Raw genomic sequence first — 55,160 nt, 5'->3', positions numbered from 1 at the left:
GGCGGTGGGCGATGACGAACGCGGTCCGCTCTTCGACCAGTCGGTCCAGGCTCTCCTGGATGAGCTCTTCGGTCTCGGTGTCGACGTCGGAGGTGGCCTCGTCGAAGATGATGACGGCGGGGTCGTTGAGCAAGGCGCGGGCGATGGCGATGCGCTGACGCTGCCCGCCCGAGAGCTTCACTCCCCGCTCGCCGACGCGCGTGTCGTACCCCTCGGGGAGTTCGCGAACGAAGGCCTCCGCCTCCGCCGCCTCCGCCGCCGCGACGATGCGCTCGCGGGTCGCCTCGGCGTCGCCCTCGCCGTACCACTCGGCTTCCAGCGCGTCGGCGTCGCCGTAGGCGATGTTCTCCGCCACCGTTCCGGAGAACAGGTACGGGTCCTGCTCGACGATGCCTATCTCGTCGCGGAGCGTCTGGAGGTCGTAGTCGCGAACGTCGACGCCGTCGACGCGGACGCCCCCGTCGGCGGCGCCGTTCCCGTCGACGTCGTGGAACCGGGCGATGAGTTTCAGGAGCGTCGACTTCCCCGCGCCCGTCGGCCCCGCGAGGCCGACGGTGTCGCCGGCGGGCACGTCCAAGGAGACGTCGCGGAGGACGGGGTCGCGGTCGCCGTAGGAAAACGTGACCGAGTCGAACTCGACGTCGCCGTCGACCGTCGCCGGGCGGTGCGGCGACTCCGGGCTCGTTATCTCGGGGTCGCGCCCGAGGAGTCCGAACACCCGCTCGGCGCTGGACATCGCGAGCTGGTATTTGTTCGCGGACTTGCCGACCCGGCGCATCGGCGAGTACAGACGGCGGAGCAGGAGGAAAAAGAGCGTGAACCCGCCGAGCGTCAGCGCGCCGTTCTCGCCCGGCACGCCGGTGATGATGTCGGTGCCGCCGACGAACAGCACGATGACGAAGACGACGCCGGTGAGCAGTCGGAGCGCCGCGAAGAATCCCCGACGGATTCGCAGCGCGGAGACCTTCTCGTCGTGGTACGCCTCGCTCTGCCGTGCCACCCGCTGGCGCTCGAAGTCGTAGCGGTCGAACGCCTTGATGACCGCCGCGCCGCCGAGGTTGTTCTCCAGCCGGGTGTTCAGCCGCGCGACCGTCTCGCGGATGGACTTGTACCGCGGTTCGATCCACGTGAGAAAGCGCCCGCTCGCCACGCCGATTATCGGCACGGGCGCCAAGGCGACCAAAGCGAGCTTCGGCGAGTACGTCCACAGCACGACCGCGATGCCGCCCACCGTGGCGACGACGCGGATGAGCTGGCGGAACTCCGTGTTGAGGAACTGCTCCAGTCGGTTGATGTCGCTGTTGAGAATGGACATCAGGCCGCCGGTCTGGTGGTCGGCGAAGAACGACATCGAGAGATGCTGGATGTGGTCGTAGGTGTCGTTTCGGAGGTCACGCTGGACCTTCTGCGCCGTCGCCTGCAGGAGATACCGAGAGACGAACCGCGCCACCGACCGGACGAGGTACGCGAGGACGGCGATGGCGACGAGTCGTTCGAGGAGGGCGAGCCGCGCCGCCTGCGTGGTTATCTGCGCCGCCGGGAGGACGCCCAAGTCGGTGAGTACCCCCGCCTCCCCCGACTGTCGGATGGCCCGGTCGATGGCCGCCGCGACGACGATGGGCGGGACGAGTCGTGCGAACCGCGTGAGAAATGCGGCGAGGACGCCGAGCGTCAGCCGGACCCAGTACGTGCGAGCGTACGCGAGGAGGCTCACCATCGGGTGGCCGTCGACGTTGTCGCGGACGCGTTCGAAACCGCCGTGGTCCGGTGGCATTGCCGTCCGTATCGGGCGCGTGCTGAAGTATCCGGTGACTCCGGCGAGGTGGTCGCCCGGGCGAGCGGCCGATAATCGCCGGGTCGACCCCGGTCACGTTGTCCTCCCGAAACACCGCTCGGTTAGCCCAAAGTGCTTTCCCCCGCCTATCACTCTAGCCCGCATAGGTTAACCCCGAGGGCGCGTCCCCGGCGTAACCGCCCCGCCGAACCCCTCCGATGCCCGACACACACCCGACAACCACGCCCAGTCCGCGAACTTCCATCGAGAACATCATGTACGAGATCGTCTCGACCGTCGCCGAGGCGAAGGGCTGCGAACCGACGGCCCTGCGTCCCATCGCCGAGGTGATGAACACCGAGGCCGTCGAGGCCGTCCTCTCGAATCCGGAGGTCAGCATCTCACTCGGATTCGAGTACGAGGGGGGAATGGTGCGGGTGAGCGAGGCGGGTGTCGAGTACGAGACATCCGAGGAGTAGCGTGCGTCCGAAACGCGGGCGAAAGCGAGTTGGCCGCGCACGTCGTTCTTGTCCGCGGAGTTCGCGTTCCGAAATCGGTCGCCGGTGCCGACCGGTCGGTGTTCGGGATGGCGGGAACTCCGTTTGCTCTCTATCGCGTTCGACTGCAGTCTAACCAATCGACGAACTGCGATTGGGGTCAAAAGGGAACGTGCCTTCGACCGATAGTGTCGTCGATAGCGTCCGCGCTCTTACGGAGGTAGTCAGTAACGAAAGCTGTTAGTTTTCGACATCTACCTCGGCGTACACCCCTCTCTACGAGCGTTTCACCGCTACGAGCGCCCTGAATACGGTCTACGGGAGAGTACATCTACAGCCGTCCCCGGAAGAAAGGGGCGTGCAAAGAGTGTAGAACGACTAGGACCGCAACCCCAGAGAGACGGACGCCGACTGGCGTCGAGATGTATCCGAAACGGCAGAGACAACCCGATAGACGGGGTCTACTTCCGTTATTTGAATCTGTAGGAGGAGGGCGAATCGACGTCGACACGGTAAACCAGCGTTTCTCCGAAGTCTGAAACCCCGGTACACCCCCTCAAAACAGGGGTGTATCGCCCGAATCCGAATGTACGGATCATCCATCTGCCTCCAACGCGACTCCCACCTCATTCACCAGCCCTCGAATACAACTAAGACAGCCGCTGAAACGACCGAATTCCTCTTCGGAATACTTTCGTTTCCGGTCGAGCATCGTCTGTCACCGAATCCTCGTCCAAACACCCGCTACACCCCACATAGCGAGCCACACTCCGGGGAACACGGGGGTGTACGCCGATTTGAGGTCTCTTTTTCCATGCATCATCTCTGATATGTTCAGTATCAACCCTTTTCTTCCACTCGACGGCAGGCTCTCGAAGCGATGACGACCCCCTCAAAGTGCATTTCACCAGTAGCGGTGAGTTCCGGAGTACCGGTCACACAGAAGTCGTCGCCACGCTCTACCCCTCTGGTCGCACTGCCTCCGATTGGGTCTTCAGCTCCCATCCCACCCCTTGTACCCACTCATAAGTTACGTGTGGCCATGGTATAGTATATCCATACTACTTTATTAGGTTACGAAGCGTTCGTGAAAGTAGGAAGTTTTCTTCCGCCATCATCATGACTTCATCTGCCATCTCCCCCGAGACTCGCAACACCTTCGAGAGCACCGTCGGCGGGTACACCGTCGGCGGTCGCGCCCACAGCCTGTCGGCGTGGTTCGTCCTGTCGCTCCGGCTCATGATGGGCTACGCGTTCGCCTACTCCGGTTTCACGAAGATCGTCGCCGCCGACCCGTTCAGCGCGGGCGGCTACCTCGCCAACGTCGCGGCCACGAACGGCAACCCGTTAGCCGGGCTGTTCGCCTGGATGGGTTCGACCCCGTGGTTCGTCGAGTTCGCGAACGTCGCCGTCCCGTGGGGCGAACTGTTCATCGGCCTCGGCCTCCTGGTCGGCGCGTTCGTCCGCCTCGCGGCGTTCTTCGGCGCGCTCATGATGCTCATGTTCTACTTCGGGAACTGGGACATCACCCACGGCCTCATCAACGGCGACTTCGCGTACATGCTCGTGTTCCTCGCCGTCGCCGCGTTCGGCGCGGGTCGCATCCTCGGTCTGGACCGATACCTCGAGACCTACGATCTCGGCGGGCAGACGCTCCTCGAGCGCTACCCCGCCCTCGAGTACATCCTCGGGTAGCTCAGGTCGACTTCGCGACGAATCGCTCCCGGGATTCACTCTGTAAACCGGCTTTTCTCGGAACAGTACGATCCTCGCCTGGTGGACTCCACCACCGGGTCTTCGAGTTTCTGTCGGTAGAACGAGATAGCAACCGGTTTGAGAGTGCTTCCGAAATCGAGTACAGAGACCGTGAGCGACCACCCCAACGCAGGCAGTTCTCGACGCGAGACGCTCGCTCTATTCATCGGATTGTTCGTGCTCTCGACGGCGGCCGCGGCCTACGAAATCGCGCCGGCGAGCGTACTGCCGCTGATTCAGGACTCGCTCGGACTCACGGCGAGTACGGCGGGCTGGCTCGTCAGCATCATGTACGCAACCGCGGTCGTCACCAGCGTCCCCACCGGTATCGTTCTCGACCGCTTTTCGGTCCGTCGGGTGATCCTCTTCGGGACCGTCGCGCTCGTCACCGCGGGCGTGTGGGGCTGGTATGCGGCCACCTCCGGCGCGTACCTCTGGCTGCTCGTCTCGCGTGTCCTCGGCGGTATCGCGTACGTCATCTTCTGGAACGCGGGCGCGAACGTCGTCGGCAGCGCCGTCGCACCGAGATATCGGGCAACCGCCGTCGGCGTGTTCACCGCGAGCGCACCGGTCGGGTTCGCGCTCGGGCAGTTCGGCAGTCCGCTCGTCGCACGCGCCGTCGGGTGGCCCGCGATCCTCCCGCTGTACGCCGTCATCGGCGTCGTCGGCGTCACGCTGTTCTTGCTCGCGACCCGTCGCAACGTTCCCGGCATCGAGACGGCGACGCCGGACCGGACGGCACTGCGTGAGTTGTTCACCAGTCGGGCGGTCTGGATCGTCTGCGTGCTCTGCTTTTTCGCCTATTCGCTGTATCTCTTCGTCAACACGTGGTTACCGAGCTATCTCGTCGACGGGTTCGGCATCTCGCTGGCGACGGGTGGGCTGCTGACCGCGTTGTTCCCGGCGATCGGAGCAGTCGGACGGTCGAGCAGCGGCGTGGTCTCCGAACGCGTTTTCGGCGGTAAACGTCGTCCCGTCGTGGTGTCGTCGTTCGCCGTCGCCGCACCGGCCGTCGTCGCGTTCGTGTTCGTTTCGCAACTCGAACTCGTCATCGCGGCGGTACTCGTCGTCGGCTTCGCGATTCAACTCGTCACGGGACTCCTCTTTTCGTACATCACCGAACTCGTCCCGCCGGCGGTGCGGACGACGGCCATCTCGCTGCTGACGAGCGTCGGTCTGCTCGGCGCGTTTGCTGCACCCATCGCTGCCGGCGCCATCATCGACCGCGTCGGGTACGACCCGGCGTTCTTTGTTGGCGGCGGAGTCGCCCTCCTCGGCGTTATCCTGGCACTGCGTACGCCCGAACCCGCGTAGGAGTCCGCCTGTTCCGACTCGTCGGACTCCATCCGCAGGTAGATCATCGTCGGGGCCTCTACTGGTGGTCCGAAAAGCTATAGACCACCTATGTGTACTTTCACCATGCTACCTCGAACCACGGATACGCCGCTCGACGACATCGAGTTCCTCGCGCGGTCGGACCACCGCGTTACCGTGCTCGCCGCCTTGGTCCGGCGGCCCCAGAGCCGGGCCGACCTTCAGACGATGACTGCGGCTTCGACTTCTACGATCGGGCGCACGTTGCGCGAATTCGAAGACCGCCAGTGGATCAGCAAGGACGGACACCAGTTCGAGGCCACACAGCTAGGTGCCTTCGTCGCGGCAGGAATCCAAGAGTTGATCGAACGACTCGAAACCGAGCAGGCTGTCCGGGACGTCTGGCAGTGGCTCCCAACCGAAGCGAGCGGTTTCACCGTCGAGATGGCGTCGAAGGCGGTCGTGACTGACGCCAGGGCCGACGATCCCTACGGTCCGGTGAACCGATTCGTGTCGCTGCTCCGACAGACAGACCGGTTTCGGTTCGTTGGGTACGGCGTCGCCCTGCTTGAGCCGTGTAAGGACGAGTTTCGTCGGCAAGTCCTCGACGGCATGTACACGGAGATTATCGACCCGCCAAGCGTCGCGAAATACATCCTTGCAACGTACAAAGAGCACTGTTCCGAGGCACTGGAGAGCGGCAACCTCACGGTCCGATTACACGAGGACTTGCCCGCTTACGGGCTCAGTCTCTTCGACGACCGAATCGCAATCAGCGGCTACAACGCTGACAGCGGGACGGTACAGGTGTTACTCGATACCGACGCCCCGGAGGCACGTGAATGGACGGAATCGATGTACGAGTCCTACCGACGTGAGGCCCGACCACTTACACCCGAACCGACTGTAGAGTGAATAGACTCCTGTCAAACAGTGACGGTCCCGCTCCGTCAACGAGGTGTGAAGGTTCGCTCTGTAGGCTATCCGATTGTCACACCGCTGTCTCTCGGTGCTGATGATTATCTCCACGAAGCGACCCAAAAATGCAGTCGGCCTATCGAAACGCTCCTCGTGAAATCACCCCTCCGATGAGCCGAAAGTCCACTACTTGGAGCCGGTGGTCCCGTTCATCGGCTGCAAGATGGTCAGTGGCTGCCCGCATATCACTAGGTGCCTACATCGTCCTCACAGTCGTGTCACCTAGTGGAGTCGGAACACATCATGACCAGCACCCACGGAGTAAATGTAGAGCAACTCGGCCACGCGGTCGAAGCAATCACGGAAGACCCAGAGACCGGTCGATTCAGGTTCCGCGCAGAAACGGAATGGACCGACGGTCTGCAGTGTGTGACCGCGATCGACGATTTCGACCAAGCCGGTGAACGAATCCACACCAGGGAGTTCCACGTCGAAGGTGACGAACCAGAGCAGATCCTCGGCAAGCGAACGGCACCCAACGCGGTCGAGCTTCTGCTCGCCGCCCTCGGATCGTGTCTGAGCGTCGGCTACGCGGCAAACGCTGCCGCCATGGGTATCGAACTCAGTCGCCTCCGGTTCGAACTCGAAGGCGAGGTTGATCTCCGGGGGTTCCTCGGCATCTCCGAGGACGTCCGCGCCGGGTACAACACGGTGACCTGCACCGCGTACATAGACGCGGACGCGTCGGAGGAGGAACTCGCCGAGCTACGGGACCGAGTCGAAACGACCTCCCCGTTGATGGACAACATCACGAATGCTGTCCCGCTCGAAACCGAGGTCGTCTCTGAACGAAGGGGTGGGAGGAATGTCGAAAAACCCCGACGTTGACAGACTCGCTCTCTCCGCGGAGACGGATCGCATCTTCGCGGAAATGAGTCGCGTATGTGCTTTGCTCGTTCCCCTTCCGCAGGTGACAACGGACGCGAGATTATGACAACAGAAACCCGAGCAGACCCCATCGATGAACAGAAACTGAACGAACTCGTGGAGACATCGCTCACCGACCTCGGGGCGACGGTCCACGCCGCGCTGGCCATCATCGGCGACGAACTCGGCCTCTACGCGGCATTAGACGAAGCCGGGGCGCTCACGTCCGCCGAGTTGGCTCAGGAAACGGATACCGCAGAACGCTACGTCCGCGAATGGCTGCGCTCACAGGCTGCCGGTGGGTACATCACCTACAACCCCGAGACCGACAGCTACGAGCTCTCCCCCGAACAGGCGTACGTCTTGGCCAACGAGGAGAGTCCGGTGTTCATGCCGGGCGCGTTCCAGCTGGTGGCGTCGGCGGCCCAGATCGAACCCGAACTCCGCGAAGCATTTCGAACGGGCGAGGGCATCGGCTGGCACGAACACGACGAGGACGTGTTTCACGGCACCGAACGCTTCTTCGGACCGTCTTACGGGGCCTTCCTGCTCGACTGGGTCGAGGCACTCGACGGGGTCGATGAAAAGCTGCAAGCGGGCGGGCGGATCGCCGACGTAGGTTGTGGTCACGGCGCACCGACGATCCGCATGGCCGAAGCGTACCCCAACTCGACGGTCGTCGGCATCGACTACCACGAGGACTCGATCGACGTCGCGCGCGAGCGGGCGGAAGCCGCTGGTATCGCCGACCGCGTCGATTTCGAGGTGGCAACCGCATCAGAGTACGACGGAACTGACTACGACCTCGTGACGATGTTCAACTGCTTCCACGATATGGGTGATCCCGTCGGCGTCGCGGCCCACATCCGGGAGACTCTCGCCGCCGACGGTGCGTGGATGATCGTCGAGCCCTATGCCGAGGATCGGGTCGAAGACAACCTCACTCCGTTTGGCCGTCTGGCGTACTCGATCTCGACGGTAGCCTGTACGCCGAATTCGCTCAGCCAGGACGTCGGCTACGGACTTGGCGCACAGGCAGGTGAGAAGCAGACTCGTGACGTTGTCACAGAGAGCGGATTCACACGCTTCCGCCGCGCGGCCGAGACGCCGACCAGTCTGGTCTTCGAAGCAAGACCGTGATATCGTGAGACAGTACATTTGCTCAACCAACGAGGAACGGGATTCGTCAATTTGCGTGTTCTCGGGGTTGTGCGGACAGTTCTTTCTTCACGATATCCTGTCGCACTCTGGATTACGGACTTTTGACGGACAGGGTTTCGATAGAGCCGTCTCATTGACATCCTCCCCGCGCTGAAGCGCGAGGGTTCCTCCGTGGGGCGTCGGGCCGTTCCCAAGCCCCCGAAGGCAACTTCCCCATCCACGGCGGATGAGTACCGGGTTCGTGCGCTACACGTCGGCCCCCGAAACGAGGGTATGGCGTATTCGTGCGTCCGAGGTGGACGCGGTATCCACTTGTGCCGTACCCGATACCGCCTGAACCGAGGCGTCCGAATACCGGGCAACCGCCCACCTTTGGACAGTGGGCGGACACGGGTCGTGCCATCGACCGTACTCCGCCGACGAGGGCGGAGTGCAACCGCGAATGGGGCGTGTTTTGGTGTGCTGTCGCCCCCTCGTTTGCGCGGTCGTTGCCGACCGTCTCCAGTGACGGGTAGGGGTAGTGTGAGGACGGCGAACGAGTCTCAGCCACGTACTCCCCACCGGGTTTGCCGGTGGTGGGCGTGGAACCGTCCGTATCAGCGGGAAGAGACCCCGTGTCTTCCGATTGAGAGTTTACGCGATTGGCTTGAAGTAGGGTACGACGCCGGGCGACCTGTGGATTGCGGTTGTAGTCCTGTTGTCGCGCGTATCCCCGCTCTGAAGGGCGAGGCTTTGCGCTTGAACTTCTGTAACACTCCGTGGTTACTCTTCGTCGGAGCTGTCGTACAGGCTCTCGAACTCCTGTTCGCCGCGGATCAACTCGTCGACGCCCTCCGTGAGCGTCACCTCGCCGAAGACCGTGGCCCGGTAGTACGTGTACAGTCCGTCTTGGCCTCGCTCGGTCCGCTGGTGCTTCTCGACAAGCCCGACGTCGACGAGCTTGTTGAGGTGGTAATGAAGGGTGCTGTCGTCGACGTCCATCGATTCTTCCAGTTCTTTGGGGCTCATGTCTCCGCTGTGGACGAGTCGGTACAGAATCTCGTATCTCGTCCGGTGTCCGACGGCAGCGTGCATCGCGAGGTACTCGTCGAGACTGAGGACGCTCTCCTCCGGGAGCAGGTTTTCCGGATCATCCGGGATGCTACCACTGGACCGCTGAGCGTCGTTCGTCGCCATCTTACGCGACATACTGGTGAGAGACTCTTAGGGGTTCTCAAGCCGAACATTCTCAAAAATACCCTGTTTTAAACATCCCTCGTGAGCAGGGCCACTCGTGGCCGTGGAGGTCACGCGCGACCTGATCGTCGAGCGGCTAGGACGCGTGAAGTACGACCGGTTTCTCTTCTACCTAATGGGGCCGTACAAATCGTTCAACCTCGAGTACGTTCTCAGCGAGGAGAAACAACGCGAGATCGACGTCGAAGATCTCCCGGGACCGTTACGCCGACTTTTCCAAAGCAAAGACGAGATCGACGCGGCGCAGGCACTCCTGAGACGGGTGCAAGGAGAACTCCGTGTCGACCCCGGGATAAATGCGTTTCTGGCTCTCGACGTCGACGTGGACACCGACGACGTGGACGCGGCGACACAGAGCATCGACTACACGAAATGCAGTAACGCGACCGCGTTCGTACTGCCGTTCCTTGGGCACAACTTCGGCGTGGGAGAGGAGGCTGGGAGCATCCTCGAAGCGCTCTCGGAGACGCACGGCGATCGGTTGCTCTTCGCTCACGAGGACGACGTCACGAGCGCGATGATTCGGTCAGCGAAAGTGAGGTGGGATCTTCGGGTCGAAACGTACGAGACTGGGTCGGAACTCGTCGACAAGCTCCGACTGTTCGCCGGCGGTATCATGCAGCAAGAACGGCAAGGCGGGCTCAATCGACTAGACTGATCGTAGATCCCGCTGTTACGGGGCCAGAATAACGAGAAAACGACAAAGATAGGAGATTCAGTTATAACCGAACGCTGCAGAGGACTGTCTCACGAGTTTCGAGTGAAGTCCACAGAAAGGTCGATAGAGATTCTCGAGGGACCTCCGTCGTTTCTATGGGCCCTGACGGATTCGAACCCCGGTCGCTCGCTACCGCTCGCTCCCTGGTTCGACCCGTCAGAACGTACCCGAAACACCGCTCGCTGTCGCTCGCGGGTTTATCGATGGGCCCTGACGGATTCGAACCATCGACCACTCGGTTATGAGCCGAGCGCTCTAACCAGACTGAGCTAAGGGCCCGATTCGTCCTCACCTTCCCGGGGGCACCTCTTTAGCGTTGTCGTTGCCGTCGACCGACCGCACGACGGAGCGACCGCTGGGGGAGGCGAGTTCGGGAGGAAACGACGCCGTCGCCAGGACTCGAACCTGGGACCACCTCGTTAACAGCGAGGTGCTCTACCAACTGAGCTACGACGGCTCGGGCGTGCGTCCGCACTCAGTTGTACACCGAGGAACTTTGATAGGGCTTTCGTTTTCACCCGACGGGTGCGGGGTGTGAGCGTGCGTCCGAGGCGGCCCGCACCGACACGCTTTCGCCCGCCGGCGAACAAGCCGCGAGCGACATGCCCGAGTCGGACTCCGAGGAGCTATCCCGCGTCGTCGCCCGCGTTCGCGAGCGAATCGACCCGGACGCGGCCGAGCGGTCGGCGCTCTCCGAAGCCGTCGACGCGCTCTCGGCTCGCGTCGGGGAGGCGCTCGACGAGTTGGGCGTCGCGGCCGACGTCGTCCAGGTCGGGTCGACGGCCCGCGGGACGTGGCTCTCGGGCGACCGGGACATCGACCTGTTCGTGCGCTTCCCCGAGGGAACCGACCGCGAGTCGCTGGAACGCTACGGACTCGCCGTCGGCAACGCCGTCCTTCCCGACGGACGGGAGGAGTACGCCGAGCACCCCTACGTCACCGGGACGTTCGAGGGGTTCGACGTGGATCTCGTGCCCTGTTTCGACGTCAATGACGGCGCGTCGCTCCGGTCGGCCGTCGACCGAACGCCGCACCACAACGACTACCTGCAGTCGCGCTTGGACGACGAACTCGCCGCCGAGGTCCGGGTGTTCAAGCGGTTCCTGAAGGGTATCGGCGCGTACGGGAGCGACCTCCGGACGCGGGGGTTCTCCGGCTACCTCACCGAACTGCTCGTCCTCGAACACGGGGGGTTCGAGTCGCTGCTCCGGGCCGCGGCCGACTGGCACCCGCCCGTCGAGTTCGACCCGGAAGGGCACGGCACGCGGTCGTTCGACGACCCCCTCGTCGTCGTCGACCCGACGGACCCGACGCGGAACGTCGCCGCCGTCTGCTCGGCGGAGAACGTCGCCCGCTTCCAACATTACGCGCGCGAACTCCTCGCCGACCCGAGCGTCGCGCCGTTCTTCGGCGGCGACCCGGACCCGCTTTCGTCCGAAGAGGTTCGCGAGCACGTCCGCCGGCGCGGAACCGAACCGGTGGCCGTCGTCTTCGACGCCCCCGACGTGGTCGAAGACCAACTCTACCCGCAACTGTACAAGTCGATTGCGGGCGTCGAGTCGGAACTGAGTCGAAGGGGATTCGACCCGGTGCGGACGGCGACGTTCGCGGCCGACAGCGCGGTCCTGTTCGTCGAACTCGCCCACCGGACGCTCCCGAGCGTCGAGCGTCACGGCGGCCCCCCGGTCCACGTCCGCGAGCACGCCGAGGGATTCTTCGACGCCTACGCCGACGGCGACGCCTACGGTCCGTTCCTCGACGGCGACCGCTACGCCGTCGAACGCGAACGCGAGTTCACCGACGCCGTCGACCTCTTAGAGAGCGACGCGCTGTTCGAGGTGGGACTCGGGTCGCACGTCGAGTCGTCGCTGGGGGAGGGATACGCGGTGCTGGCCGGCGAAGACGTCGGAACGCTCGCCGAGGAGTTCGGCGTCGAACTCGTGCGGTACTTCGACCCGCGGCCGTAGCCCGAGTCAGAGAAAGCGTTAGTCGTCCAGTCCGTGCGCGTCGCGCAGTTCCTCGACCAGCGACACCGTCTTCTCGTCCGGCGCTTCCTCTAGCTCCAGCGGCGAGCGGCCGTCGAACGTCTCGTGGACGATGGCGACCCCCTCAGACAGCGTGTCGAGGCCGTATCCGCCCTCGAGGACGAACGCGAGGCCGGCGTCGACGTCGTCGGCGATGCTCCGGACGCCGTCGGTCATCTGCGCGTACCCCTCCGTGGAGACGCGCATCCGCGAGATGGGGTCGTGGCGGTGGGCGTCGAACCCGGCGCTGACGATGAACAGGTCGGGGTCGAACCGTTCGACCGCCGGTCGAAGCACGTCCTCGACGAACAGGTGGTAGTCGGCGTCGCCCGCGCCGGCCGCCAAGGGGGCGTTCAGCGTCGCCCCCTCGCCGTCGCCCGCGCCGAGTTCGTCCACCTCGCCGGTGCCGGGGTAGAGGCCGTCCTCGTGGACCGAGGCGTAGAACACGTCGCCGCGGTCGTAGAAGATGTCCTGCGTGCCGTTGCCGTGGTGGACGTCCCAATCGAAGATGGCGACACGCTCGACGTCCAGGTCGTCGGCCTCGATGACCGTCTGGGCGGCGACGGCGGCGTTGTTGACGAAGCAAAATCCCATGGCGTCGTCCTCGACGGCGTGGTGACCCGGCGGTCGGCCGATGGCGAACGGGGTGTCCCGGGCGTCGGCGCCCTCGACGGCCGCGCGCGCGCCCCACTGGGAGAGGCCGGCCGACGCGAGGGCGGCGTCCCAGGTGTCTTCGGAGGCGACGGTGTCGGGGTCCCAGTTACCGCCGCCGCCCTCGCAGAACTCCCGAATCTCGGCGACGTAGTCGTCGTCGTGGACCGACGCGACGTCCTCGTCGGTGGCGGACGAGGCGTCGACGTACTCCGCGCCGTGTCGCTTGGCCAGCGCCCGGCGGATGGCCCGGAGGCGGTCGGCGGTCTCGGGGTGCCGCTTGCCGGTGTCGTGTGCGAGGCAGGTCTCGCTGTAGCCGAACTGCATCTACTCGAAGAGGGAGAAGTACGTCTCGATGTCCTCCGCCTGTATCGTTCGGCGGTCGGCGTGTCGAGCGAGTTTCGCCGCGGCACCGGCGACGTTGTCGGCGTAGTCTTCGAGGATGTCCGCGAGAGCGATGCGGGCGTCCATCGAGACGCGGTAGCGGTCGTCGACGTCGAGGCGAGCGATACGGTCGATAGGGGCGATGGGGAGTTCGAGTTCGTTCCGCGGGACGACCTGTTCGACGCCGAAGTCCGACGCCATCAGGGTCTTGCGGCCGTCCTCGCGGGCGCGTTCGGCCGCGTCGATAGCGAGCTCCGAGCCGCGCCGCTGGATGCGGCGGGCGAGTTCCTCCGCGGCATCGGCGCTGACCCGAAGGTCACCGGCGTTGCGGCGGATGATCGTGTCGACCGGTGCGAACGGTAACTCGACACTCATACCCACATATGCCGGGCGTGCGGCGTATAATCCTTTCCGTAGCGGCTCTCGACGCCTCTCGGCGGGCGTGGCGGCGCGTCCGCTCGCGAGGCGCGACCGAGCTTTCGGGACTCCGATCGGTCGAACGTCGGACGGGCGAGTCGGAAGGGAAGCCGTGAGCGGTCAGCGCGTGACCGACTCGACCTCGGTGGCGTCGATGCGGCCCTCGCGGACCGGCCCGCGGACGGTCACCTCGGCGCCCAGTTGGAGGCTCTCCGTCGTCTCGACGCTCCGCGTCTCCGTCCCGTCGTCCAAGACGACCGGACTGCCCGACTGCACGACGGTGCCGGTGAACTCCTCGACGGTCGCGCCTCCGGCGTCGCCGGCCGTGCCGTCGTCGGCGCCCGCGGTAGCCGCGTCCGCCTCCGTATCACCCGCGTTCGTCCCCGCCTCGTCGCCGTCCGACGACCCGGCGTCGGCGGACGAACTTCCGTCCCCGAAGGCGTCGAGGCCGCGCGACTGCGACTGCTGCGCGCCGCCCCCGCTCTCGGCGTCGGCACCAGTGCCGGCCGCGCCCTCGGGCGCCTCGTCCATCACCGAGACCGTGGAGCGCCACCCGGCGGAGGCTTCGAGGTCCTCCTGCCAGCCGTCCTGTATCTCCACGTCGGTGAAGACGACGTAGTCCGCGAGGTCGATGTCGGCGTCGGCCTTCTCGCCCCACATGGCGACGCGGATGTCGCCGGTGTCGTCTTTCACGCGGACGTTTCGAACCTGCCCCTCGGAGCCGTCGTCGCGGTCGAACGTCCGCTTGGGGTCCGTCTCGATGACGCCGCCGGCGATGTCGACCGTCTGGTCGAGTTCGAGCGACCCGATGTCGGCCGTCTCGGGGACGTACTCCACGTCCTCGTCGAGTTCCGCCACCGTCCCGCGGTTGCCGACGTGCAGTTCGAGGCTGCCGTCGCGTTCGCGGACGTAACCGTCGACGACTTCGACGGTGACGTCGGCGTCGAACTCCTCTGTGAGGTCGGCCTTCTCGTCCCACAGCGTCACGCGGATGCGACCCGTCGGGTCGCCTAGGGTCAGGTTGGCGACGCGACCCTCCGAACCGTCGTCGCGCGAGAACGTGCGGACGCTGTCGGTGCTGAGGACGCGCCCCTTCAGATTCACGTCCGAGAGGCCGAGCGAGAGGTCCTCGACGCGGTAGCTATCCTGCGTCTGCACGTCTATCTCGGCCTCGGAGTCGGGTTCGACCTTGTCGACGTTGACCTCGACGCCGTTGTAGCCGTCCTTCGGCCGGCCGGCGATGCGGAGGACCTGTCCGACTTCGAGTTTCTCGACGACGTCCTCGGCCATCGCGTCCCACATCGAGATGCGAATTCGGCCCGTCTCGTCGGCGACTTCGACGTTGACCACGCGGCCGTCCTCGTCCTCGCCGTCGCGTTCGAACGTGCGGAGTTCACCGACGCTCATCACCTTCCCGAGGAACTTCACGTCGTCCATGCCGGGTTCGATGTCGGCGATGCCCTCGACCTCCTCGTCGCGGAGTTCGTGCGCGATGAGCATCGCCGCCGTCTCGTCGTCGGCGAGGCCGCCCATCTGCTCGACCTTGTCGTTCACGGCGGCCTCGAACTCCTCGAACGGCACGTCGGTGTCGAGGTCGTCGTACACCTCCTCGATGGCACCCATCTACGCGGCACCCCCGTCGCGGTGTCGGCGACGCGCTTCGGTCCGGACGGCACTGTCCGGTGCTCGGAGCGGAGCGACCACAATCATACACGGGTTCAAGGTAGGCCCGCGCTTAAGCGTTGTCTTGTCGGGAGTACCCGGCCGCTGTCCCCCGATTTCGGCGTCTCGGTCTGGCACGGTGAGACTGGCCCCCTCATCCAAGAAAAACGTTCGTCGCCTCGGTCAGAGCGACGCGGTGAGCGCCTCCCGGCGTCCGTCGGCGTCGTCCTCGACGAGCGTCACCGACCCCGGCAGACCGCCGGCGAACTCGACGGCGACTTCGTAGCCGAGGTCCACGACGGCCTGGATGCTCATCGGCCCCGCGTCCGGGTCCGTCTCGGTGGCGACGACGACGCGGAGTTCGTCCGTCTTCGAGTCGTACGTCGCATCGTCGAGGGCGGCCATCACGGAGCCGTTCCGTCCGCGAACGCACCCGCGGCAGACGACGGCGTCGTCGCGCGTTTCTATCGCCGCTTCGGGGCTGCCTTCGAGGGCGGAGAGCGCCGCAGACCGGACCGTCGGCGCCTCGTCCGCGTTGTCGGTCGTATCGTCGGTCATGGTCCACCCGACGCGCTCCGCGGTGTTAGAGCCACCGAGGGTTCGGCGGACGTTCGTGATGGAGGAGGACGAGACGGGGTCGTTCCGTGCGGCGAGGTGACACGGCTCTGGAGGACATCGTATCGGAACCGATTTCAAGGGGAGATGACTACGTTTGAGTGAGTCCTGATAGGGTAGTGGACTATCCTCCTGGCTTGCGGAGCCAGGGACCGGAGTTCAAATCTCCGTCAGGACGCTCATTTCATTCNGGGACTCCGTCAGGACGTTTCTGCGAGGCGCTACGCGACGAGCGAAGCGAGGAGCCCGCGCCGGTTTCTGCGTTGTACAGGGAGATTTGCAGCGAGCGAACGTCGTGAGCGAGTGAGTTCAAATCTCCGTCAGGACGTTTTCAGCGTGCTACGTCGCGAGCGCAGCGAGGAGTCTACACCGGCTTGTGCGCCACCGCGAAGATTTGGGCGATGAACCAACACGGTGATGGAGTGAAGTACCGCGGTGAAACCACGGTCAGAAACCGGTCTCGGTGGTGGTGCTGAATACGGCGCACGTCTCCACCACGACACGCACCCTGTCACGTCGGCTGAGACGCGGGTCTCCCCCACGGGAGTGCGTCGCCTCCACTGCCCCGGTGGCCGTCGGTCAATCCGGCGCTTCGCTGTCGTCCATCAGAGACGATACGATAAGTCGTCTGATTCCGCGCCGAAGGAGACCACTGGCTGCGGGTTGAGAGATATCCAGATCGGCGGCGACCTCGCCGAGAGTGGCGTCCCGCGGTTCCTCGAAATACCCCGTTTCGAGTGCGACGAGAAGTGCGTCTCGTTGGCTGTCGGTCAATCCGGCGTCCGTACTCCCTAAACTAGCGTATTCGTTCACGCGCAGTAGATCGAGATCGATGCCGTTCTGTTGGGCGTAGTCCCAGAGGTGGACGAGGTCCGTTCGCTCGGGGATCCACACCGTGAGAATCCAAGCGCTTCCGTCGTTCTCCATGTCGAGGACGACACCGTTGGCGGCCGAGATTACCGGCGAGAGAATCTTCGCTTCGTCTGTATACTCGAAGCTATAGATAGCCTTCTTGCCTCTAGTGTCGATGACCCGCCCGTATTCGCGAATGGTGCTATCGTTCCGCAACCCGTCCTCGAACTGGGAGAAGTCGGAGGACTCTATCTGATAGAAGAACTTTCCCGACGTCGGGTCGGTTCCCGCCTCGGACACCGACCTGACTTTCGAGCTTTGGTCGTGGGCGACTGTCTGTGAGAGGACGATATCCGGATGCTCGGCTCGGACGACCGCTTTGACGTCAGTCATGTTCTCTGGAATCGCAGTGTTACCGCATCGAATGTCCCGGGAAGGGTTTCGAGACGCTTGGTGAGACCCGACACCGCGGTGCTCGCTACCGGGGTCGTAGCGCTGGCCGTGAAGTGGCGTAACTGAGCCGGTCGGTCGCTGGTCGTGAATACGAGGCTATCGGTCGACTCTCCGCGTCTCACGCGTGTCGAGCGAACCGGGTCAGTCAATCGGGAAGTAGTGCAGTCTCCCCCCGAGCCGACTGTTGCAACGCGTTCGTCCACGGCTATATCTATATTTCAGCCTCGTGGGTAAAAAGCATCTTCCAGATCCGCTCCAATTGACTAACTACGAACGGCGGGTCGGACCCGGCGGGGTGGTAAAATTTCGATTCGGTCTCTCCGGTCGGCCCGTCGACGCGGGTTCGCTGTGGCATACAGATCAAAAGACGACCCGTAACCGCATCGGTTTGTATCTTAACCGTATAACCCACTTATACCGTGTCCACCTGGTTCGTACTTTCCTGACTCTTCCGTACGTCGCTCGGTGGACGCGGTGAGAAGTGACTGAGAGCGAATGCGAGGACAGCAATCGACCCAGAGGGCGCCGCACGAGACTTTCGATACGCGTCCACCTCCGTTCCGAATCAGTGTGCCGATAGCGCTGCCGACCCGCGCGCTTGTTTTGTTCCAGCGGCCGCCTTACCGCGGGCCCACAAAGCCCGACCGCGACAGACATCCTCTCTGTTCCGCAGCACATCCCGCTCGTGAGATATCACCCTGTTCACGTGGCACTCTGCGGCGAACAGGGCGAGAGTCCTACGGAACGACTCGGTATCTCGTCGTCTCGGAAACGAACCAACAACATCGTAACCGTCTTAAGTGGATGCGCTGTATCGAAGAGTGAGTCCTGATAGGGTAGTGGACTATCCTCCTGGCTTGCGGAGCCAGGGACCGGAGTTCAAATCTCCGTCAGGACGCTCATTTCATTCNGAGTGAGTCCTGATAGGGTAGTGGACTATCCTCCTGGCTTGCGGAGCCAGGGACCGGAGTTCAAATCTCCGTCAGGACGCTCATTTCATTCGCGACCTGACGTGCCCCACGCTCGCGTCCGCTCGCGTGGGACTCCGTCAGGACGTTTCTGCGAGGCGCTACGCGACGAGCGAAGCGAGGAGCCCGCGCCGGTTTCTGCGTTGTACAGGGAGATTTGNGGGACTCCGTCAGGACGTTTCTGCGAGGCGCTACGCGACGAGCGAAGCGAGGAGCCCGCGCCGGTTTCTGCGTTGTACAGGGAGATTTGAGCAACGAGCGAACGTCGTGAGCGAGTGAGTTCAAATCTCAGTCAGGACGTTTTCAGCGCGCTACGTCGCGAGCGACGCTTCCGCTTGCTCACGGAGCCGAAGGTTCCGCGCCTGTTCCACCTGACGGACCCAGACTCGCGTCTATCCGCGTGTGAGCCCGCTAAAACGGGTTCCGCGCGATCTGATGGACGGACGCGGAACCACCGGTCGGTGCCGACTACTCCTCATCGTACCGCGACGGCGCGTCGTCCTCGTCGACGATGCGCCGGACGGAGGAGACGACGCGCGAGCGTATCGGACGAGGTTTGGGTCGCCCGCGGTCAGGTTGGCGAGTTGACCACGTCTCGTGGCAGTCGCTGCAGTAGTTGCCCTTGTAGATACTCGTGAACAGGTACGGGTCGCCGCACCCGATGCAGGTGGAGGTGGTGAGTCGTTTCATCCAACGTCCCCCGCGGGAGTCGAGGGTTGGAGTATGTCCATATGCTATCAAATAACATATGTCCCGAGAGTAGATAAGCTTGTCACCGAGAACGAACGAGGGATCGCTCGCGTGGGGTATTTACCGCCGGGAGAACCTCGGAGACGTATGGAAGGAGCGCTCCGCGTCGGCGCGGCGGTGTTCAACGGGGGGGACCACCACGCCGCCCACGACGCGTGGGAGGACGAGTGGCTACCGCTCGACGAGGGAACCGCCGACGAGCGACTGCTGCACGGTCTCATCCAGTACACCGCGGCGGTGTACCACGCGCGGACCCGCAACTGGAGCGGTGCGCGGGGACTGGCCGAGAGTGCGAGCGGCTACCTCGGCGAGGTGGCGTCGGACTACCGCGAGGTGAACGTCGGGGAGGTTCGGGCGTATCTCGACCGTCTGGCCGCCGACCCGGAGTTCGCCGAGCGAGCGTCGCCCGTCCCGCTGACCGTCGGCGGCGTCGCCGTGCGCGCGGAGGACCTCTCGTTCGAGGAGGCCGTCGCGGCGGCGCGACTCCTCGCCGAAGACGGGGAGCGGTGGGACGAGAGCGTCGTCGACGACGCCGCGCGCTACGGGCGCGAGGAGGTCGAATCGGGGGCCTCGACGACGCGGTTCGTCGCGTTGCTGTTCGAGTTCGTCGGCGGCGGGGAACGGCGGGGTCTCGTCTACCAGCGGTTGCGAGAGCACGCCGAACGGCGGCGCGGACGGGAGGCGGACGTGTCCGGGCTGTTCGAGTGAGGAGTCGTCAGTCGTCGTCGCCGTTCGCGCAGTCGCTCTCGTCCTCGTCCTCGTATTCGGCAGAGTTGTCCGTCGGTTCGTAGCCGAGGACGGACCGCGCGCGTTCGATGGAGTAGTATCTGCGGTCGTTGTCGCTGATTCCGTACACGGTCTCGTAGTCGTAGTCGGCGAGGACGCAGCGCTCGAACAGATTCGCGCAGTCGCGGTACGAGAGCCACATCGCCTGTCCGCGTTCGTAGTCGATGGGCGGATGCCCCTCGGTGAGGTTGCCGATGCGGACGTTGACGACGGAGATGTCGTGGTTGTCGTGGTAGTAACGGCCGAGGATTTCGCCGGTCGCCTTGCTCACGCCGTAGAGGTTGCTCGGACGCGGGAGTTCGGTGCCGTTGAGGCGGAAGTCGTCCTCGGGACGGTAGAGGTCCGGCGTCCGGTCGGTCGTCTCGTAGGCGCCGACGGCGTGGTTCGACGACGCGAAGGCGAACTTCTCGACGCCGGCCTCCACGGCCGCCTGAAAGAGCGTGTGCGTGCCGTCGATGTTGTTCCGAAGGACGCTGTCCCACGGCGCCTCCGGACGCGGGTCGCCGGCGAGGTGGATGACGGCGTAGACGCCGTCTATCGCCTCGCGGACGCCCGCCTCGTCGGTAATGTCCGTCGCGAACACGTCGTCGTCGGGCACCGAGTCCGGCCGTTTCGATTCGCCCAACTGTTCTCGATCCAGCAGTCGCCACTCGAATCGGTCCCCGATGTGCCGGAGAATGGCCTGTCCGACACGCCCGCCAGCCCCTGTCAGCAGAACCGGTTCGTCCATTCGATACCTACTCTGCGAAGGACGGCTAAGAAATATCCGATTCACGCCGCACGCGAGGCGACACGTCTATGGCCGCTCCCTCGGAGCCACGTCCATGCCCACGGACGCCGAAAACGCCTGCTTCGAGGCGGGAATCAAGTTCGGATCGCTGTACCACCAGTTCGCCGGAACGCCCGTCAGCCCCGAGAGCGCCGACAGTCTCGCGCGGGCGATGGAGGAATCGATAGAGAACCAACCCCACTGCGAGGACGTGCGCGTGACGGTGCTCGAAGACGAATTGGCGGCCGAACTCGCGGCGTCGGCGGCCGACTACACGGAACTGACGGGGCGGTTCCTCGAAGTCGAGATGGACGTCGAGTACGAGGGGACGGCCGTGCGGACGCGGATGGAGATGGAGGACGGCTACCCGCTGATGAAGCTCGTCTCCGTCGACGGGTGAATCCGCGTCGAGACGGGTCCTCGTACCGGATTTCACTTTCACTTTCGGGCATGTATTTAAACCACTTCGCGTCGAAACGACGGGTATGAGTAGCCAGAGCACACTCGCTGATGACGACCTGTTCGGAGAGGCTGCTGAGGAGATGCGTGCGGACGTCGAAGAACACCTCGACGCCGCCCGGAGCGCGCTTCCCGCCACGGACGACGTCTGGGACGCCGAAGCCGACAACGTCCTCGGCGTCCTCAACGGCCTGCGTTCCTCGTTAGACGTGGGTGACGCCGACGACCACCTGCGACAGGCCAAGAAGACGTTCATCATCGGCCAGCGAGCCGAGGCGTTCGAGGACGCAGACGACTTGGAAGAAGAGATAGAGTCGATGACGGAACTGCTCGACTCCATCCGCGAGGCGGGCGAACTCGTCGGTGAGCTCACGAGCACGATGCCGCAACTGCGGAGTCAGTTGCAGGAGGCCGAGGACGCCGCCGAAGCGGCGGCCGAAGACGCTGACGAGGAAGAAACGGAAGAAGTGGACGAAGCCGAGGCGGACGCCGACGAGGAAGAAGAGGAGACCGAAGCGGACGCCGACGCCGACGAGGAGTCGGCGGACGAGGCCGAAGCGGACGACTGACGCGGGAGCCCCTTCCTCGCGTCTCGCACTCGCCGACTCACTCCCGTCGGTCGGGCCGCGAGACGTCCCGTTCCGCGACGGCCGACGTGAGTCGCGCCAGCGACGCCGCCGCCAGTTCGAGTAGTTCCTCACCCACCTCCGCGGTCCCCGTCGAGGGGTCCCCGACGACGCCGTTCTCGGTGAACTCCGCGGAGTCGTGCGCCAGGTTGACGCCGGCGTTCCAGTCGCCCCAGCGCGGACTCCCACCGTCGCGCGCCTCCTCGATGCGGTCGTCGCGCACCAGTTCGGGGGCGACCCGTCGGAGCAGCGCCGTCTCCAGTTTGCCGCCGTGTCCCATCTCCGAGCCGTAGTCGCCGACGGCCTCGAACCACGTGAACGCGACGGCGTAAACGTCGTCCTCGCGGGTCATCGTCCCCGTCACCTCGCGCAGGGCGTCGACGTTCCCGCCGTGACCGTTGACGACGACCACCCGGTCGAACCCGTGCGAGGCGAGACTGGTCGCCGTCTCCCGGACCGTGTCGCGGAACGTGTCCGGCGAGAGCCACAGCGTCCCCGGGAACTGCCGGTGTTCGGCCGCGACGCCGACGGGGAGGGTCGGCGCGACGACCACCTCGCCGTCGTACGCCTCGGCGCCGGCGTCGGCGACGGCTTCGGCGGTGAACGCGTCCGTTCCGAGCGGCGCGTGCGGGCCGTGCTGTTCGGTGCTGCCGACCGGGAGATAGGCGATGTCCGTCTCCCCTGCGAGATCCGATACGTCCGTCCACGTCGCCTCCGAGAGTCGCATACCCCGCTGTCCGCGCCGGAGTCGCTTGTAACCGGCGGGAGCGCTCGGGGTCGAACGCGCACCGGCGTGCGGGACGAGACCCAGGGACGGGACGGCCCAAAGACCATTCAAGCGGGACCGAGAATGCCGGTGTATGAGTGACGAACGAAGCCAAGGCGTCGACTTCGGCGAGTTGGGCGACGAACTGGAGAACCACGACTACCCGGCGACGCCCGACGAACTGACCGAGGAGTACGGCGACCGAACCGTCGAGTACAACGACGGCGAGGAGCGGTTCGGGGACGTCATCGAAGGCGTCGGCGTCGACGAGTTCGAGTCGGCCGAGGAAGTGTTCGAGACGGTGATGATGATGGTCGGCGGCGAGGCGGCCGACGAGGGTCACAGCGACCGCGGAGCCGGTACGGCCCCCGACGAAGAGACCGACTCGTTCTGAGCGGTCGAACCGACTCGTTCTGAGCGGTCGAACCGACTCGAGCGACTCCGCTCTTTCTCAGTCGTCGCCGGACTCGGATTCCACCGTCGTCCGCGACGCGCGGCGGCTCGCGCGCTCGACGAACTCCTCCGGTAGCTCGTCTATCTCGCCGGCCTGCACGCCCCACAGGTGCGCGTAGAGGCCGTCCTCGGCGAGCAGGTCCTCGTGCCCCCCTCGTTCGACCACCCGGCCGTCTTCGAGGACGAGGATGGTGTCGGCGTCCTTGATGGTCGAAAGACGGTGGGCGATGCTGAACGTCGTCCGGTCCTCCGTGAGGCGGTCCAAGGAGCGCTGGATGAGCATCTCGGTCTCGGTGTCGACGTCGGAGGTGGCCTCGTCCAACACCAGAATCTCCGGGTCTTTGAGGATAGCGCGGGCGATGGAGAGCCGCTGGCGCTGTCCGCCCGAGAGCTTCACGCCGCGTTCGCCTATCTCGGTGTCGTAGCCCTCCGGGAGGTTCGAGATGAAGCCGTGCGCCTCGGCGGCCTTCGCGGCCTCGACGACCTCGTCGGCGGCGGCGCCGAACGACCCGTACTTGATGTTCTCGGCGACGGTGCCGTAGAACATGAACGTGTCCTGACTCACGTAGCCGATGGCTCGCCGGAGACTCGGGATGGTCACGTCGCGGACGTCGGTGCCGTCGACTTCGATGGCCCCCTCGTCGACGTCGTACATCCGGAGGAGGAGTTTCAGCACCGTCGACTTCCCGGCGCCCGTCGGACCGACCAGGGCGAGCGTCTCGCCGCCGCCGACCTCGAAGGAGACGTCCTCGACGATGGTCTCCTCCTCGTCGTAGCCGAACGTCACGTCGTCGTAGACGACTTCGCCCTCGTCGACGACGAGTTCGTCCGCGTCGGGGTGCTCGGTGATGCGGGAGGGTTCGTCCATCAGACCGAAGATGCGGGCGCTGGAGGCCTTCGCGCGCTGGTACATATTAATTATTTGACCGAATTGGGCCATCGGCCAGATGAACCGCTGGGTGAAGACGATGAAGCCGACGAACTCGCCGGGGGTGAGCGAGCCGCTGAAAAAGAGCGGTGCGGCCCCGGTCGACTGGTAGGTGAGCACCCAGACGCCGCCGATGAGGAAGGTGAGGACGAAGCCGACGCCCGCCATGACGCGGAGCGCCGGGAAGAACTTGATGCGCGTGCCGATGGCGTCCCAGTTGGCGTCGAAGTAGTCCCCGGAGACGTCCTCGACGCGGTCGGACTCGAAGCTCTCGGTGTTCGAGGTTTTGATGACCTGGATGCCGCCGAGGTTGTTCTCCAGTCGGGAGTTGACGCGACCGACCGACGAGCGGACGTCGGCGTACTTCGGTTGGATGGTCTGGATGAACCGGTAGGTGAAGTAGCCGATGAGGGGGACGACGAGCAGAGTGACGATGGCCAACTGCCAGTTCCAGTAGATGAGGATGGCGGCGATGCCGACGACCATCACGCCGAGGCGGAACGCGGAGTTCATCCCGTCGTTGAGGAATCGTTCGAGGCGATTGACGTCGTTCGAGAGGATAGACATCATCTCGCCGGTCTGCTTGTCGGCGAAGAAGTCCATGTTGAGCCGCTGCATCTTGTCGTAGGTGTCCGTTCGGACGGCGTGCTGGATGTGCTGAGAGAAGGAGTTCCAGCCCCAGTTGCGGGACCAGTGGAACGCCGCGCCGCCGAAGAAGGCGAGGGCGATGAGCGCCGTCGAGAGGTAGAGCTGTCCCGTCTGCGTACCGGGCACCCACGCGTCGGGAACGAACCAGAGGCTGAACGTCCGCTCGTCGAGGAAGATGGCGTCGACGGCGACGGTGAGCAACACCGGGGGGATGAGGTCGAGGAGGCGGGCGACGACGCTGGAGAGCAGGCCGACGACGAACGCGAGCGAGTTCTCGCGTCCGTACTCGGCGAAGAGCCGACGCATCGGATCGTCGACGTTCGCCCGTTGGTCCTCGAAGGGGTCGTCTTCGTCTACGGGAGGAGCCATTAGCGTTTTTCGGGGGCGGTCGCACTAAAGCGTTCGTTACGAACCGAAACACTCCGTAATTCGGCGCGTCCCGGGGGTCAGACCGGACCGGTCCGGGACCCGGACCTCAGAGATGCCGCGACTCCACCTCGGGGTCGATACCGGCCTCGGAGAGGTCCTCCCGGACGCGCGCTCGAAGGGGGTCGGGAACCGTGTCGCGGCCGACGGGAACCGCCGTCTCGCCGTCGCCCTTCACCTTCCAGTAGAGGACGCACGCGGAGGGTTCGTAGTACTCGATGCTGTATCGGTCGCCGGCGCCGCGGTAGTGGACGCGGGCGGCGAACCCCTCGGCGTGCCAGCCGTCCAAGTCGGCGAGCGCGGCGGCGTCTGCGGCGTCGCTCATACCCGAGTTCGTCGCTCGTCGGCCCTCGGTGTTTCGCTTCCGGGCGGCCGTCGGTGGAACATGCAGTCGGTCGGAGGCGTCGCCGTCAGTAGTCGTCGATTCGGACGGTATCACCCACGTCGACGCCGGTTTCGTTGGTGTAGCCGTACGGCACTTCGAGCACGTACTTCCCGGTGCCGCGGTACCTCGTCAGGTCGTCCCCGGAGGCGCCCTCGGACGGGAGTTCGGCGTGGTGTATCCGCGTGATGGTGCCGTTGGCGTCGACGAAGACGATGTCAAGCGGGAAGGCCATCTCCCGCATCACGTAGGCGTATTCGCCCTCCTCGTCGTGGACGAACAGCATCCCCTCGTCGGCACCGAGCGATTCGGTGTCACTGAGACCCGTGTAGCGTTTCTCGTAGGAGTCGGCGACGCGTACGTCGACTTTCGTCACCACCTCGCCCTCGGAGACGATAGAGACGGACGTCCGGTTGTAATCGCCGCCGGGGAGCAGCGTTGGGTTGGAGGCGACGACGAGTGCGCCAACCGAGACGAGGACGAGGGCGGCGAGGAGAACCGACCCGAGCGAGTACCGCGAATCGACCATACCCGGAGAACGGACGCGGTGGACCTAACGGTTCCCCCGCGCGGCGATTGGAAACCGTTATCCGCGTGTACGGATTGATTCGTGTTGCGGGCTCGTGGTCTAGTGGTTATGACGCTTCCCTTACAAGGAAGAGATCGGTGGTTCGACTCCGCCCGAGCCCACTACAACCCGTGAGCGACAGCGAACAGTGTTGTAGGGACGAGAGGGCGGTCGAACTCGGGAGTGAAAGATCTTAGTTCGACTCCGCGCAAGCCCACTTCTGGAAAGTACGCCTCTACAGCCTTCGGGACGCTCCTTGTCGCCACTCCCGTCGGAATCAGTCGTTGGCGGAAATAGGAGGTCGAGAACCGACACGTTTCGGGTGATCCGGATATACTGCACTCCCCTATTCGTTGGATTTAAATACCATGCGACACATAGACACACATGGGAGGGCCAGTCGATATGGCCTTCTGGTAGACCTGTCGGGCACACAGGCCCAACCAGAACCTGTGCATTAGCTAGCAACCCAAACGCGTGAATACGCTTCCTCGTTGATTGTCGGGGAGAAGTCACCGAGAGTCCGCACGCCCCGCCCGGCACGTCTGCCTTTCCGTCCTGATTCGTTACGCGACGACAGTCGCGACTCGGGCGGAATACTATTCTCGAAGCGTTGTGACGTTTCCTCCTGAGCAGAGAACGCGAGGAGTGGTTCGTTCCCGCCGACTTCAGCAACAATTCGCGAGCGTCGCGACTTACGGAAACGCACTACATTCGTCGAATCTGACACGCAGCCGACAACTACACCTGTCGCGGGAGTCTACTCGTATACGTATGCACCGATCATTCGCCCTCGCAATCGCGCTTCTCCTCGTCGTGTCGGGGGTCGGCGGCGCCGCGTCCGTCGCGGCGACGTCTCCCGCCCCGTCGAGTAGCGCCTCCCCACTCGCGGCGCAGCAGTCCCCCCGACAGCCCGGCGGGACGAACGCCGCGCCGACGAAGCGAAGCGACGAACAGCAGTTCGACTTCGACCTCGTCAGGACGTCGAACTGCGGAATCGCGTGCCAGGACGTGACCGTGCGAGTCACCAACATCGGAGACGACCCGGTGCGGAACGTCCGCGTCAACACGCGTCTGAAGGCCGGTAACAAGGTCGTCTGGCAGGGACGGGACGCCGCCCGGACGCTGAAGCCCGGCGAGTCGAAGACGGTGACGAAGCGCGTCCGACTGGGACCGCTCGACGCCTACCGCGTCAAGCGGAACGGCGGCGCGGTGGCCGCGGTGACGACGATAACGTGGAACGGCGGTCACGAGAGGTTCACCGAGCGCCGGAAAGTCGCGTAGGGCGCGGTGATATCACATCGAAACGCTTTTTTGAATCATCGGCCTCTCTGGAAACGCGCCGCCTTAGCTCAGACTGGGAGAGCACTCGACTGAAGATCGAGCTGTCCCCGGTTCAAATCCGGGAGGCGGCATAATTCTCTCACGCATTTACTGTTCGAGTGAGAGCACTCGACCGAATCAGGCTGTCCCCGTCGGCGCGAACGCAGTGAGCGGCAAGTTGGCGAGCTCTGCTCGCCAGAAGTTCACAATCCGGGAGGCGGCATTTTCCTGCGAACTACGAGGGAGCAAAGCAACCAATCGTGAGCGGTGAACACTCCCGGTAGTCAGTCGTCTCAATTCGGGTCTTCACCGAGGCCGGCGTAACCACCTCGCAAGCCCGGCGCTCGTGATCATCTCGACGACGCCGAACGCGACGGCGGGTATCGACGCTATCGGTGGAAGGCCGGCCGCGACGACCAACGCGGCCGCGACGGCGAAATCGCGCATTCCCACGGACAGCATCGACGCGATTCGCGTCGGTCTCGGCGCCGAATATCCGACGAGATATCCCGAGAGGTACCCGGCGCCGTTCAGGATAACGGCGCCGAAGCCGACGGCGGTCAGAAGCGGCGCGTTCGAACGGATGACCGTCGCGTTCGCGGCCGTCACCCCGCCGATGATGAGGATGACCATCAGCGCGGACACCGCCGGATAGTAGCCGTCGTAGCGGCTGATTCGGTCGGGAGCGTACGCCCGTACGCCGATTGCGATCAGCATCGGGGCGACGACTGCCACGAGGAGTTGTTCGATGATCGGTGCCGTCGGGACGTCGATTCCGCCGGCGAGGAGGGTGACCACGGCTGGGATGAACCCCACGCTTCCGACGCCGATAGCGACCAGCGCAGTCGTCGAGAGCGCCGTGTCGCCGCCGGCGAGTTCGGTCATCACCGGCGTCACGAGTTCCGGAGTCACCGCCCCGAGAATCACGAATCCGGTCGTCAGTGCCGCCGAGAGGCCGAGACCGCGGGCGACCCCGAAGGCGAGAAACGGCATCGCGACGTGCCCCGCGAGAACGAGGCCGAGCGTTCGGGCGTCGATCCGACGGAACCGCTCGGCCGAGAGCGTCAGCGAGATGCTTCCGATCATCACCGCGAGGATGAGNATGTGTATAAGAGACAGCGATGGAACCGCTCGGCCGAGAGCGTCAGCGAGATGCTTCCGATCATCACCGCGAGGATGAGCGTCGAGGCCCGCGTCACGACCGATACGCGGGGAGCGGCGATGCCGACTCCGACGGAGAGGAGAATCCACAGGAGGAGGTAGTCCTCGATCAGATCGGTCGGCGTCATCGGGCGCAATCGGTCTGTCGTCGGCACTGTCACGGTATCACTCTGTTGGCGTCGACGGCCGCCCGACGAGGGAGAGACCGAACCCCGACCGACCCGATACTGTGAAACCGATGTCTGCGTCAATTGAAACCGTGACCGAAGCATGACGCGTAACGACGATTCCCCGACGGCTCCGACCCCTCGACGAACGCGTACGCTCTCTCGCCTCAAGCGTCCGCTGCTGTACCTGATGAGCGCCTTCTACGTGTTCGCCGGCGTGATGCACTTCGTCGCGCCGGACGCGTACGAACGCGTCGTCCCGCCGCAGTTCCCCCGGCGGCGCGCCCTCGTCTACGTCTCCGGCGTCGCGGAGGTCGTTCTCGGCGTCGGCGTCTTCCTCCGACGGACGCGCCGCCGGTCGGCGTGGGGTCTCGTAGCGCTTCTGGTCGCCGTCTTCCCGGCGAACGTCTACATGGCGACGAACGAGACGCTGAACGACGTGGTTCCCGACCGTCTCGAAGGAGTCGCTCGCGTCGCGGCGTGGGTTCGGCTCCCGCTTCAGGGCGTCCTGATGCTCTGGGCGTGGTGGTACACGCGGCCGGCGTCCGAACCGTCGGGCGGGTCCCCGTAGTCTCTTTCTGCCCTCGGACCCCTCGGCTCACGTATCCGGCCGAGCGTCGAACCCCTCCACCTCCTTGACGTCCGTCGAACCGCACGCCGGGCAGTCGCTCCGAGCGGTATCGAACTCCTCGCCGCAGGAGGTACACCGGTAGCGGACCCCTCGTTCGGTGTCCGGGAACAGCATGTCCCGAACGGTGTCGAGTATTCCCACGACCGGAGTTGGCACTCAGCACACAAGTACGTTGGTGAGGTCGGAACTCCGACGACCGCTTACGAGCGCTTCGAGTCGCTCTCGGTTTCGTCTCCGTTCCTGTTCTGCGCTTCGTCCTCGTCGCGCGCGATGGCGTCTTGGAGATTGTCGATGTCGGTTATCTTCTCCAAATCCCCCATCGCCAGTTCGGTCTTCTGCTGGCTGTTGTCGCCGGTCGCGACGCCGCTGGTGAGGATGCTCCGGACGCCCTCCTCGATGGTCATGTCGACGTCGTACACCTGGTCTCGGGGGACGTGCGTAAGGAAGCCGCCGGTGACGGGGTTCGGCGCGAGGGGGATGAACATCGTCACCATCTCGTCGTGACCCGTCGTCTCCTCGACCGTCGTCGGCGACTGGGCCGTCTCGAAGCCGATGACGTAGACGTCGTCGCCCAGCAGTTGGACGAGCTTTATCTCCTGGAAGTTCTCCGCCTCCTGGTCGAGCATCACGTCGCCCATCCGGCGGAAACTCTTGTAGACGGTCCCGAGACCGGGGATGGAGGAGATAGCGAGGTCGACGAAGCTGATGACTTGCTCGCCGTAGTGGTTCCGACCGACAGAGCCGACGACGATGATGACACCGAAAAGAACCAGAACCGCCACCAGTTCGGTGAAGAAGTCGATGACCACCGGGTACATCTCCAGTTCGATGAGCAACTGGATGAAGCCGGCACTCTTGACGAACGAGATGACGCCGAGCCACTGCAGCAGGTCGATAACCGGGCGAAGCGCGTTCGTGACGAACTCGAGTGCGACGTTGAGGATGTACAGCGTGACGATGAAGGGGATGATGATACCGATACCCCTCATCAGCACGTCGAGCGTCCCTTCGTAGAGGGACTCGCCAGCCTCTTTCGCACTCGTATGGGACGGGGTGGATGAGTCCGAACCAGACATTCAAGTATCGGACCATGACACCGCACTCATATCAACGGCTCGGCTGGCGGCCGTCGAGGACACCGCCGCCGCGAGGGGCGAACGGTTCGCGAGAGCAGTCAGCGATCCTCGCCCGCGGTGCGTTCGAGCGTCCGCAGCGATTCGTGGACACGGTCGCTCGCCCGCGAGGAGAGGATGAGATGTGCGGCCCCCGTCGAGGTGACGGCGTTCGTCCAGCGTGCCAGTCGCCGCCGCGCGCCGAAACGGGAGCGAAGCGCGACGGCCGTTCGCCACGCGCTGTCGCGGCACTCGTCGACGGTGAACACGAGAAACCGCTCGTCGAACGACCCGAGCGACTCGTCGAGCATCCGGAGTCCGGCGGCGTCCCGCGCTGCCAGCGCGTCCTGCGTTTCGTCGACGACGTCACGGATGACGTCGGTAACAGCGCGGTGGTCGGCGCGCTTCGCCGCCCGGTCGGGGTCGACGCCGACCGCGGCCACCGCCAGCGAGAGGTCGTAGTTGATGTGGGCGTTCACACCGAGCGCCGTGTCCTGGAGAACGAGCGAGTCGCCGCGTTCGGCGGCGTCGAACGCCAGCAGCCACGGGTCGGCCAGCGACGAGAGGTTCCCGGACTCGTAGTCGTGGATGGCCTCCCGGTAGAGGTTCGCGAAGGCGACGAGGTAATCGTGGACCCACTCGGGATCCTCGAACTCCTCGCGGCGGACGCGTGCCGCGACGGCGCCGGTCATCCGGACGTACACCGAGAGGAACGCCGCCCGGCGGTCTCTGCGCGCCTCGAACGCGGCGCAGAGCGCCCGCAGTCGATCGTGCGCCTCGGCGGCGTCGACGTACGGTTCGGCCGAGAGCGCCAGCAACTCGGAGTCCCCCCGGCGGGCGGGAGCCGTCGGTGGTCGCCTGCGAACGCCCTCGGCGGCGGCGCGGAACCGCCTGCGGCGCCGCGCGGGGCCGCTCGACCGCACGGTTGGTCCCATACCGCGGAGAGTATTCGTCCGACGGCATAACCGTTCACTCGGCGGTGCGTTCGTGCGGGAACCAGCGTTGGACGTCAGTCTCGTTCTCGGGACTGGTCTGAGGCCTCACCTCAGCCGGTCCCCGTCCGACGGTCTCCCGTTCGCGACGGACCGATCATCGGCGCTCCGGTCGAGCAGAGGGACCTCGACGGTGACGACCGATCCCGTCGGATCGTTCTCGGCGAAGCGGACATCTCCGCCCGCTATCTCGGCGCCCCACTTGACGATCCAGAGTCCGAGACCGCTTCCGTGCACCAGCGCGCTCTCGGTGCCCTCCTCCAACACTTGGAGTTCGTAGTCGTCGATACCGGGGCCGTCGTCGGCGACGCTAACGAGGACGCGGTCGCCCTCGATGCGGGTCGTCACCCGGACGCGCGGACGGTCGCAGGGGTTGTGCTCGACGGCGTTGGCGAGGACGTTCGAGAAGACGGGGGTGAGCAGTCCCGCGACGGCGACGTCCTCCTCGGGCAGGTCGCAGTCGACGACGGCCTCGGGGTGCGACTCGCGGACGCCGTCGACGCACCGTTCGAGCAGGCGGGCGAGCGGTTTCGGCTCGCCGTCCTCGCGCCCTTCGTCGAACAGTTCGATGGCCTCGCGCCCCTTCCGCCCTATCTCCTCGATTCGGAGCGCTCGCCGCTTGACCACGCGGGCGTCCTCGTCGTCGGCGAAGCGGTCGACGTAGCCGTGAATGACGTTCGTCTCGGTGCGGATGTTGTGCCGGAGGATGCGGTTCAGCACCTCGAGTCGCTGCTGTTGGCGCAGGTGCTTGCTGATGTCGTGGAAGGTGACGACCCGACCGATGGGAACGCCGCGGACGTTGGTGATACCCGTCACCGTCACGTCGTAGGGGTGGCCGCCGCTCGCGTCGCCGACGGTCAAGTGACCGGACAGCGCCCCCTCCTCTGGGAACCGCTCGTACTCCGGGATGACGGTTCCAGCGGGCGAACCGAGCACCTCGCTCGCGGTCACGCCGAGGATGTCGATGCCGCTGTCGTTGATGTCGACGATGTGGTCGTTGATGTCGACGACGACGGCCCCCTCCTGCATCCGGTCGAAGAGGAACTGCCGGGCGCGCTTCTTCGGGGCCGGACTCGTTCCGAGCAGTCGGAACCGGGTGAGCGCGCCGAGGTAGATGACGCCGGACAGCGAGAACGCGACGGGCGTCGGGTCGACAGCACCCACCGGGAGCACCCCAACGATGAAGAGGGCGTTGGTGACCCACGGCGCGAGCAGGCCGACCACGAGGGCTATCCCCTGACTGCGGAACGTGACCGCCTCGCTGGCGAGGAGGTCGACGAGCAGGATGACCCCCGAGAGACCGAGGAGGTAGGTGTACCCCGCGATGAACCAGTACCAGAGACCGCCCTCGCGGATTTCGACGGCGCCGGACGCGGTGGTGTACACCCGCGCGTACAGCAGGTCGTGGAAGCCGCCGGTTGCGGCGAGGAGGACGGTGACGGCGGGGACGAGAGAGAGGAGGACGACGTAGCGGGGGCGGGCGAACTGGTCGCGGCCGGTGTACTCTAAGGCGAACAGGAGCCACGCGACGGGGATGATGACGACGCCGACCCAACTGAAACGCAGCCAGAACAGTTTCGAGGCGACGCCGGTCGCCTGCAGTTGGAACACTATTGACACCGACCAGACACACTGACCGAGCAGCAGTCCGGCGAGCGGCGTCGCCCCCGGTTCCGGTCGCTCTCGCCACGCGAGCACCGCCGCCGCTGCGCCGACGGCGACCGAGACGAATAGGAGGGGCACGAGCAAGTTCACGGGAACGTCGATACGGCACACATCCCGTTCAGTCCATATGAAGTATCCGGCGAAGCGTGAAAGTCACCGACGAGGCGAAAACTGGCGCTTCGCCGACAGTTTTCTCCGACTCAGACGCCGAACGCGAGGACGACGGCCAGGACGACCAGTGCCTTCAGTTCGCCGGCGATAGCGAGACGGCTATACGCCTCCGTTCGTCCGACGAAGGCGGTCACGGCGAGGGTGTACGCCAGGCCGGCGAGAACGCCGCCGGCGAGGGCCGCAGAGAGCAGTCCCTCGAAGAACGCCCACGCGACGAAGACGCCCAGAGACGCCTCGACGGCGTAGAGGATTCGCCGCGTGCGGGCGACGCCGAACACCACCGGAAGCGTCGAGACGCCGATGGCCGCGTCGGCGTGCCTGTCTCCGACGTTCGGTATCTCCGTGTTGACGAACGTGTCGACGAAGAAGTAGGTAAACACGACGGCGGCCGTCGCAGTCGGCGCCGCGCCGGCGAAGGCGAGGGGGAGGCCGAGCAGCGCGACGGCCCACGCGCCGGCGACGACGCCGGAGTTGACGAGGAGGACGTCCTTCAGCCGGGTGAGGCGGGCGCCCACGGACGGGAGCCAGTCGGAGGCGTACAGCACCCAGAACGCGCCGGGGAGGAGCGTGATGGCCAGCGCGAGCGGTCCGGCCGTCAGCGAGAGCGCCAGCGCGAGGCCGTACGCCGCCGCCGAGAGCGTCGAGAGCGTCCGCCCGTGTCGGCGCACGAACGCCGACTGGTCGGGGTTCGACAGTTCGTCGGTGTCCGCGTCGGCGACTCGGTCGCCCACGTAGACGGCGAACGTGACGAGTCCGACGACGACGGGTGCGAGAGACAGCGGGAGCGAGAGCGCGACCATCGCGGTCAGCACCTCCGCCACCGCGACGACGACGAGGTAGAGGGAACTGTAGACGAGGAGGTCCTTCAGTCGTCCGTAGCGTTCCGAGACCGCGTGTTGTAACCGACCGATACCGTCCGCGGATGCGGACGCAGGGTAGGATTCGTTGGACATGGGTTGGGTTGGTTCGGGAACCGCGCGGCCGACCCGACACGGTTACCGATGCCCTAATCCCATGACATGACCGTTTAGTTACTGGTCGCATATCCGAACGGCCACAATCCTTAACTACGAGTTTAGCCCGCTAAACGAGACAATGTACCCGGAAGAGCGTGTTAGATACGGCGTCAGCGCGTCTACACCGGGCTAATCGGCCGGCACATTTTTTCTCGTTTCCGGCTAGTTACGAGGTATTCGATCACCATGAGCAGTGGATTCCCCGACGTTCGAGAAGGCAGCGTCCTTCGCGTCCCGGCGCTAGACGCAGAGCGTGTAGAGTTGCGGTTCGCGCCGGTGCTCGCGCGCGACCGGTTCGACCCGGGCGAGTGGCGCCGCGAGGACCTCTCGGCCGACCCCGAGGCGGACGAGTGGTACCGGATCGACCTCGACGACCTCGACCTCCCGGACGGGCGGTACGAGTACGAGTTCGTCGTCCACCGCGACGGCGAGGACGACCCCGTCGTCGCGGCGGACCCGTTCGCAGAGGAGATAACGCGGTTCCGGGGACACCGCGGCGCGTTCCGCATCAGGGACGGCGAGCGGTTTCGCCCGCCGTTCTCCTGGGAGGACGAACTGGTCCCGCCGGACGGCGAGGAGGGCGAGAAGCGCTCGCTCCCGGCGAACGAGGAACTGGTCGTCTACGAACTGCCGCTTCGGTGGGCAGCCTCCGTCTCCGGCGAGCACCGGCGGGACGTGCCCGACGGCGACTTCCAGACGCTCCTGACCGACCACCTCGACCGACTGGCGGACCTCGGCGTCAACGCCATCGAACTGCTGCCGATACAGGACGCCCCCGTCAGCATCAACTGGGGGTACGGGACGCGCTTCTTCTTCGCTCCCGACCTCGACTTCGGCGGCCCCGTCGACGCGAAGTTCCTGATCAAAGCCTGCCACCGGCGCGGCATCCGCGTGCTGATGGACGTGGTGATGAACCACGCGACCGAGACGCCGTTGGAGGCGCTGGCGGGCGAGCGGTTCTTCCTCGACCCCGAGGAGGACCCCGACCGACCTCAGTGGGGCGGCCGCCGGTTCGACTTCGAGGCGACCGTCGACGGCTACCACCCCGCGCGGGAGTTCTGCCACCGGATGGCCGAGTTCTGGATCGAGGAGTACCACGTCGACGGCTTCCGGATTGACGAGTTCAAGGGCATGGACCACCGCGCGTTCGTCCAGGAGTTCCGGGACCGAGCGTGGGCGGTGCAAGAGGAGGCGTTCCCGGACCGCCCGTTCTTCGTCGTCGCGGAGGACTCGTGGGGGCGGACCGAAATCGTCCGCGACGACGAGGCCAATCCCGACGACCGGAGCGTGGTCGACGGCATGTGGAACTTCGACTACCGGGACGAGGCCCGCCGGTTCCTCCGCGACGGCGTCGAGAGCAAACCCGAGGAACCGACGCGGACCGACCGCGCCCGCGCCCTCGTGACCGGCGACCGGACGTGGGACGACCGGGAGGGGGCGTTCGAGGAGGGGTTCGGCGACCTCTCGAAGGCCGTGAACTACCTCACCTCCCACGACATCGGCGAACCGCACGAACGGCGGTTGATGAACCTCTTCTTCGGCGACCTCGTGGAGGCCGAGGGGCTGGGAGACGGCTCCGTCGAGAACGTCCAGTACCTCCTCGACGATATCGCCACCGCCGGGCCGAGGGTGCGGATGGACGCCCACACGGAGGCGCTCGACCGGGTCCGGGGCTCGTTCGCTCTCCTCCTCACGTCCGTCGGCGTGCCGATGTTCCTCGCGGGCGAGGAGTTCGGGGAGATACACGACCTCGACTACGGCCACTGGCAGCGCCAGATGGAAGACCCCATCCGGTGGCACCGCCGCGAGTATCCGGGGCACGAGGACCTCCTGGCGAGCGTCCGCGACCTCATCCACCTGCGGACCTCGACGGAGGCGCTACAGCGCGAGGAGACCGACCTCTTCTACACCCACCACGAGTTCGACGACCCGGACGCGGCCCGCGTGTTCGCGTACTGTCGGACCGCCGGCCGCGAACTCGGAAGCGAGGGGCAGGTCGTCGTCGTCGCCAACCTCGGCCCGCAGGAGTTCGAGGGGTACGAACTGCCGTGGGAGTGGGGGGACGCCGCCGAACGCGGCGAGTCGCTCCGCGGGTCGGCACCCGAGTTCGACTCCGAGACGGGCGAAGCGACGATGTCGCTGGCCCCGTTTCAGGTGCGCGTGTTCTCGACCTGACGCCGCGCGCCCCTACGCCGCGCAGTTGTTCGCGCCGGTCTCCAACTGCGTGGCCTCGCGGTCGGTCCCGTACGACTCGCGGCCGGCGTTGATGGCGATGACCGTCTCGTAGTTGGCGGGCTTCTCCGGCACGTTCTCGACCATGCGCTCGACGAACGCCTCGCGGTCGAGTCCGACGAGGTCGAGGTGCGACGCCACGTCGCCGAGCGACGCGGCGACCGGTTCGCCGGGCGACCCGTTCGCGTACTGTCCGTCGCTTTCGACGGTGACGTGGCCGGGGAGGACCGTCAGGTCGTCGGGGAGTTCCAACAGGGTGTCGTGGAGCGTGTCGTACGCCATCTCCGCGCCCTCCTCGGCCCCCTCCTCGCCGAACTCCAGTTCGGTCCGACCCACTGAGTCGACGAACAGGGCGTCGCCCGTGAGGACCGCCCTGTCGCCGACGCGGTAGGCGACCATCTCGGAGGTGTGTCCGGGCGCCGCGAGGACCGTCAGGTCGACGTCGCCGACGGGGAGGACGTCACCCTCCTCGACGGCGTCGAAGGCGAGGTCGAGGTCGCGGTCCGCCGCGCGGGCGCCGAGGTGGTACGGCACGCCCAATCGGTCGGCGAGTTTGCGCCCGCCGGAGATGTGGTCGGCGTGCACGTGCGTGTCGAGGACGCGCGTTATCTCCCATCCGCGCTCCGCGGCGGCGACGACGTACTGCTCGACGTGCCGGGTCGGGTCGACGACGGCCGCCTCGCCGTCCGACCCGACGAGGTAGCTCAGACAGCCCTTGCCGCGCCGCTGGAACTGGACGACGTCGACGTCGGCGTCGGTGTCGGTGTCGACCCCCGCATCGGCGCGTTCGTACAGGTCGTTCCAGTCGCGCATCCCGCCCTTCACGACCCGAACGTCCTCGTAGCCGGCGGCGTCGAGTTCCGCACCGAGCGCCGCCGAGGTGGCGGCCTTGCCGCAGATGACGGTTATCGGCCCGCCGTCGACTAGAGCGTCTATCTCGGACGTTAGGTCGTCGTCGAGCGTCTCGGTGAGCCCGAAGGGAACGTTCACCGCGCCGGGGACGTGCCACGCCTCGTAACTGTCCGCCGGGCGCGTGTCGAGTATCGTCCCCGTCTTCCCTCGGTCGATGGCGTCTGCGAGTTCGCGAGCGGTTATCTTCGCGTACATGGTTCGTCCCCAAGATTCGTCTCCGGGCGGAATAAGTCTTGCGAGAAATACGCAATTCTATCTGAGAGACACGCTGAGAGCCCGCCGATGGAACCGGCTTTAGAGGAGCCGTAGCAGTGGTTCGATACCGAAGGAAGGAATAACAGTGCGGATCGCGGAATCGGGTCGTTCAAGGAGCGATCACGACCGAACCGGCCGCTACAGGATCGACCGGATCAGCCGGAGCGGGAAGGTGATGATGGCGATGATGAGGTTGATGACGCCACGGAGCGCCGAACGGATGGTTCCGAGCATAGGCGTCGATACCGCCCCGCGCCCAGTAGCCGTTGGGGCTACACACGTCGGGTGAGGCGAAGTCGGCGGGGTCGACCGACCGAACGCGCGGCCCTCAGGGTTCGGCGCCCGTCGGTTGGGCGAGCGAGGTAGACGCGTTCGTTCCGCCGGAGACGGTCGTCCGCGCCCTTCGTCAAGGGGCGTCGTGCTTTTCCCCGCGCGGGACCTACGAACGTTCGAAGCGCGGTCGGCGAGGTTCGACATCATGACACGTTCACACCGAGACGACGACGACGACGACCAGCACGGACCCGACGACGAGCGACCGCGAACGCACATCGACATCAACTTCTCAGTGACCGACCTCCTGAGCGACCTTCTGAGCGAGGCGAAGCGGGACTCGAACCGGCACTCGCTCAGCGAGCGACCGAGCGGTCGACCGAGTCGTGTGGGTCCCGGCGCGCAGCGACGGTCCGACGGGACCGCCGACCGCGAGCAGACGGACGCGCCGGCCGACTATCACGTCGACCACCACCGCGAGGGGGACGAACTGACCATCGTCGCCGACCTGGCGGGCGCCGAACACGAGGACGTAACCGCCGGTATCAGCCCGGACCGCGGCGAGTTCGTCGTCGCCGTCGACGAACGCGTCGCCGAACGGGTGCCGCTCCCGTGGGACCCCGTCGAAGTGGTCGAGACGACGTTCAACAACGGCGTCCTGCAGGTTCGGCTTCGCCCGGTCGACGGCGAGGCGTGAGGCGGGAAGAGGCAGGACCGACCGACGACCGACGGCTTTTCTCGCGCGAGCGCACCCGTCTCCAGTGAACCGGCTTCAGCCCCGGTTTCGTGGCGGTCGTGGCGGCGCTGGGGCGGTCGCGTGCCGTGTGGTTAGACACCACACTTCAGAGGATCGATTCGTCCGTTTGAGGCCCACACGACCCCCTAATAGTCCCGATTTTCGTTCTCCAATCCGAGCGTTCGGTCTCGGAAAGGTTATCAGTGGGGAACGGCTTAATCCAGAGGCTATGGCAAAAGGCAAAGTCGACTTCTTCAACGACACGGGCGGCTACGGATTCATAGAGACCGAGGACCACGACGAGGACGTTTTCTTCCACATGGAAGATGTCGGCGGCCCGGACCTCGAAGAGGGTACGGAGATCGAGTTCGAGATCGAGGACGCCCCCAAGGGCCCCCGAGCGAAGAACGTCACCCGCCTGTAAGTCGACGACGAATTCGGACAACGTAGCGGACGGAGGCTGACGACGCCGCGGTCGATTGAGTTCGGTCCGTATGCGGCAGTTCTCTGAACTACTCATCTTTCTGAGCGGTGCGGTTCCGTGAGCGGTCGCGGCGTCGCCAGCCAGTACGTTCAGGCCCCCGCCAAGCGTAGCTACCGGCATGTCCGACGAGATGGAATACTGCGACGTGCGCGGCGCGCGCGTCCCGAAGGTCGGTCTCGGGACGTGGCGACTGTCCGGCGAGGAGTGCTACGACGCCGTGTCGACGGCGCTCGAACTCGGCTACCGCCACGTCGACACCGCGCAGATGTACGACAACGAGTCCGAGGTGGGCCGCGCGCTGTCAGACGCCGACGCGGACCGAAGAGACGTGTTCCTGACGACGAAGGTGAACCCGCGGAACGCCGACCGCGACGGCCTCATCGAGTCCGCGAAGGCGAGTCTCGACCGCCTCGACACGCCGTACGTCGATTTGTTGCTTCTCCACTGGCCGAACCCGCTGGTCCGGGTCGAAGAGACGATGGGCGCGATGAAGGAACTGGTCGACGAGGGGCGCGTCCACCACGTCGGCGTGAGCAACTTCCCGGTCCCGATGCTGAAGAAGGCCCGCGAGGCGTCCGAGGTCCCAATCCTGACGAATCAGGTGCAGTTCCACCCGCACCGACCGCAACGGAAGCTCCTCCGGTACTGTCAGAGCGAGGAGCTGTTGCTCACGGGCTACAGCCCGCTGGCGCAGGGTGACCTCGTCGACGACGGGACGCTCCGCGAAATCGGCGAGCGGTACGACAAGACGCCGGCGCAGGTGGCGCTCCGCTGGGCAACCCAGCACCGGAACGTCGCCGTCGTCCCGAAGTCCACCAGCCGCGACCACCTCGCGGACAACCTCGCCGTCTTCGACTTCAAACTCACCCGCGAGGAGATAGACGAAATCACTCGCCCCTCGCTGCTGAAGACGGGCACGTCGATGGTCAAGGGGATGCTGCGGTAGCCGGCGGGAAAGAGAAACGCTGAGGCGGCCGCGGCGACGAGTGCGCCCGTGAGCGCTCCCGAGCAACTCCGCCGCGTCGCCCCCCTCGTCGCCTGGAGCCTCTGCGTCGTCGTCGCCTCCGCCGCGACGCCACCCGGCGACGGACTCGGGGCCGCGGGTCCGCTCGGACTCGGCGTCGACAAGTGGGTCCACCTCGGGGCGTACGCGGTGACGGCGTGTCTCGCGGCGTTCGCGCTCCGCGCGCGAGACGTTCGAAGGCTGGCGCTCGCCGTCCTCGTCGCCGTCGCCCTCGGCGGCGGCGCGGAACTGCTGCAGGCGACGCTGCCGACGCGCGACGCCAGCCTCGCCGACGCCGCGGCGAACGCCGTCGGTGCGGTGCTCGGAGCAGCGGTGTACGCCGTCAGACGCGCCCGGACAAGCGAGCGCGAACGGTGAAGCCAACCGACCATCAACCAGAGCGTCCGTCAACCCGCGCTTACGCTCGGAGTCGCCCGTTTACGGCCGGTTGCGAAGCCCCGTCGCCGCTTCTATCTCCAGCACCCACCCGGCGATTCCCCGCATCGGTTCGGACTCGGAGAACAGGCTCGGGAACCACGCGTTGTCCTCCATCGCGGAGACGAGTGCGTCCCACTCGTCTCCGTCCACCACGTTGAGACGCCCAGCGACGATGACGCTCTCCCATTCGTGGCGCCCCGCCACGTCGAACGCCGTCAGCGTCGCACGCGTCGTCGTCTCGGCGAACGCCTCCTTCTGGCTTGTCTCCCCGCGGAGGAACACGAAGTACAGGCGTTCGCCGTCGTAACCGAACGATATCGGCACCCCGTACGCATCCCCCTCGTCCGCGAGCGAGAGGACGCCGATACCGTGTCTCTGCAGGAACGCGTCCACCTCCTCCTCGTCCATCGGGTCACCTTGGAGCGGTTCGAACTCGTCTGTGTCTCTCACTACCATGTACTACGGTATGACTCGACAGGGCAAATATTGTCGCTTTATCTGGCCTCCCAGTCGCCGATTCAAACGCCGGCCGCCCGCCGCCGACGCGCTCTTTTTACGCGACGGCGGCGAACCCCGAATACGTAGTTTCGATGACGGCCACGACGCTCCACCGCCCGACGCACCGCGACGCCCTCGCCCTCTTAGAGGAAGCCTTCGGCGACGGGCGCATGGTGACCATGTTCGGGCGTTGCACGGTCGAGTACGACGGCCGCGCGACGTCGAGTCTCGGGCCGGGCGACCGACTCGTCGTCTGCAAGCCCGACGGGACCATCCTCGTCCACACCGACGAGAAGCGCAAGCCGGTGAACTGGCAGCCGCCGGGCTGTACCCACCGCGCGAGCGTCCGCGACGGCCGCCTGCGGGTCAGGAGCGAGCGCTCGACGCCGACCGAACGACTCGACGTGCGGTTCGAGCGACTCGAACAGGTGTCGGCCTACGAGGTGACCGACCGCAGCGACCTGCGTCTCACCGGGAGCGAAGAGGACCTCAGAGAGCGGATTCTGGACGACCCCGCGCTGGTCGAGGAGGGATTCGTGCCGCGGGCGACCGAACGGGAGACGGCGGCGGGGCCGGTGGACATCTTCGGTGAGGACGCCGAGGGACGCCCACTCGTAGTGGAGTTGAAGCGGCGCCGGGTCGGCCCCTCGGCGGCCGGCCAACTGCGTCGGTACGTCGAGGCCGTCGACGCCGAATTCCCCGGCGAGGGCGTGCGCGGGATACTCGTCGCGCCGTCGGTGACCGACCGGACGAAGGAACTGTTGGACGAGAAGGGCCTATCGTTCGTCGCCGCCGAACCCGTGGCGGCGGAGGACGGGGACAGGAGCGAAGGCGACGGGGAGTGAGGGGACGACGGAGACGGCGGCGCGGACGGCACGCGAGCGCTACCGTTCGGCGTCCGCGAGGCGGACGAAGTTGGCGAACGTCCGGTCGACGGTCACGCCGCCGAAGTCGCGGTGCGCCGGGTCTTCGGGCCACCCGAGGTCCGCCTCGATACGCGGGAGCAGGCGCTCGGTGAACTCGGGGTGGTACTGAACGGTCCACAGGGGCGCGTCCCGGTGGCGACTGGCGAGGTTCGAGTAGTAGTCCGCCGAGGCGACGGCTTCCATCCCCTCACCGAGTTCGGTCACGTAGTCGCCGTGGACGAGGGGGACGCGCGTCCCGACGCCGTCGAACAGGGGGTCGTCGGCGAAGCGGACCGGGTCGAGACCGGTGTGCAGGCCCCGATGTTCCACGTCGCCGCCGAGGGCGTCGTTGACGAGTTGGTGGCCGAAGCAGACGCCGAGCGTCGGTCGCTGTTCGGCGACGAGTTCGCACACGAGGTCCCGCAGGTCGTCCATCCACGGGTACGTCTCCGTCTCGTAGACGCCCGCGGTGCTCCCCGAGAGGACGACGGCGTCCGCCTCGTCGAGCAGGTCAGGTCGGCCGCCCCGGTCGGCGTAGGGGTAGACGCGGACCCGCGCGCCGGCGGCTTCGAGCAGGCGGCGAATCTCGGGGACGAAGTAGCGGGTCGGCGGATCCACCTCGTTCTCCAAAACGAGTATCATACCTACGTGTCGACGCCGGGCGAAGAGAATCCTCTGGTCGTCGGGGCGCGCCGAAATAAGGTGCCGGGACGGTAAGGTCGGTCAGTTCATAGAAGTCGTCGAACGCGCGGCCCGACAGAGTCCCTTAGGACGAATCCCGGAAATATATTGGTAGAACAACAGAATATCGAAAGTAACCGTCGAGCGACTCTTCCGAACGGCGACAGACGCGTCCGCTCTCCGTTCGGGCGTCAGGGAACGACCGAGACGCCCCAGACGAGCGGCATCCAGACGGTGACGGCGAGGACGAGGAGGACGACGCCGACGGGTTCACCACGAGGCCGACGCGGGCCGTCTGCGGGACCGTGACGTAGTCGATGCGGAAGACGACGGCGTTCGCGGGTGCGGGAGTGATAGTTCCGGTGCCGGAGGACAACGAGTGCGAACGGAACACACGGCCGTTGAGGCGGTCGATGTTCGAAGCGCTTTTAGGCCGCATGACCGTTCATCTGCACAAGTAACCATGTCAGACAAGCCCGCCTCGATGTACCGCAACATCGACAAGCCGTCGTACACCCGACGCGAGTACATCACCGGCATCCCCGGTTCGCAGATCGCACAGCACAACATGGGCAACCTGCAGACGGGTCCCCAGGACTACCCCGTCCAGATCAGCCTCCGCCTCGGCGAGGACTGTCAGGTCCGGCACGGATCGCTGGAGTCGGCACGTCTGTCGGCCAACCGCGTGATGCTCAAGCAGGTCGGAGAGGAGAACTACAAGATGGTGCTCCGCAAGTTCCCCCACCAGGTCCTGCGCGAGAACAAGCAGGCGACCGGGGCGGGCGCGGACCGCGTCTCCGACGGGATGCGGCAGTCCTTCGGGAAAGTCGTCGGCACCGCCGCGCGCGTCCACAAGAACGAGCGAGTGTTCACCATCTACTGCAGCGTCGAGGACGCACCTATCGCCAAGGACGCACTCCGCCGCGCCTACAACAAGATGTCGCCGCCCTGCCGCATCGACGTGGAGAAGGGCGAAGAACTGCTCGTCTCCTGAACGGCGACTCGGCTTCGACAGCTAGTCCTTTCTGACCGTTGCGTCGCGAGATTCGCGGGTCCCAGTTCGTTCGGACCCGGTCACTTTTACTCTCGTCGCGCCGACTCCGTAGCAGATGCTCCGACTGGCGGTGACGACCGACAGCGAGACGTTCGAGCGGATGCGGGACCCGCTGGGAGCGCGCGGCATCGCCGTCGAACACCTCCCGGCGAAGGAGCGGTCGATTCGGCTGACCGAGGCGGGCGAGTCCTTCGACGTCGGCTTCGTCTACCCGACGCGGTTGATGGAGGGCGGCGCGCTGAACGCCCGGTCGCCGATGCCGTGGGTGAACGGGCGCGGGGCGGTGCTCACCTCGCGGAACAAGGGCGGCGTCGTCGCCGCCCTCTCGCGGGCCGGACTCCCCGTCCCGGAGACGCGGATGCTGTCGAATCCGGTCGACGAGTCCGTCGTCCTCGACGCCGTCGAGGGGATGGCGTTTCCGCTCGTCGTCAAGCCCAACTCCGCGACGCGGGGCGTCGGCGTGGCCAAGGTGGCCGACGCGGACTCGCTGCTCGGCGTCGTCGACTACCTCAATCTCGTCCACGACTTCCGGTCGACGGGCGACAAATCCTATCTGGTTCAGGAGTTCGTCGCCGACGCGCGCGACTACCGCGTGATGGTGGTCGACGGCGAGGTGGTCGGCGGCGTGGAGCGTCGACTCCCCGAGTCGCTGGGCGAGGGGCGGTGGAAGCACAACGTCCACCGGGGCGCGGAGGCGACGGCGGTGGCGGTGCCCGACGAGCACCGCGAACTGGCCGCGTCGGTCGCCGAGACGCTCGGAATCGACTACCTCGGCGTCGACCTCCTCGCCGCGCCCGACCGGACCCTCGTCTCGGAGACGAACGCCCGGCCGACGATAGACCACGAGAAGTACGCCACGGACTTCTGGGACCGACTGGCGGCGCTGATACGGCGGACGGCGGAACGGACCGAAGAGTAAGGGAGTCGAAGTCGTCTCCGCGAAAAGCCGAGTCGGGTCGTCGCCGCGCGGGACGGCGCGTTACTCGACGTCGATGGGCGCGGAGTCCTCGGCCTTCTGGAACGTGACTTGGAGGACGCCGTTCTTGAACGACGCCGACGCGGAGTGCTCGTCCACGCGAACGGGGAGCCGAATCCGTTCGTCGTACTCGCGCCGGTCGCTCGCTGCGCTCACTGTGAGCGTCTCGCCGTCGCACTTCAGGTCGATGGCGTCTTTCTCCACACCCGGTAAATCCGCGACGAGTCGAACCGCCTCGCCCTCATCGTAGACGTCGATGTGGGTCTCCGAGGCGAATCCGGTGGCGTCGCCACCGGTCATCTCGCTCATCATCCGTTCGATTTCGTCGAAGATGTTGTCGAACGGATCGTCGCGCTCATCTCTCATGCAGGAGTTCGTTAGTGTGTTCTCATCAAAAGCCTTCTCCCCCCGGCGACGGTTCGGACCGCGACGACGCGCGACCCGTCTCGGTACCGTTGGGGTCGAATCGGTGCACGAAAATGAGCGTCACTGTTCGTCTCTGTCCGAGTCGATGCGCGCTCCTGCGCGCTGACCTCAATCATCGTTCAGGGTAGAACGACAGTGACGCTGACTTACGACACTGATTTCGGGGGTTTCCGTCGCTGTCGGGAGACACAGGGATTCAAGTATCTCGCCCGCCGATACTCGGATATGAGTGAAAAATCGTACTTCGGCTCGACTGAGGACGCGGACGACGTGGTCCGCGTCGGACTGAACGGGTTCGGCCGCATCGGGCGGAACGTGTTCCGCGCGGTGATAGACAACCCGAGCGTCGAACTCGTCGGCGTCAACGACGTGATGGACTTCGAGGACATGGAGTACCTCGCCAAATACGACACCGTGATGGGTCGACTCGACGACGTGTCGCTCGACGGCGAGGAACTCACCGCCGGCGACAGCTCCGTCCCCCTCTACAACGTTCAGAGCCCCGCGGAACTGCCGTGGGACGAACTCGACGTGGACGTGGCGCTGGAGTGTACGGGCATCTTCCGCACGAAGGAGGACGCCTCCGCGCACCTCGATGCGGGCGCCGACAAGGTGCTTATCTCCGCGCCGCCGAAGGGCGACGACCCCATCAAACAGATCGTCTACGGCGTCAACCACGACGAGTACGACGGCGAGGACGTCGTCTCGAACGCCTCCTGTACGACGAACTCCGTCACGCCGGTCGCGAAGGTGCTCGACGAGGAGTTCGGCATCGACTCCGGCCTCCTGACGACGGTTCACGCCTACACCGGGTCGCAGAACCTCATCGACGGCCCCAAATCGAAGAAGCGCCGCGGCCGCGCCGCCGCCGAGAACATCGTTCCCACGTCGACGGGCGCCGCGCAGGCCGCCACCCAGATTCTGCCGGAACTGGAGGGCAAACTCGACGGGATGGCGATGCGCGTCCCCGTACCGAACGGCTCCATCACCGAACTCGTCGTCTCGCTCGACGAGGCGCCCTCCGTCGAGGAGATAAACGACGCCTTCCGCGACGCCGCCGACTCCGGCCCCCTCGCGGGCGTCCTCGGCTACACCGACGACGAAGTCGTCTCCTCGGACATCGTCGGCCTGCCCTTCTCCTCGACGGTCGACCTCCAGTCGACCAACGCGGTCAACGACGGCGGCCTGTACAAGATCCTCACGTGGTACGACAACGAGTACGGCTTCTCGAACCGGATGCTCGACGTGGCGCAGTACATCACCCACGACTGAGTTCGCCGTCCGGGACCGACCACCACGATCGGCCGTCCACGTCACTCGCGTCCGGAAACGCCCGCGACCGGGCGACGGCCGACATATAAGTAACCCCTCCCCATCTTTCGACTCGATACAACCCACACTCATGTCCACGTTCAAGACTCTCGACGACCTCGACTCCGACCAGCGCGTCCTCGTCCGCCTCGACCTGAACTCGCCCGTCGAAGGCGGCGAGGTGCAGGACAACCGGCGCTTCGAGCGCCACGCCGAGACCGTCCGCGAACTCGCGGAGGCGGGGCACCGCGTCGTCCTGATGGCCCACCAGGGCCGCCCCGGCGACGACGACTTCGTCTCGCTCGAACAGCACGCAGACATCCTCGCGGAACACGTCGACCGCGACGTGCAGTTCGTCGCCGACACGTACGGCGACGACGCGATAGAAGCCATCGAATCGCTCGAGTCCGGGGAGATACTCCTCCTCGAAAACACCCGGATGTGCGACGACGAACTGCCGGAGGAGGAACCGGAGGAGAAGGCCGAGACCGAGTTCGTCCAAGCGCTGGCGCCCCTGTTCGACGCTTACGTCAACGACGCCTACTCGGCGGCGCACCGCTCGCACGCCTCGCTCGTCGGCTTCCCCCTCGAACTGCCCGCCTACGCCGGGCGCGTGATGCAGACGGAGTACGAGGCCAACTCCGCCATGGCCACCCGGGAGTTCGACGGGCAGGTGACGATGGTCGTCGGCGGGACGAAGGCGACGGACGTCATCGACGTGATGAACAACCTCGGCGAGAAGGTCGACCGGTTCCTCCTCGGCGGCATCGCGGGCGAACTGTTCCTCCGCGCCGCCGGCCACGACGTCGGCTTCGACGTCGACGACATGGACCTCTTCGACGACCAGTGGGAGGAGAACCACGAGACCATCGAATCGCTCATCGAGGAGCGCGGCGACCAGATATCGCTCGCGGACGACCTCGCGTACGAGGGGCCCGAGGGCGGGCGCGCGGAGGTCAACCTCGAGGACCTCGAGGAGAAGGACCGCCCGTACCTCGACGTCGGCGCCGACACCATCGAGGCGTACGAACCCGTCATCCACGACTCCGAGGCCGTCTTCGTGAAGGGAGCGCTCGGTCTGTTCGAGGACGAACGGTTCTCGAACGGCACGGTGGGCGTCCTGCGCGCCATCAGCGAGACGGAGTGTTTCTCCGTCGTCGGCGGCGGCGACACCTCCCGCGCCATCGAGATGTACGGACTCGACGAGGACGACTTCGGTCACGTCTCCATCGCCGGCGGCGCGTACATCCGCGCGCTGACGGGCGCGTCGCTGGTCGGCGTGGAGATGCTCGAACGGAACTGAGCGGCGGACGACGGACGAGAGCGAACGGACGGCGACGGACGACGACGCGACCCGACGCCGCGCCAACTTTCTTGCGCGAGTCCCTCGAACCCGGAGCCATGAGAGTGGGAATCTGTTCGGACACGCACGACAATCTCGACTTAGCGCGCGGCGCCGTCGAGACGTTCGAGGACGCCGGCGTCGACGCGGTACTGCACTGCGGCGACGTCGTCTCGCCGTTCACCGCGAACGTTTTCGATTCCGATTTCGAGTTCCACGCCGTCCGCGGCAACAACGACGGGGAGTGGAACCTCGGGTCGGTGATAGCGTCGTTCGGCACCTACCACGGCGAGTGCGCGACGTTCGAGTTCGACGCCGCGTCGGTCGCCCTCTATCACGGGACGAACGAGACGCTGGTCGACGGCCTCGTCGACTCGGGAACGTACGACTACGTCTTCCGCGGACACACGCATCAACGAACGTACGAGGAGCGAGGCGACACCGTCCACGTCAACCCCGGCGGTCTGCCGATTCCGGGCGCGGACGACACCTACCACGTCGCCCTGTTCGACACCGAGGAGGACGACGTGGCGTTCTACGAGGTGTGAACGGAGTACGAGCGGTGGCGAGGGGCGAAGGGTGCGGACGAGGGACGGACGGACGCTCAGTCGTCCGCGAGTTCCGTCCCGGGGACGCGGTCGGAGCGGTCCCCTTCGTTGAACCCCGAGGGGTCGCCCGTGATGCCGACGCCGAGGTACTCGTCGGTCGTCGCGACGCTATCGGCCTTGCTGGCCGACTCCGTCATCGCGCGGATGGCGTCGACGTTCTCGGGAATCACGTCGGACTCCTGGTGGATGGCCTGGAACAGATACATATCGCGGCCCTCGACGGCGATGGACTCCCCCCAGACGCAGTTCTCCCAGAGGTCGCCGCGCGGGCGTCCGGCGTCGTGCGCGAAGTCCTTGAGTTTGCCCGCGCCGTCGATACCCATCCCCTCGGAGATGACGAAGACGCGCGATTCCTCTTCGAGGAGTTGCCGGACGTGCGCCGCCGTCACGTCGTCCTCTAAGGTGACGTTGAGGCTGTGGACGTGCATCAGCGTCGCCGGCACCTTCAGACCCAGCGTGTCTATCTTCAACTCGGGGAAGATGGTCCGTACGTCGGGGCCGTGGTGGCTCGGGATGTGGATTGGGTCCGGGAGGATGTCGTTGATGGGGCCGCGGGAGTTCTGCCCCGGGTCGCCGCCCCGGCGGACGAGCGTCGCGCGGACCTTCTCGACGCCGTACTCCTCCTCGAGGGGGGCGATAATCCGCGAGAGTCCCGTCGTGTTACAGGAGACCGCGCGGACGTAGTCAGCGCCGAGGGCGTCGTCGTAGTTCGCGCGGGCGACGAAGCTCACGTCGCCGATGTCGGCGTCCTCGCCGCCTTGGAAGATGGCGGGCGTGTCGTGCGACTCGTAGAGGGCCTTGTTCTTCTCTCCGATTCCCGACGGCGTGCAGTCGACGACGACGTCGGCGTCGGCGACCATCTCGTCGACGGCGCCCTCGACGTCGATACCCGCCTCGGAGAACAGCGGCATTCGCTCGGGAATCGCGGCGTACATCGAGTATCCTCGCTGAACGGCGGTGTGGGCCTCGAAGTTCGGTTGGGTCTTCGCCACACCGATGAGTTCCATGTCCGGTTGTGCGTCGACGGCGTCGGCCACTCGCTTACCGATCGTGCCGTAGCCGTTGACACCCACTCGTATCATCGGTGAGGTGTCGACGGCCGAGGACAATAGTTATTTCGGGGATTTTTTGTCGGAAATTAACTCTGCGGCGAGTAACGCGGAGGATTCGTACGAGCGCGAGTTACTACTCACGGGTTCGTCAACGCGGCAGATTCCGCGAGACGGGGGTCGGATGGGAACGACTAACCGGCCGGCCGACCCAGTTCGCGACATGACGGACGACGAGTTGCGCGACGCCGCGGAGACGGCCGTCGGCCAGTGCATGGCCATCGAACCGGACGACTCCTGCGTCGTCGTCACCGACGACGAGCGCATCGACATCGGCGAGGCGCTCTACGACGCCGCCTCGGACGCGACGGGCGACGCGACGCTCCTGCGCTACCCGCCGGGGGACCAACACGGCGAGGAACCGCCCGCCGCCGTCGCCGCCGCGATGGCCGCGGCGGACGTGTTCCTCGCGCCGACGACGAAGAGCCTGAGTCACACCCGCGCCCGGAGCAACGCCTGCGAGGGCGGCGCGCGCGGCGCGACGCTCCCCGGCATCACCGAGGATGTGTTCCTCGCCGGGTTAGACGCCGACTACGACGCCATCTCCCAGCACTGCTTGGACGTGCTCGAACAGGTGACGGAGGCCAGCGTCATCCGCGTGGAAACGCCGTCGGGCACCGACATCACCTTCGAACCCGGCGCGCGGGAGTGGCGCGCGGACACCGGCATCGTCCACGAGGCGGGCGGGTTCTCCAACCTCCCCGCGGGCGAGGTGTTCGTCTCCCCGGAGACCGCCGACGGCACGTACGTCGTCGACGGGACGATGATGCCCCACGGCCTCCTGGAGGGCGGACAGCAACTTCGCTTCGACGTGGAGGACGGCTACGTCACCGACATCTCCGACGAGAGCGTGCGCGAACAGGTCGAGGCGGGCGCGGAGCAGGTGGGACGGGACGCCTACAACCTCGCCGAACTCGGCATCGGCACGAACGTCGGCGTCGACCACCTCGTCGGGTCCGTCCTCCTAGACGAGAAGGCGGCCGGCACGGTGCACGTCGCCATCGGCGACGACGCGGGCATCGGCGGCGACACGGAGGCACCGCTTCATCTAGATGGCATCATCAAGGACCCGACGGTGTACGCGGACGGAGAGGAAGTGAAACTTCCTCGGTAAGGAACGGCGAAGCCGTGAGCAGGGGAGGTCGTGGACCTCCCGGCTGTCGAGCGGTGAAACCGCGAGACGAGGGGGAAGTCGAACTGCCGAGTTCGGAGTATCCGAAGATCCGAACTACCGATTCCGTATCTCGTTCAGTGCCGTCGGTAGCACCACGCCGATCCCGAGCAGGATACCGAAGAGAACCAACGAACTATCGGTGAATTGCCCCGCGAGGAGCCACAGGGCGAGTGCGACGACGACGAACGCGGCGGTGATTTTCGTGTCGCGAGAGACCATACGCGGCCCTTCGACGCTTAGAAATATCAATCCGCTGTCTCGTGAACGCGTGACAGACAGACCATCCCACGGCGACCCGCGGAAGGGCGGATTTTTACGGCGTGACGGGATAACAGGCCGTATGAGCAACACGCAGGACCGTATCGCGGTCGCCTGTCCCTCCTGTTCGCCCGCGGAGGAGACGGTGCACGAGGTGCTGAAACCGGGCGGCCACACCACGGTTCGCTGCACGGAGTGCAGCCACGTCCACAAGGTGCGGGTCGAAGAGGAGACGGAAGTCGAACGAAAGGTCGTCATCTCGCAGGACGACGAGTCGTTCACCACGATGGTCGACGTGCCGCCGACCGAAACCATCGCCGCCGGCGAAGAGTTCATCGTCGACACGCCCGAGGCTATCATGCTCGTCCGCATCACGGGCATCGAAGTCGGCCCGGAGCAACGCGTCGACGAGGCCACCGTCGAGGACGCCAAGACCATCTGGACCCGCGCCGTCGATAACGTCTCCGTGCGCGTCACCGTCAACCCGAAAGAGGGGACGGGCTATCGCGAGAACACCCGGAGTTTCAAGGTGAACGTCCCCGGCGACTACGAGTTCACCGTCGGCGACACGGAGTCGTTCGGCGACGAGGAGTTCCTCGTGAAGGCCCTCCACGTCCGCGAGGACGCGCCGGAGTACCGCCACGGGAAACTCGACCACGACGGGGACATGGTGTACGCGAAGGACATCAATCGCCTGTACGGCACCGACAAGACCACCTCGGCGTGGTCGGCGTGGTGACCGGCCGGGGCCGATAGCGGCGGCCGACGCCGACGCTCGGGAGGCGGACGAACGACGCGCGGGAACGCCGGCGAGAGCGGGAGTTCTTCGGGCCCAACCTGAGCGACGCGGTTACCGCGCGCCGCCGAGTCCGCGGTCCTCGGCCCGGTCGGGGTCGACCGTCAGGTCTCGTTCGGCGTCGAGTCCGTCTTCGAGGAACGGGTCGAGGGCCGTGAGGAGCGGTCTCGGTTCGACCGTCCGCGTCGCGTGGTCGTAGACGACCAGACCGTGGTCCTCGAGCACCGGTAGGTGCGAGTGGTGAAGCGCAACGCGCACTCGTTCTTGCACCTCGCCGACGGCCGTCGACTCGCTGTCGCCGTATTTGACGGCCGCGATGAACGCCGCGAGCGTCGAGAGCGGGGTCGGTTCCTCCGTCTTCTTAGCGAGGAGGAACCGAATGACTGCACGGCGACCCTCGTCTTGGAGGACGTGGAACGCGTCGTCGCGCGAGATGCGCGGGCGTCGGTCCGAGCGGTCGCCGTCGGTTCGGACCGTGGAGGTGTGAGTGTCGTACGCCGAGTCGTGTGCTGGAGTTTCTCGGGTACCCATCGTGAGAGCAGCGAACCGCTCCGGTTGTATAAACTATCGCGTACGTTTCGGCTAACAAGGGTCCGAAACAGAACGGATCGACCTCGACGCTGTCTGCCGGTTTCTCGCGTGAAACGGTTTGAAACAGTCAGTACAGAAGGATATTATGCATCCGTTTCGGTGGGTGATGGAGTCGTGAGCGAGTCGGAACGGAGCCGCTTTTACCCGGCCCGCCGTCCGGGGCGGTATGCCGACGCGAGACCGGTCGTCGCTCGACAGGGAGGAACTGTTCGTCCTGTGGGCCGCCCGTCGGAGCGGCCTCCTGGAGGCGATTCTCGACACCGCGGGGACGCCCGAGGCGGCCGCCGCCGAGTCGGGCGTGACCGAACACGCCGCCCGCGTCGTCGTCGAATCACTCGCGGACCTCGGATACCTCCGCCGCGTCGGCGACGAGTACGAGATAACGAACCGCGCGCTCGGCTTCCTCGCCAAGCGCGACGTGCGGTCCATCGGCCGCCTTCCGCACGCGTTGGACCTGTTCGACCGCTGGGCCGCCCTCCCGGAGACGATGCGGACGGGCGAGGCGCCCGACCCGCCCGAGGAGTGGACGCGGAACCGACTGGGCGCGCACGCCGCGACGGACGAGGCGCGGGTTCGGGCGCGCGTCACCGCCGCCGTGCGCGAGGCGCCCGGGGCCGAACGCGTCCTCGACGTCTGCGGGGCCTCGGGCGCGTACGCGACCGAGTTCGCCGCCCGCGGCTTCGAGACGACGCTCGTCGACGAACCGGCCGCCGTCGACGCCGTGGCCCCGATGCTCGCACACCGGGAGGTACAGACCGTCGCGGCCGACGTCCCGGACGCGGCCGACTTCCGAGCGGGTTCGCGGTTCGACCTCGCGTTCGCGGCGGACGCGACGAGTCGGTTCGGCGCCGAGGAGAACCGGACGCTCCTGTCCGCCGCGTTCGACGCCCTCGAACCGGGCGGGACGCTCGTCCTCGTCGACGCCCTGCGCGACGGGTCGCGGGCGGCGGTCCGGGCGCGGGTCCGCGCGCTTGGCGTCGGCCGCGGCGACGCCTACCCCGAGAAGGCGTACCGCTCGTGGCTCGAATCAGCCGGGTTCGTCGACGTGACGGTGCGCGCGGTGCCCGGCGACGACCGCTCGGCCGTCGTCGCGCGTCGTCCCGAGCGTGCAGTTGATTAGTACGGGATTCCGAAGGGGCGTATGGACCCCGCGGTACTGCGAGAAGACATGGTCGACGGCCTCGAACACGGCATGGACGTGGCCGAGTCCGTCGCCCTCGCCATGCGAACCGTCCCGCGACACGAGTTCGTCGAGAACGCCCCGTACCAGAACCGCAACGGCGACTTCGAGGGCTCGACGGTCCTCTCGCCGGCGAACGTCGCCCGACTCCTCTCTGCGCTCTCGGCGGAACCCGAGGAGGACGTGCTCGTCGTCGGCGCGGGGGTCGGCTACACCGCCGCGCTGTTGGCCGAAATCGTCGGCGAGACGCACGTCCACGCCGTCGACATCGACCGCACCCTCGTCTACGAGGCGCGGTCGAACCTCCAGTCCGCGGACGCGTCGGCCGTCCTCGTCGACTGCCGCGACGGCGCGGAGGGACTCCCCGAGTACGCGCCGTTCGACCGCATCCTCGTCGAGGCGGCGTCCCTCGGCCCGCCGGAGCGCCTCGTCTCGCAACTGGCGTCCGACGGTCGGCTCGTCCTCCCGATGGGCGGCCCCAAACAGACGCTCGTGAGCGTCGACGACGCGGGCGAGGTGGTCGAAAAGCACGGTCCGGTCGCCCTCGAACCCCTCCTCGTCGAGGGGGAACAGCGGGGCGGCCTCGCGCGCAACCGAACGATGCGCGAGGACGCCGAGTTGGACAGCGACGAGACGGGCTACTTCGCGCCGACCGGATGGGAACAGGAGTGGATCGACTGGGACGAACGGCTGAGCGGGCGACGGCGACGGTACGAGCGGTAGCTCGATTCTTCGGTTCCGAGAAGCAGCGACGCTCGTTATGCGTTCGCGCGACGTAGGGAGAGCCGAGGAAAAATGCAGAAGAACGTCGGTGGCTACGACCGCATCGCTCGACTCGTCGTCGGACCGCTCCTCGCGGTGACGGGTATCACGCAGAAGTGCCCGCTCAACCGTGCGCTCGGAATCGACACGTACCGCGGTGAGACGGAGACGGACGTGGAGACACCCGGCCGGGACGCCGGTCGGCCGAGCTAACTCGTTTTTGGTCGGGTTCTGCGTTCGATCGTTCGGGAGCGCGTTCAGCCTTTCAACCCGCTTCCCGTCAGCGGAACCACCACGTCGTCCTCGGGCGAGAGAATCCCCCGGTCGCGGTACTCGCGGAGGGCGGCGGGCGCGACGGCGCACGTCGGTTCGGTGTAGAACCCGCAGCGGTGCAGGTCTTCTAGCTCGGATTCGGCCGCCGCCTCCGAGAGGGCGATGGCGTCGCCGTCGGTGGCGTCGACGGCGGCGAGAATCTGCCCGAGTCGCGTCGGGTCGCGTATCCGGATGCCGTCGGCCGCGTCGTTTCTGCCGTCGGTCGGTCCGTGCAACTCCTCGGCGACGGGCGCATAGCCGGCCGCCTGCGCGCCGAGCAGTTTCGGCATCTCGTCTATCCACCCCGCGTCTCTGAGCGCGCGGAACCCGCGATAGGCGCCGAGGAACAGCGTCCCGTGACCGAGTGGCGTCACGACGGCGTCGGGCGCGGACCACCCGCGCTGGTAGGCCACCTCGTAGGCGAACGTGGCCGTGCCGGCGAAGAACGCGGGGTTCCACGAGTGAGAGGCGTACCAGCCGTCGCCGCGTTCGACCGCCTCGACGCAGGCGTCGGTCACGTCCTCGCGGGTGCCCTCGACGCGGACGGGCGTCGCGCCGGCGCGTTCGATGGCGCGGAGTTTCGAGGCCTTCACCGACGCCGGGACGTAGATGTCGGCGTCGAGGCCGGCGCGGGCGGCGTAGGTGGCTATCGCGGCGCCGGCGTTGCCCGAGGAGTCCTCGACGACGTTCTCGACGCCGAGTTCCGCGGCGACGGAGAG

57 protein-coding genes and 7 tRNA genes (2 of these 64 only partly in view) are annotated in these 55,160 nt (G+C 66.0%); 35 read left to right on the top strand and 29 right to left on the bottom strand.

Features of this window, described 5'->3' with window-relative positions; all coding sequences use genetic code 11:
* Positions 1-1,774, bottom strand: the 5' portion of a protein-coding gene (locus C474_RS12425) for an ABC transporter ATP-binding protein (RefSeq protein WP_008387255.1). 161 nt of this gene lie to the left of the window's left edge; the window shows 1,774 of its 1,935 coding nt (coding positions 1-1,774); its start codon is at positions 1,772-1,774; the stop codon falls past the left edge of the window.
* 275 nt (positions 1,775-2,049) lie between these two features.
* On the opposite strand from C474_RS12425, the gene C474_RS12420 reads away from it, so the two are divergent.
* From C474_RS12420 to C474_RS12395, 6 genes are all read left to right on the top strand, one after another.
* Positions 2,050-2,253: a HalOD1 output domain-containing protein gene (locus tag C474_RS12420; protein WP_008387253.1), complete on the top strand. Its 204-nt coding sequence runs from the start codon at positions 2,050-2,052 to the stop codon at positions 2,251-2,253.
* Positions 2,254-3,390: 1,137 nt separating this feature from the next.
* Positions 3,391-3,966 (top strand): DoxX family protein, encoded by a 576-nt coding sequence (locus C474_RS12415; RefSeq protein ID WP_008387252.1) that lies wholly within the window; start codon positions 3,391-3,393, stop codon positions 3,964-3,966.
* Positions 3,967-4,137: 171 nt separating this feature from the next.
* A complete protein-coding gene (locus C474_RS12410; RefSeq protein ID WP_008387251.1) occupies positions 4,138-5,340 on the top strand; it encodes an MFS transporter in 1,203 nt (400 codons plus the stop codon).
* A gap of 105 nt (positions 5,341-5,445) precedes the next feature.
* The gene (locus C474_RS12405; protein ID WP_049916963.1) at positions 5,446-6,255 is read left to right on the top strand and encodes a helix-turn-helix transcriptional regulator; all 810 of its coding nucleotides are present in this window, start codon (positions 5,446-5,448) and stop codon (positions 6,253-6,255) included.
* 306 nt (positions 6,256-6,561) lie between these two features.
* Positions 6,562-7,146: an OsmC family protein gene (locus C474_RS12400; protein WP_049916962.1), complete on the top strand. Its 585-nt coding sequence runs from the start codon at positions 6,562-6,564 to the stop codon at positions 7,144-7,146.
* A gap of 102 nt (positions 7,147-7,248) precedes the next feature.
* Positions 7,249-8,325, top strand: coding sequence for a class I SAM-dependent methyltransferase (locus tag C474_RS12395; protein WP_008387248.1), 1,077 nt, complete (start codon positions 7,249-7,251; stop codon positions 8,323-8,325).
* A gap of 783 nt (positions 8,326-9,108) precedes the next feature.
* Here the strand turns inward: C474_RS12395 and C474_RS12390 are convergent.
* Positions 9,109-9,522, bottom strand: coding sequence for a winged helix-turn-helix domain-containing protein (locus tag C474_RS12390; RefSeq protein WP_008387247.1), 414 nt, complete (start codon positions 9,520-9,522; stop codon positions 9,109-9,111).
* Between the two features lie 97 nt (positions 9,523-9,619).
* Between C474_RS12390 and C474_RS12385 the strand changes: the two genes are divergently transcribed.
* A complete protein-coding gene (locus C474_RS12385) occupies positions 9,620-10,240 on the top strand; it encodes a DUF7509 family protein (protein ID WP_008387246.1) in 621 nt (206 codons plus the stop codon).
* A 264-nt stretch (positions 10,241-10,504) separates the two neighbouring features.
* Here C474_RS12385 and C474_RS12380 read toward each other — a convergent pair.
* A tRNA-Ile gene (locus C474_RS12380) sits at positions 10,505-10,579 on the bottom strand.
* Between the two features lie 105 nt (positions 10,580-10,684).
* Positions 10,685-10,757: transfer RNA gene (locus C474_RS12375), tRNA-Asn, on the bottom strand.
* A 145-nt stretch (positions 10,758-10,902) separates the two neighbouring features.
* On the opposite strand from C474_RS12375, the gene cca reads away from it, so the two are divergent.
* On the top strand, positions 10,903-12,267 hold the full coding sequence (gene cca / locus C474_RS12370) for a CCA tRNA nucleotidyltransferase (RefSeq protein ID WP_008387245.1): 1,365 nt from the start codon (positions 10,903-10,905) through the stop codon (positions 12,265-12,267).
* A gap of 18 nt (positions 12,268-12,285) precedes the next feature.
* Here the strand turns inward: cca and C474_RS12365 are convergent, their stop codons facing one another.
* The 4 genes from C474_RS12365 to C474_RS12350 form a co-directional block, all read right to left on the bottom strand.
* On the bottom strand, positions 12,286-13,302 hold the full coding sequence (locus C474_RS12365; protein WP_008387244.1) for a histone deacetylase family protein: 1,017 nt from the start codon (positions 13,300-13,302) through the stop codon (positions 12,286-12,288).
* A complete protein-coding gene (locus C474_RS12360; RefSeq protein WP_008387242.1) occupies positions 13,303-13,734 on the bottom strand; it encodes a histone family protein in 432 nt (143 codons plus the stop codon).
* A 162-nt stretch (positions 13,735-13,896) separates the two neighbouring features.
* A complete protein-coding gene (locus tag C474_RS12355) occupies positions 13,897-15,399 on the bottom strand; it encodes a single-stranded DNA binding protein (RefSeq protein WP_008387240.1) in 1,503 nt (500 codons plus the stop codon).
* Between the two features lie 222 nt (positions 15,400-15,621).
* The gene (locus C474_RS12350; RefSeq protein ID WP_008387238.1) at positions 15,622-15,996 is read right to left on the bottom strand and encodes a hypothetical protein; all 375 of its coding nucleotides are present in this window, start codon (positions 15,994-15,996) and stop codon (positions 15,622-15,624) included.
* 162 nt (positions 15,997-16,158) lie between these two features.
* Here C474_RS12350 and C474_RS12345 point away from each other — a divergent pair.
* Positions 16,159-16,231, top strand: a tRNA-Arg gene (locus C474_RS12345).
* 401 nt (positions 16,232-16,632) lie between these two features.
* Here the strand turns inward: C474_RS12345 and C474_RS12340 are convergent.
* Entirely contained in the window at positions 16,633-17,298 is a 666-nt protein-coding gene (locus C474_RS12340) for a helix-turn-helix domain-containing protein (RefSeq protein WP_008387237.1), read from the bottom strand.
* 885 nt (positions 17,299-18,183) lie between these two features.
* Between C474_RS12340 and C474_RS12335 the strand changes: the two genes are divergently transcribed.
* Together C474_RS12335 and C474_RS12330 are read left to right on the top strand one after the other, a co-directional pair.
* Positions 18,184-18,256, top strand: a tRNA-Arg gene (locus tag C474_RS12335).
* Between the two features lie 19 nt (positions 18,257-18,275).
* Positions 18,276-18,348, top strand: a tRNA-Arg gene (locus C474_RS12330).
* Between the two features lie 446 nt (positions 18,349-18,794).
* Here C474_RS12330 and C474_RS12325 read toward each other — a convergent pair.
* Positions 18,795-19,016 carry a DUF7564 family protein gene (locus C474_RS12325; RefSeq protein ID WP_008387235.1) on the bottom strand — a complete coding sequence of 74 codons (222 nt, stop codon included), beginning with the start codon at positions 19,014-19,016 and terminating at the stop codon, positions 18,795-18,797.
* A gap of 147 nt (positions 19,017-19,163) precedes the next feature.
* Between C474_RS12325 and C474_RS12320 the strand changes: the two genes are divergently transcribed.
* A complete protein-coding gene (locus C474_RS12320; protein WP_008387233.1) occupies positions 19,164-19,784 on the top strand; it encodes a DUF309 domain-containing protein in 621 nt (206 codons plus the stop codon).
* A 7-nt stretch (positions 19,785-19,791) separates the two neighbouring features.
* On the opposite strand, the gene azf is transcribed toward C474_RS12320, so the two are convergent.
* Positions 19,792-20,592: an NAD-dependent glucose-6-phosphate dehydrogenase Azf gene (azf, locus tag C474_RS12315; protein WP_008387232.1), complete on the bottom strand. Its 801-nt coding sequence runs from the start codon at positions 20,590-20,592 to the stop codon at positions 19,792-19,794.
* 94 nt (positions 20,593-20,686) lie between these two features.
* Between azf and C474_RS12310 the strand changes: the two genes are divergently transcribed.
* On the top strand, positions 20,687-21,031 hold the full coding sequence (locus tag C474_RS12310) for a dihydroneopterin aldolase family protein (protein ID WP_008387230.1): 345 nt from the start codon (positions 20,687-20,689) through the stop codon (positions 21,029-21,031).
* Positions 21,032-21,116: 85 nt separating this feature from the next.
* Positions 21,117-21,659 carry a DUF5790 family protein gene (locus tag C474_RS12305; RefSeq protein ID WP_049916943.1) on the top strand — a complete coding sequence of 181 codons (543 nt, stop codon included), beginning with the start codon at positions 21,117-21,119 and terminating at the stop codon, positions 21,657-21,659.
* 37 nt (positions 21,660-21,696) lie between these two features.
* Here the strand turns inward: C474_RS12305 and C474_RS12300 are convergent, their stop codons facing one another.
* Positions 21,697-22,443 carry a creatininase family protein gene (locus tag C474_RS12300; protein WP_008387226.1) on the bottom strand — a complete coding sequence of 249 codons (747 nt, stop codon included), beginning with the start codon at positions 22,441-22,443 and terminating at the stop codon, positions 21,697-21,699.
* A gap of 133 nt (positions 22,444-22,576) precedes the next feature.
* On the opposite strand from C474_RS12300, the gene C474_RS12295 reads away from it, so the two are divergent.
* On the top strand, positions 22,577-22,876 hold the full coding sequence (locus C474_RS12295; protein WP_008387224.1) for a DUF5789 family protein: 300 nt from the start codon (positions 22,577-22,579) through the stop codon (positions 22,874-22,876).
* A 57-nt stretch (positions 22,877-22,933) separates the two neighbouring features.
* On the opposite strand, the gene C474_RS12290 is transcribed toward C474_RS12295, so the two are convergent.
* The 3 genes from C474_RS12290 to C474_RS12280 form a co-directional block, all read right to left on the bottom strand.
* Positions 22,934-24,880: an ABC transporter ATP-binding protein gene (locus C474_RS12290; protein WP_008387222.1), complete on the bottom strand. Its 1,947-nt coding sequence runs from the start codon at positions 24,878-24,880 to the stop codon at positions 22,934-22,936.
* Positions 24,881-24,986: 106 nt separating this feature from the next.
* Complete coding sequence (locus C474_RS12285) at positions 24,987-25,262, bottom strand: DUF7538 family protein (protein WP_008387221.1); 276 nt, start codon at positions 25,260-25,262, stop codon at positions 24,987-24,989.
* A gap of 85 nt (positions 25,263-25,347) precedes the next feature.
* Positions 25,348-25,848, bottom strand: coding sequence for a DUF192 domain-containing protein (locus tag C474_RS12280; RefSeq protein ID WP_008387220.1), 501 nt, complete (start codon positions 25,846-25,848; stop codon positions 25,348-25,350).
* An 88-nt stretch (positions 25,849-25,936) separates the two neighbouring features.
* On the opposite strand from C474_RS12280, the gene C474_RS12275 reads away from it, so the two are divergent.
* The 3 genes from C474_RS12275 to C474_RS12265 all read left to right on the top strand — a co-directional run bounded on the left by C474_RS12275 (position 25,937) and on the right by C474_RS12265 (position 27,302).
* Positions 25,937-26,009, top strand: a tRNA-Val gene (locus C474_RS12275).
* A 652-nt stretch (positions 26,010-26,661) separates the two neighbouring features.
* Positions 26,662-27,171, top strand: a complete 510-nt coding sequence (locus tag C474_RS12270) for a hypothetical protein (protein ID WP_008387218.1) — start codon at positions 26,662-26,664, stop codon at positions 27,169-27,171.
* A 57-nt stretch (positions 27,172-27,228) separates the two neighbouring features.
* Positions 27,229-27,302 (top strand) — tRNA-Phe (locus C474_RS12265).
* A 214-nt stretch (positions 27,303-27,516) separates the two neighbouring features.
* Here C474_RS12265 and C474_RS12260 read toward each other — a convergent pair.
* Positions 27,517-28,296: a bile acid:sodium symporter family protein gene (locus C474_RS12260; RefSeq protein WP_008387216.1), complete on the bottom strand. Its 780-nt coding sequence runs from the start codon at positions 28,294-28,296 to the stop codon at positions 27,517-27,519.
* A gap of 345 nt (positions 28,297-28,641) precedes the next feature.
* On the opposite strand from C474_RS12260, the gene C474_RS12250 reads away from it, so the two are divergent.
* On the top strand, positions 28,642-29,109 hold the full coding sequence (locus C474_RS12250) for a DoxX family protein (RefSeq protein WP_008387213.1): 468 nt from the start codon (positions 28,642-28,644) through the stop codon (positions 29,107-29,109).
* 27 nt (positions 29,110-29,136) lie between these two features.
* Here C474_RS12250 and C474_RS22375 read toward each other — a convergent pair whose 3' ends face one another.
* The 5 genes from C474_RS22375 to C474_RS12230 all read right to left on the bottom strand — a co-directional run bounded on the left by C474_RS22375 (position 29,137) and on the right by C474_RS12230 (position 34,062).
* A complete protein-coding gene (locus tag C474_RS22375) occupies positions 29,137-29,310 on the bottom strand; it encodes an FmdB family zinc ribbon protein (RefSeq protein ID WP_008387211.1) in 174 nt (57 codons plus the stop codon).
* 59 nt (positions 29,311-29,369) lie between these two features.
* Positions 29,370-30,158 (bottom strand): DUF502 domain-containing protein, encoded by a 789-nt coding sequence (locus C474_RS12245; RefSeq protein WP_008387209.1) that lies wholly within the window; start codon positions 30,156-30,158, stop codon positions 29,370-29,372.
* Between the two features lie 185 nt (positions 30,159-30,343).
* Entirely contained in the window at positions 30,344-31,216 is an 873-nt protein-coding gene (locus C474_RS12240) for a DUF5995 family protein (protein WP_008387207.1), read from the bottom strand.
* Positions 31,217-31,321: 105 nt separating this feature from the next.
* A complete protein-coding gene (locus C474_RS12235; protein WP_008387205.1) occupies positions 31,322-33,028 on the bottom strand; it encodes a histidine kinase N-terminal 7TM domain-containing protein in 1,707 nt (568 codons plus the stop codon).
* Positions 33,029-33,138: 110 nt separating this feature from the next.
* The gene (locus C474_RS12230) at positions 33,139-34,062 is read right to left on the bottom strand and encodes a UbiA family prenyltransferase (RefSeq protein WP_008387204.1); all 924 of its coding nucleotides are present in this window, start codon (positions 34,060-34,062) and stop codon (positions 33,139-33,141) included.
* Between the two features lie 249 nt (positions 34,063-34,311).
* Between C474_RS12230 and C474_RS12225 the strand changes: the two genes are divergently transcribed.
* A complete protein-coding gene (locus C474_RS12225) occupies positions 34,312-36,300 on the top strand; it encodes an alpha-amylase family glycosyl hydrolase (protein WP_008387202.1) in 1,989 nt (662 codons plus the stop codon).
* 12 nt (positions 36,301-36,312) lie between these two features.
* Here the strand turns inward: C474_RS12225 and C474_RS12220 are convergent, their stop codons facing one another.
* The gene (locus tag C474_RS12220) at positions 36,313-37,464 is read right to left on the bottom strand and encodes an MBL fold metallo-hydrolase (protein WP_008387200.1); all 1,152 of its coding nucleotides are present in this window, start codon (positions 37,462-37,464) and stop codon (positions 36,313-36,315) included.
* A gap of 538 nt (positions 37,465-38,002) precedes the next feature.
* On the opposite strand from C474_RS12220, the gene gvpH reads away from it, so the two are divergent.
* The 4 genes from gvpH to C474_RS12200 all read left to right on the top strand — a co-directional run bounded on the left by gvpH (position 38,003) and on the right by C474_RS12200 (position 40,398).
* Positions 38,003-38,494: a gas vesicle protein GvpH gene (gvpH, locus tag C474_RS12215; RefSeq protein WP_152421658.1), complete on the top strand. Its 492-nt coding sequence runs from the start codon at positions 38,003-38,005 to the stop codon at positions 38,492-38,494.
* A 268-nt stretch (positions 38,495-38,762) separates the two neighbouring features.
* The gene (locus C474_RS12210; protein ID WP_008387196.1) at positions 38,763-38,957 is read left to right on the top strand and encodes a cold-shock protein; all 195 of its coding nucleotides are present in this window, start codon (positions 38,763-38,765) and stop codon (positions 38,955-38,957) included.
* Positions 38,958-39,135: 178 nt separating this feature from the next.
* Positions 39,136-39,963: an aldo/keto reductase gene (locus C474_RS12205; protein ID WP_008387194.1), complete on the top strand. Its 828-nt coding sequence runs from the start codon at positions 39,136-39,138 to the stop codon at positions 39,961-39,963.
* Between the two features lie 48 nt (positions 39,964-40,011).
* Positions 40,012-40,398, top strand: coding sequence for a VanZ family protein (locus C474_RS12200; protein ID WP_008387192.1), 387 nt, complete (start codon positions 40,012-40,014; stop codon positions 40,396-40,398).
* Positions 40,399-40,458: 60 nt separating this feature from the next.
* Here C474_RS12200 and C474_RS12195 read toward each other — a convergent pair whose 3' ends face one another.
* Positions 40,459-40,914: a pyridoxamine 5'-phosphate oxidase family protein gene (locus C474_RS12195; protein ID WP_049916942.1), complete on the bottom strand. Its 456-nt coding sequence runs from the start codon at positions 40,912-40,914 to the stop codon at positions 40,459-40,461.
* 134 nt (positions 40,915-41,048) lie between these two features.
* Here C474_RS12195 and nucS point away from each other — a divergent pair, with 134 nt between their 5' ends.
* Positions 41,049-41,801 (top strand): endonuclease NucS, encoded by a 753-nt coding sequence (gene nucS, locus C474_RS12190; RefSeq protein WP_008387188.1) that lies wholly within the window; start codon positions 41,049-41,051, stop codon positions 41,799-41,801.
* A 39-nt stretch (positions 41,802-41,840) separates the two neighbouring features.
* On the opposite strand, the gene C474_RS12185 is transcribed toward nucS, so the two are convergent.
* Positions 41,841-42,503 (bottom strand): type 1 glutamine amidotransferase, encoded by a 663-nt coding sequence (locus C474_RS12185; protein ID WP_008387186.1) that lies wholly within the window; start codon positions 42,501-42,503, stop codon positions 41,841-41,843.
* 502 nt (positions 42,504-43,005) lie between these two features.
* On the opposite strand from C474_RS12185, the gene C474_RS12180 reads away from it, so the two are divergent.
* On the top strand, positions 43,006-43,536 hold the full coding sequence (locus C474_RS12180; protein WP_008387185.1) for a 50S ribosomal protein L16: 531 nt from the start codon (positions 43,006-43,008) through the stop codon (positions 43,534-43,536).
* 115 nt (positions 43,537-43,651) lie between these two features.
* Complete coding sequence (locus C474_RS12175) at positions 43,652-44,515, top strand: ATP-grasp domain-containing protein (RefSeq protein ID WP_008387183.1); 864 nt, start codon at positions 43,652-43,654, stop codon at positions 44,513-44,515.
* A 60-nt stretch (positions 44,516-44,575) separates the two neighbouring features.
* Here the strand turns inward: C474_RS12175 and C474_RS12170 are convergent, their stop codons facing one another.
* Positions 44,576-44,938, bottom strand: coding sequence for an Hsp20/alpha crystallin family protein (locus C474_RS12170; RefSeq protein WP_008387181.1), 363 nt, complete (start codon positions 44,936-44,938; stop codon positions 44,576-44,578).
* Between the two features lie 285 nt (positions 44,939-45,223).
* Here C474_RS12170 and gap point away from each other — a divergent pair, with 285 nt between their 5' ends.
* The 3 genes from gap (at position 45,224) to C474_RS12155 (ending at position 48,199) form a co-directional block, all read left to right on the top strand.
* Positions 45,224-46,270 (top strand): type I glyceraldehyde-3-phosphate dehydrogenase, encoded by a 1,047-nt coding sequence (gene gap / locus C474_RS12165; RefSeq protein WP_008387178.1) that lies wholly within the window; start codon positions 45,224-45,226, stop codon positions 46,268-46,270.
* Between the two features lie 130 nt (positions 46,271-46,400).
* Positions 46,401-47,612, top strand: a complete 1,212-nt coding sequence (locus tag C474_RS12160; protein WP_008387176.1) for a phosphoglycerate kinase — start codon at positions 46,401-46,403, stop codon at positions 47,610-47,612.
* 98 nt (positions 47,613-47,710) lie between these two features.
* Entirely contained in the window at positions 47,711-48,199 is a 489-nt protein-coding gene (locus tag C474_RS12155; protein WP_049916941.1) for a metallophosphoesterase family protein, read from the top strand.
* Positions 48,200-48,255: 56 nt separating this feature from the next.
* Here the strand turns inward: C474_RS12155 and C474_RS12150 are convergent, their stop codons facing one another.
* Entirely contained in the window at positions 48,256-49,341 is a 1,086-nt protein-coding gene (locus C474_RS12150) for a type II glyceraldehyde-3-phosphate dehydrogenase (RefSeq protein ID WP_008387173.1), read from the bottom strand.
* 190 nt (positions 49,342-49,531) lie between these two features.
* On the opposite strand from C474_RS12150, the gene C474_RS12145 reads away from it, so the two are divergent.
* The gene (locus tag C474_RS12145; protein ID WP_008387171.1) at positions 49,532-50,482 is read left to right on the top strand and encodes an aminopeptidase; all 951 of its coding nucleotides are present in this window, start codon (positions 49,532-49,534) and stop codon (positions 50,480-50,482) included.
* Between the two features lie 114 nt (positions 50,483-50,596).
* On the opposite strand, the gene C474_RS22635 is transcribed toward C474_RS12145, so the two are convergent.
* Complete coding sequence (locus C474_RS22635) at positions 50,597-50,761, bottom strand: hypothetical protein (protein ID WP_169330568.1); 165 nt, start codon at positions 50,759-50,761, stop codon at positions 50,597-50,599.
* 121 nt (positions 50,762-50,882) lie between these two features.
* On the opposite strand from C474_RS22635, the gene C474_RS12140 reads away from it, so the two are divergent.
* Positions 50,883-51,539: an HVO_0476 family zinc finger protein gene (locus C474_RS12140; protein ID WP_008387169.1), complete on the top strand. Its 657-nt coding sequence runs from the start codon at positions 50,883-50,885 to the stop codon at positions 51,537-51,539.
* 111 nt (positions 51,540-51,650) lie between these two features.
* Here the strand turns inward: C474_RS12140 and C474_RS12135 are convergent, their stop codons facing one another.
* Positions 51,651-52,127 carry a DUF7344 domain-containing protein gene (locus tag C474_RS12135; RefSeq protein ID WP_008387167.1) on the bottom strand — a complete coding sequence of 159 codons (477 nt, stop codon included), beginning with the start codon at positions 52,125-52,127 and terminating at the stop codon, positions 51,651-51,653.
* Positions 52,128-52,353: 226 nt separating this feature from the next.
* Between C474_RS12135 and C474_RS12130 the strand changes: the two genes are divergently transcribed.
* The 3 genes from C474_RS12130 to C474_RS12120 all read left to right on the top strand — a co-directional run bounded on the left by C474_RS12130 (position 52,354) and on the right by C474_RS12120 (position 54,342).
* Positions 52,354-53,307 carry a class I SAM-dependent methyltransferase gene (locus tag C474_RS12130; RefSeq protein WP_008387165.1) on the top strand — a complete coding sequence of 318 codons (954 nt, stop codon included), beginning with the start codon at positions 52,354-52,356 and terminating at the stop codon, positions 53,305-53,307.
* 21 nt (positions 53,308-53,328) lie between these two features.
* Positions 53,329-54,090, top strand: a complete 762-nt coding sequence (locus C474_RS12125) for a protein-L-isoaspartate O-methyltransferase family protein (protein WP_008387164.1) — start codon at positions 53,329-53,331, stop codon at positions 54,088-54,090.
* Between the two features lie 72 nt (positions 54,091-54,162).
* Positions 54,163-54,342, top strand: coding sequence for a YgaP family membrane protein (locus tag C474_RS12120; RefSeq protein WP_008387162.1), 180 nt, complete (start codon positions 54,163-54,165; stop codon positions 54,340-54,342).
* A 44-nt stretch (positions 54,343-54,386) separates the two neighbouring features.
* Here C474_RS12120 and C474_RS12115 read toward each other — a convergent pair whose 3' ends face one another.
* On the bottom strand, positions 54,387-55,160 hold the 3' portion of the coding sequence (locus tag C474_RS12115) for a pyridoxal-phosphate dependent enzyme (RefSeq protein ID WP_008387160.1). The gene runs 318 nt beyond the window's last position; the window shows 774 of its 1,092 coding nt (coding positions 319-1,092); its start codon lies off the right edge, out of view — the gene reads right to left on this strand; it ends in the stop codon at positions 54,387-54,389.

The sequence above is a fragment of the Halogeometricum pallidum JCM 14848 genome (assembly GCF_000337095.1).
Classification (GTDB): domain Archaea; phylum Halobacteriota; class Halobacteria; order Halobacteriales; family Haloferacaceae; genus Halogeometricum; species Halogeometricum pallidum.
This window is presented reverse-complemented; position numbering and strand designations above follow the sequence as displayed.

Coding starts and splice junctions, on each gene's coding strand:
- nucS (WP_008387188.1), top strand. CDS start 41,049: ATGACGGCCACGACGCTCCACCGCCCGACGCACCGCGACGCCCTCGCC.
- C474_RS12300 (WP_008387226.1), bottom strand. CDS start 22,443: ATGCGACTCTCGGAGGCGACGTGGACGGACGTATCGGATCTCGCAGGG.
- C474_RS12150 (WP_008387173.1), bottom strand. CDS start 49,341: ATGATACGAGTGGGTGTCAACGGCTACGGCACGATCGGTAAGCGAGTG.
- C474_RS12185 (WP_008387186.1), bottom strand. CDS start 42,503: ATGATACTCGTTTTGGAGAACGAGGTGGATCCGCCGACCCGCTACTTC.
- C474_RS12395 (WP_008387248.1), top strand. CDS start 7,249: ATGACAACAGAAACCCGAGCAGACCCCATCGATGAACAGAAACTGAAC.
- C474_RS12155 (WP_049916941.1), top strand. CDS start 47,711: ATGAGAGTGGGAATCTGTTCGGACACGCACGACAATCTCGACTTAGCG.
- cca (WP_008387245.1), top strand. CDS start 10,903: ATGCCCGAGTCGGACTCCGAGGAGCTATCCCGCGTCGTCGCCCGCGTT.
- C474_RS12415 (WP_008387252.1), top strand. CDS start 3,391: ATGACTTCATCTGCCATCTCCCCCGAGACTCGCAACACCTTCGAGAGC.
- C474_RS12340 (WP_008387237.1), bottom strand. CDS start 17,298: ATGACTGACGTCAAAGCGGTCGTCCGAGCCGAGCATCCGGATATCGTC.
- azf (WP_008387232.1), bottom strand. CDS start 20,592: ATGGACGAACCGGTTCTGCTGACAGGGGCTGGCGGGCGTGTCGGACAG.
- C474_RS12305 (WP_049916943.1), top strand. CDS start 21,117: ATGAGTAGCCAGAGCACACTCGCTGATGACGACCTGTTCGGAGAGGCT.
- C474_RS12120 (WP_008387162.1), top strand. CDS start 54,163: ATGCAGAAGAACGTCGGTGGCTACGACCGCATCGCTCGACTCGTCGTC.
- C474_RS12365 (WP_008387244.1), bottom strand. CDS start 13,302: ATGCAGTTCGGCTACAGCGAGACCTGCCTCGCACACGACACCGGCAAG.
- C474_RS12320 (WP_008387233.1), top strand. CDS start 19,164: ATGGAAGGAGCGCTCCGCGTCGGCGCGGCGGTGTTCAACGGGGGGGAC.
- C474_RS12125 (WP_008387164.1), top strand. CDS start 53,329: ATGGACCCCGCGGTACTGCGAGAAGACATGGTCGACGGCCTCGAACAC.
- C474_RS22635 (WP_169330568.1), bottom strand. CDS start 50,761: ATGGTCTCTCGCGACACGAAAATCACCGCCGCGTTCGTCGTCGTCGCA.
- C474_RS12195 (WP_049916942.1), bottom strand. CDS start 40,914: ATGGTAGTGAGAGACACAGACGAGTTCGAACCGCTCCAAGGTGACCCG.
- C474_RS12295 (WP_008387224.1), top strand. CDS start 22,577: ATGAGTGACGAACGAAGCCAAGGCGTCGACTTCGGCGAGTTGGGCGAC.
- C474_RS12350 (WP_008387238.1), bottom strand. CDS start 15,996: ATGACCGACGATACGACCGACAACGCGGACGAGGCGCCGACGGTCCGG.
- C474_RS12220 (WP_008387200.1), bottom strand. CDS start 37,464: ATGTACGCGAAGATAACCGCTCGCGAACTCGCAGACGCCATCGACCGA.
- C474_RS12270 (WP_008387218.1), top strand. CDS start 26,662: ATGCACCGATCATTCGCCCTCGCAATCGCGCTTCTCCTCGTCGTGTCG.
- C474_RS12290 (WP_008387222.1), bottom strand. CDS start 24,880: ATGGCTCCTCCCGTAGACGAAGACGACCCCTTCGAGGACCAACGGGCG.
- C474_RS12160 (WP_008387176.1), top strand. CDS start 46,401: ATGTCCACGTTCAAGACTCTCGACGACCTCGACTCCGACCAGCGCGTC.
- C474_RS12130 (WP_008387165.1), top strand. CDS start 52,354: ATGCCGACGCGAGACCGGTCGTCGCTCGACAGGGAGGAACTGTTCGTC.
- C474_RS12135 (WP_008387167.1), bottom strand. CDS start 52,127: ATGGGTACCCGAGAAACTCCAGCACACGACTCGGCGTACGACACTCAC.
- C474_RS12285 (WP_008387221.1), bottom strand. CDS start 25,262: ATGAGCGACGCCGCAGACGCCGCCGCGCTCGCCGACTTGGACGGCTGG.
- C474_RS12355 (WP_008387240.1), bottom strand. CDS start 15,399: ATGGGTGCCATCGAGGAGGTGTACGACGACCTCGACACCGACGTGCCG.
- C474_RS12245 (WP_008387209.1), bottom strand. CDS start 30,158: ATGAGGGGTATCGGTATCATCATCCCCTTCATCGTCACGCTGTACATC.
- C474_RS12240 (WP_008387207.1), bottom strand. CDS start 31,216: ATGGGACCAACCGTGCGGTCGAGCGGCCCCGCGCGGCGCCGCAGGCGG.
- C474_RS12170 (WP_008387181.1), bottom strand. CDS start 44,938: ATGAGAGATGAGCGCGACGATCCGTTCGACAACATCTTCGACGAAATC.
- C474_RS12310 (WP_008387230.1), top strand. CDS start 20,687: ATGCCCACGGACGCCGAAAACGCCTGCTTCGAGGCGGGAATCAAGTTC.
- C474_RS12280 (WP_008387220.1), bottom strand. CDS start 25,848: ATGGTCGATTCGCGGTACTCGCTCGGGTCGGTTCTCCTCGCCGCCCTC.
- C474_RS12400 (WP_049916962.1), top strand. CDS start 6,562: ATGACCAGCACCCACGGAGTAAATGTAGAGCAACTCGGCCACGCGGTC.
- C474_RS12325 (WP_008387235.1), bottom strand. CDS start 19,016: ATGAAACGACTCACCACCTCCACCTGCATCGGGTGCGGCGACCCGTAC.
- gvpH (WP_152421658.1), top strand. CDS start 38,003: ATGACACGTTCACACCGAGACGACGACGACGACGACCAGCACGGACCC.
- C474_RS12260 (WP_008387216.1), bottom strand. CDS start 28,296: ATGATCGGAAGCATCTCGCTGACGCTCTCGGCCGAGCGGTTCCGTCGG.
- C474_RS12205 (WP_008387194.1), top strand. CDS start 39,136: ATGTCCGACGAGATGGAATACTGCGACGTGCGCGGCGCGCGCGTCCCG.
- C474_RS12210 (WP_008387196.1), top strand. CDS start 38,763: ATGGCAAAAGGCAAAGTCGACTTCTTCAACGACACGGGCGGCTACGGA.
- C474_RS12360 (WP_008387242.1), bottom strand. CDS start 13,734: ATGAGTGTCGAGTTACCGTTCGCACCGGTCGACACGATCATCCGCCGC.
- C474_RS12225 (WP_008387202.1), top strand. CDS start 34,312: ATGAGCAGTGGATTCCCCGACGTTCGAGAAGGCAGCGTCCTTCGCGTC.
- gap (WP_008387178.1), top strand. CDS start 45,224: ATGAGTGAAAAATCGTACTTCGGCTCGACTGAGGACGCGGACGACGTG.
- C474_RS12145 (WP_008387171.1), top strand. CDS start 49,532: ATGACGGACGACGAGTTGCGCGACGCCGCGGAGACGGCCGTCGGCCAG.
- C474_RS12420 (WP_008387253.1), top strand. CDS start 2,050: ATGTACGAGATCGTCTCGACCGTCGCCGAGGCGAAGGGCTGCGAACCG.
- C474_RS12405 (WP_049916963.1), top strand. CDS start 5,446: ATGCTACCTCGAACCACGGATACGCCGCTCGACGACATCGAGTTCCTC.
- C474_RS12175 (WP_008387183.1), top strand. CDS start 43,652: ATGCTCCGACTGGCGGTGACGACCGACAGCGAGACGTTCGAGCGGATG.
- C474_RS12390 (WP_008387247.1), bottom strand. CDS start 9,522: ATGGCGACGAACGACGCTCAGCGGTCCAGTGGTAGCATCCCGGATGAT.
- C474_RS12230 (WP_008387204.1), bottom strand. CDS start 34,062: ATGTCCAACGAATCCTACCCTGCGTCCGCATCCGCGGACGGTATCGGT.
- C474_RS12140 (WP_008387169.1), top strand. CDS start 50,883: ATGAGCAACACGCAGGACCGTATCGCGGTCGCCTGTCCCTCCTGTTCG.
- C474_RS12180 (WP_008387185.1), top strand. CDS start 43,006: ATGTCAGACAAGCCCGCCTCGATGTACCGCAACATCGACAAGCCGTCG.
- C474_RS12250 (WP_008387213.1), top strand. CDS start 28,642: ATGACGCGTAACGACGATTCCCCGACGGCTCCGACCCCTCGACGAACG.